At 71.3% G+C, this 54,714-nt stretch carries 51 protein-coding genes, 4 tRNA genes and 5 pseudogenes; 24 read left to right on the plus strand and 36 right to left on the minus strand.

Annotated elements, in window-relative coordinates:
- Positions 1–106: 106 nt before the first annotated feature.
- Together ACTYVM_RS05890 and ACTYVM_RS05895 are read right to left on the minus strand one after the other, a co-directional pair.
- Positions 107–1,588 carry an aminopeptidase P family protein gene (locus tag ACTYVM_RS05890; protein WP_445524895.1) on the minus strand — a complete coding sequence of 494 codons (1,482 nt, stop codon included), beginning with the start codon at positions 1,586–1,588 and terminating at the stop codon, positions 107–109.
- 76 nt (positions 1,589–1,664) lie between these two features.
- Entirely contained in the window at positions 1,665–3,200 is a 1,536-nt protein-coding gene (locus ACTYVM_RS05895; RefSeq protein ID WP_445524896.1) for a PP2C family protein-serine/threonine phosphatase, read from the minus strand.
- 503 nt (positions 3,201–3,703) lie between these two features.
- On the opposite strand from ACTYVM_RS05895, the gene ACTYVM_RS05900 reads away from it, so the two are divergent.
- The gene (locus ACTYVM_RS05900; protein WP_445524897.1) at positions 3,704–4,369 is read left to right on the plus strand and encodes a bifunctional DNA primase/polymerase; all 666 of its coding nucleotides are present in this window, start codon (positions 3,704–3,706) and stop codon (positions 4,367–4,369) included.
- 591 nt (positions 4,370–4,960) lie between these two features.
- Here ACTYVM_RS05900 and ACTYVM_RS05905 read toward each other — a convergent pair.
- From ACTYVM_RS05905 to ACTYVM_RS05915, 3 genes are all read right to left on the minus strand, one after another.
- Positions 4,961–5,926 carry a DUF5926 family protein gene (locus ACTYVM_RS05905; RefSeq protein ID WP_445524898.1) on the minus strand — a complete coding sequence of 322 codons (966 nt, stop codon included), beginning with the start codon at positions 5,924–5,926 and terminating at the stop codon, positions 4,961–4,963.
- Positions 5,927–6,151: 225 nt separating this feature from the next.
- A complete protein-coding gene (locus ACTYVM_RS05910; protein ID WP_445524899.1) occupies positions 6,152–6,790 on the minus strand; it encodes an ATP-binding protein in 639 nt (212 codons plus the stop codon).
- 80 nt (positions 6,791–6,870) lie between these two features.
- The gene (locus ACTYVM_RS05915) at positions 6,871–7,698 is read right to left on the minus strand and encodes a glycerophosphodiester phosphodiesterase (RefSeq protein ID WP_445524900.1); all 828 of its coding nucleotides are present in this window, start codon (positions 7,696–7,698) and stop codon (positions 6,871–6,873) included.
- A 267-nt stretch (positions 7,699–7,965) separates the two neighbouring features.
- Between ACTYVM_RS05915 and ACTYVM_RS05920 the strand changes: the two genes are divergently transcribed.
- Both ACTYVM_RS05920 and ACTYVM_RS05925 read left to right on the plus strand, forming a co-directional pair.
- Positions 7,966–9,402, plus strand: a complete 1,437-nt coding sequence (locus ACTYVM_RS05920) for a S1C family serine protease (RefSeq protein ID WP_445524901.1) — start codon at positions 7,966–7,968, stop codon at positions 9,400–9,402.
- Positions 9,403–9,464: 62 nt separating this feature from the next.
- A tRNA-Ser gene (locus tag ACTYVM_RS05925) sits at positions 9,465–9,549 on the plus strand.
- Between the two features lie 144 nt (positions 9,550–9,693).
- On the opposite strand, the gene ACTYVM_RS05930 is transcribed toward ACTYVM_RS05925, so the two are convergent.
- The gene (locus tag ACTYVM_RS05930; RefSeq protein WP_445524902.1) at positions 9,694–10,035 is read right to left on the minus strand and encodes a hypothetical protein; all 342 of its coding nucleotides are present in this window, start codon (positions 10,033–10,035) and stop codon (positions 9,694–9,696) included.
- A gap of 48 nt (positions 10,036–10,083) precedes the next feature.
- A pseudogene (locus ACTYVM_RS05935) lies at positions 10,084–10,593 on the minus strand (UTRA domain-containing protein); the annotation flags it as partial.
- Positions 10,594–11,582: 989 nt separating this feature from the next.
- Between ACTYVM_RS05935 and ACTYVM_RS05940 the strand changes: the two are divergent.
- Positions 11,583–11,879, plus strand: a complete 297-nt coding sequence (locus ACTYVM_RS05940) for a hypothetical protein (RefSeq protein WP_445524903.1) — start codon at positions 11,583–11,585, stop codon at positions 11,877–11,879.
- Between the two features lie 494 nt (positions 11,880–12,373).
- On the opposite strand, the gene ACTYVM_RS05945 is transcribed toward ACTYVM_RS05940, so the two are convergent.
- From ACTYVM_RS05945 to ACTYVM_RS05955, 3 genes are all read right to left on the minus strand, one after another.
- Positions 12,374–12,865 carry a hypothetical protein gene (locus tag ACTYVM_RS05945; protein ID WP_445524904.1) on the minus strand — a complete coding sequence of 164 codons (492 nt, stop codon included), beginning with the start codon at positions 12,863–12,865 and terminating at the stop codon, positions 12,374–12,376.
- Between the two features lie 226 nt (positions 12,866–13,091).
- The gene (locus tag ACTYVM_RS05950) at positions 13,092–13,751 is read right to left on the minus strand and encodes an NADPH-dependent FMN reductase (protein ID WP_445524905.1); all 660 of its coding nucleotides are present in this window, start codon (positions 13,749–13,751) and stop codon (positions 13,092–13,094) included.
- 152 nt (positions 13,752–13,903) lie between these two features.
- Entirely contained in the window at positions 13,904–14,788 is an 885-nt protein-coding gene (locus tag ACTYVM_RS05955; RefSeq protein WP_445524906.1) for a bifunctional DNA primase/polymerase, read from the minus strand.
- Positions 14,789–15,187: 399 nt separating this feature from the next.
- Between ACTYVM_RS05955 and ACTYVM_RS05960 the strand changes: the two genes are divergently transcribed.
- The 3 genes from ACTYVM_RS05960 to ACTYVM_RS05970 all read left to right on the plus strand — a co-directional run bounded on the left by ACTYVM_RS05960 (position 15,188) and on the right by ACTYVM_RS05970 (position 18,246).
- Complete coding sequence (locus tag ACTYVM_RS05960) at positions 15,188–15,499, plus strand: hypothetical protein (protein WP_445524907.1); 312 nt, start codon at positions 15,188–15,190, stop codon at positions 15,497–15,499.
- 418 nt (positions 15,500–15,917) lie between these two features.
- Positions 15,918–16,475, plus strand: a complete 558-nt coding sequence (locus ACTYVM_RS05965; protein WP_445524908.1) for a SigE family RNA polymerase sigma factor — start codon at positions 15,918–15,920, stop codon at positions 16,473–16,475.
- Between the two features lie 115 nt (positions 16,476–16,590).
- Complete coding sequence (locus ACTYVM_RS05970; protein WP_445524909.1) at positions 16,591–18,246, plus strand: long-chain fatty acid--CoA ligase; 1,656 nt, start codon at positions 16,591–16,593, stop codon at positions 18,244–18,246.
- 102 nt (positions 18,247–18,348) lie between these two features.
- Here ACTYVM_RS05970 and ACTYVM_RS05975 read toward each other — a convergent pair whose 3' ends face one another.
- Positions 18,349–23,196: a PAS domain-containing protein gene (locus ACTYVM_RS05975; RefSeq protein WP_445524910.1), complete on the minus strand. Its 4,848-nt coding sequence runs from the start codon at positions 23,194–23,196 to the stop codon at positions 18,349–18,351.
- A gap of 341 nt (positions 23,197–23,537) precedes the next feature.
- Positions 23,538–24,014 (minus strand): annotated as a pseudogene (locus ACTYVM_RS05980) (SSI family serine proteinase inhibitor); the annotation flags it as partial.
- A gap of 194 nt (positions 24,015–24,208) precedes the next feature.
- On the opposite strand from ACTYVM_RS05980, the gene ACTYVM_RS05985 reads away from it, so the two are divergent.
- Together ACTYVM_RS05985 and ACTYVM_RS05990 are read left to right on the plus strand one after the other, a co-directional pair.
- Positions 24,209–24,299, plus strand: a tRNA-Ser gene (locus ACTYVM_RS05985).
- A 196-nt stretch (positions 24,300–24,495) separates the two neighbouring features.
- A tRNA-Arg gene (locus ACTYVM_RS05990) sits at positions 24,496–24,568 on the plus strand.
- An 80-nt stretch (positions 24,569–24,648) separates the two neighbouring features.
- Here ACTYVM_RS05990 and ACTYVM_RS05995 read toward each other — a convergent pair.
- From ACTYVM_RS05995 to ACTYVM_RS06005, 3 genes and pseudogenes are all read right to left on the minus strand, one after another.
- Positions 24,649–25,797: a tyrosine-type recombinase/integrase gene (locus ACTYVM_RS05995; RefSeq protein WP_445524911.1), complete on the minus strand. Its 1,149-nt coding sequence runs from the start codon at positions 25,795–25,797 to the stop codon at positions 24,649–24,651.
- Positions 25,798–25,932: 135 nt separating this feature from the next.
- Entirely contained in the window at positions 25,933–26,130 is a 198-nt protein-coding gene (locus ACTYVM_RS06000) for a helix-turn-helix domain-containing protein (protein ID WP_390840537.1), read from the minus strand.
- Between the two features lie 467 nt (positions 26,131–26,597).
- Positions 26,598–27,251: pseudogene (locus ACTYVM_RS06005) on the minus strand (AICE element replication initiation protein); the annotation flags it as partial.
- Between the two features lie 167 nt (positions 27,252–27,418).
- Here ACTYVM_RS06005 and ACTYVM_RS06010 point away from each other — a divergent pair.
- Together ACTYVM_RS06010 and ACTYVM_RS06015 are read left to right on the plus strand one after the other, a co-directional pair.
- A complete protein-coding gene (locus tag ACTYVM_RS06010; RefSeq protein WP_445524912.1) occupies positions 27,419–27,778 on the plus strand; it encodes a hypothetical protein in 360 nt (119 codons plus the stop codon).
- The gene (locus tag ACTYVM_RS06015; protein ID WP_445524913.1) at positions 27,775–28,089 is read left to right on the plus strand and encodes a hypothetical protein; all 315 of its coding nucleotides are present in this window, start codon (positions 27,775–27,777) and stop codon (positions 28,087–28,089) included. The genes ACTYVM_RS06010 and ACTYVM_RS06015 overlap by 4 nt, the downstream gene beginning before the upstream one ends.
- A gap of 104 nt (positions 28,090–28,193) precedes the next feature.
- Here ACTYVM_RS06015 and ACTYVM_RS06020 read toward each other — a convergent pair whose 3' ends face one another.
- Complete coding sequence (locus tag ACTYVM_RS06020; protein WP_445524914.1) at positions 28,194–28,487, minus strand: PH domain-containing protein; 294 nt, start codon at positions 28,485–28,487, stop codon at positions 28,194–28,196.
- Between the two features lie 678 nt (positions 28,488–29,165).
- Here ACTYVM_RS06020 and ACTYVM_RS06025 point away from each other — a divergent pair.
- The gene (locus tag ACTYVM_RS06025) at positions 29,166–30,032 is read left to right on the plus strand and encodes an AraC family transcriptional regulator (RefSeq protein WP_445524915.1); all 867 of its coding nucleotides are present in this window, start codon (positions 29,166–29,168) and stop codon (positions 30,030–30,032) included.
- An 84-nt stretch (positions 30,033–30,116) separates the two neighbouring features.
- Here the strand turns inward: ACTYVM_RS06025 and ACTYVM_RS06030 are convergent, their stop codons facing one another.
- Positions 30,117–30,290, minus strand: a complete 174-nt coding sequence (locus tag ACTYVM_RS06030) for a hypothetical protein (protein WP_445524985.1) — start codon at positions 30,288–30,290, stop codon at positions 30,117–30,119.
- 3 nt (positions 30,291–30,293) lie between these two features.
- A pseudogene (locus tag ACTYVM_RS06035) lies at positions 30,294–30,842 on the minus strand (transposase); the annotation flags it as partial.
- A gap of 163 nt (positions 30,843–31,005) precedes the next feature.
- Here ACTYVM_RS06035 and ACTYVM_RS06040 point away from each other — a divergent pair.
- Positions 31,006–31,332, plus strand: coding sequence for a hypothetical protein (locus tag ACTYVM_RS06040; protein WP_445524916.1), 327 nt, complete (start codon positions 31,006–31,008; stop codon positions 31,330–31,332).
- 120 nt (positions 31,333–31,452) lie between these two features.
- Here ACTYVM_RS06040 and ACTYVM_RS06045 read toward each other — a convergent pair.
- Positions 31,453–31,613: pseudogene (locus ACTYVM_RS06045) on the minus strand (site-specific integrase); the annotation flags it as partial.
- A 226-nt stretch (positions 31,614–31,839) separates the two neighbouring features.
- On the opposite strand from ACTYVM_RS06045, the gene ACTYVM_RS06050 reads away from it, so the two are divergent.
- Both ACTYVM_RS06050 and ACTYVM_RS06055 read left to right on the plus strand, forming a co-directional pair.
- Positions 31,840–32,304, plus strand: a complete 465-nt coding sequence (locus tag ACTYVM_RS06050) for an STM3941 family protein (RefSeq protein WP_445524917.1) — start codon at positions 31,840–31,842, stop codon at positions 32,302–32,304.
- Positions 32,305–32,438: 134 nt separating this feature from the next.
- Entirely contained in the window at positions 32,439–32,738 is a 300-nt protein-coding gene (locus ACTYVM_RS06055; RefSeq protein ID WP_445524918.1) for a hypothetical protein, read from the plus strand.
- A gap of 53 nt (positions 32,739–32,791) precedes the next feature.
- Here ACTYVM_RS06055 and ACTYVM_RS06060 read toward each other — a convergent pair whose 3' ends face one another.
- Entirely contained in the window at positions 32,792–33,256 is a 465-nt protein-coding gene (locus ACTYVM_RS06060) for a hypothetical protein (RefSeq protein WP_445524919.1), read from the minus strand.
- A 240-nt stretch (positions 33,257–33,496) separates the two neighbouring features.
- On the opposite strand from ACTYVM_RS06060, the gene ACTYVM_RS06065 reads away from it, so the two are divergent.
- From ACTYVM_RS06065 to ACTYVM_RS06075, 3 genes are all read left to right on the plus strand, one after another.
- Positions 33,497–34,189: a TNT domain-containing protein gene (locus tag ACTYVM_RS06065; protein WP_445524920.1), complete on the plus strand. Its 693-nt coding sequence runs from the start codon at positions 33,497–33,499 to the stop codon at positions 34,187–34,189.
- A gap of 18 nt (positions 34,190–34,207) precedes the next feature.
- A complete protein-coding gene (locus tag ACTYVM_RS06070) occupies positions 34,208–34,561 on the plus strand; it encodes a hypothetical protein (RefSeq protein WP_445524921.1) in 354 nt (117 codons plus the stop codon).
- A gap of 191 nt (positions 34,562–34,752) precedes the next feature.
- Positions 34,753–35,430, plus strand: a complete 678-nt coding sequence (locus ACTYVM_RS06075; RefSeq protein WP_445524922.1) for a DUF4232 domain-containing protein — start codon at positions 34,753–34,755, stop codon at positions 35,428–35,430.
- Positions 35,431–35,566: 136 nt separating this feature from the next.
- Here ACTYVM_RS06075 and ACTYVM_RS06080 read toward each other — a convergent pair whose 3' ends face one another.
- Positions 35,567–36,874 carry an LAETG motif-containing sortase-dependent surface protein gene (locus ACTYVM_RS06080; RefSeq protein ID WP_445524923.1) on the minus strand — a complete coding sequence of 436 codons (1,308 nt, stop codon included), beginning with the start codon at positions 36,872–36,874 and terminating at the stop codon, positions 35,567–35,569.
- A gap of 394 nt (positions 36,875–37,268) precedes the next feature.
- Here ACTYVM_RS06080 and ACTYVM_RS06085 point away from each other — a divergent pair, with 394 nt between their 5' ends.
- The 4 genes from ACTYVM_RS06085 to ACTYVM_RS06100 all read left to right on the plus strand — a co-directional run bounded on the left by ACTYVM_RS06085 (position 37,269) and on the right by ACTYVM_RS06100 (position 41,592).
- Positions 37,269–38,153 (plus strand): DUF2797 domain-containing protein, encoded by an 885-nt coding sequence (locus ACTYVM_RS06085; RefSeq protein WP_445524924.1) that lies wholly within the window; start codon positions 37,269–37,271, stop codon positions 38,151–38,153.
- 158 nt (positions 38,154–38,311) lie between these two features.
- Positions 38,312–39,049, plus strand: a complete 738-nt coding sequence (locus tag ACTYVM_RS06090; protein ID WP_445524925.1) for a response regulator transcription factor — start codon at positions 38,312–38,314, stop codon at positions 39,047–39,049.
- 109 nt (positions 39,050–39,158) lie between these two features.
- Positions 39,159–40,649, plus strand: a complete 1,491-nt coding sequence (locus ACTYVM_RS06095) for an MFS transporter (RefSeq protein WP_445524926.1) — start codon at positions 39,159–39,161, stop codon at positions 40,647–40,649.
- A 178-nt stretch (positions 40,650–40,827) separates the two neighbouring features.
- The gene (locus tag ACTYVM_RS06100; RefSeq protein WP_445524927.1) at positions 40,828–41,592 is read left to right on the plus strand and encodes a TetR/AcrR family transcriptional regulator; all 765 of its coding nucleotides are present in this window, start codon (positions 40,828–40,830) and stop codon (positions 41,590–41,592) included.
- Here the strand turns inward: ACTYVM_RS06100 and ACTYVM_RS06105 are convergent, their stop codons facing one another.
- The 4 genes from ACTYVM_RS06105 to ACTYVM_RS06120 all read right to left on the minus strand — a co-directional run bounded on the left by ACTYVM_RS06105 (position 41,593) and on the right by ACTYVM_RS06120 (position 46,216).
- The gene (locus ACTYVM_RS06105) at positions 41,593–42,066 is read right to left on the minus strand and encodes a PPOX class F420-dependent oxidoreductase (protein WP_400030661.1); all 474 of its coding nucleotides are present in this window, start codon (positions 42,064–42,066) and stop codon (positions 41,593–41,595) included.
- Between the two features lie 109 nt (positions 42,067–42,175).
- Entirely contained in the window at positions 42,176–42,997 is an 822-nt protein-coding gene (locus ACTYVM_RS06110; RefSeq protein ID WP_400030663.1) for a YceI family protein, read from the minus strand.
- 145 nt (positions 42,998–43,142) lie between these two features.
- On the minus strand, positions 43,143–45,635 hold the full coding sequence (locus ACTYVM_RS06115; protein ID WP_510187043.1) for an MFS transporter: 2,493 nt from the start codon (positions 45,633–45,635) through the stop codon (positions 43,143–43,145).
- 86 nt (positions 45,636–45,721) lie between these two features.
- Positions 45,722–46,216: a MarR family winged helix-turn-helix transcriptional regulator gene (locus ACTYVM_RS06120; protein ID WP_445524929.1), complete on the minus strand. Its 495-nt coding sequence runs from the start codon at positions 46,214–46,216 to the stop codon at positions 45,722–45,724.
- Between the two features lie 283 nt (positions 46,217–46,499).
- Here ACTYVM_RS06120 and ACTYVM_RS06125 point away from each other — a divergent pair, with 283 nt between their 5' ends.
- Positions 46,500–46,694 (plus strand): hypothetical protein, encoded by a 195-nt coding sequence (locus ACTYVM_RS06125; protein WP_400030670.1) that lies wholly within the window; start codon positions 46,500–46,502, stop codon positions 46,692–46,694.
- 300 nt (positions 46,695–46,994) lie between these two features.
- Here ACTYVM_RS06125 and ACTYVM_RS06130 read toward each other — a convergent pair whose 3' ends face one another.
- The 8 genes from ACTYVM_RS06130 to ACTYVM_RS06165 all read right to left on the minus strand — a co-directional run bounded on the left by ACTYVM_RS06130 (position 46,995) and on the right by ACTYVM_RS06165 (position 51,607).
- The gene (locus ACTYVM_RS06130; RefSeq protein ID WP_445524930.1) at positions 46,995–47,915 is read right to left on the minus strand and encodes an RNA polymerase sigma factor SigF; all 921 of its coding nucleotides are present in this window, start codon (positions 47,913–47,915) and stop codon (positions 46,995–46,997) included.
- A gap of 246 nt (positions 47,916–48,161) precedes the next feature.
- Entirely contained in the window at positions 48,162–49,094 is a 933-nt protein-coding gene (locus tag ACTYVM_RS06135) for an RNA polymerase sigma factor SigF (RefSeq protein ID WP_445524978.1), read from the minus strand.
- A 201-nt stretch (positions 49,095–49,295) separates the two neighbouring features.
- Positions 49,296–49,589, minus strand: coding sequence for a Dabb family protein (locus ACTYVM_RS06140; RefSeq protein ID WP_445524979.1), 294 nt, complete (start codon positions 49,587–49,589; stop codon positions 49,296–49,298).
- Positions 49,589–49,759 carry a hypothetical protein gene (locus ACTYVM_RS06145; RefSeq protein WP_445524986.1) on the minus strand — a complete coding sequence of 57 codons (171 nt, stop codon included), beginning with the start codon at positions 49,757–49,759 and terminating at the stop codon, positions 49,589–49,591. The genes ACTYVM_RS06140 and ACTYVM_RS06145 overlap by 1 nt, the downstream gene beginning before the upstream one ends.
- A 129-nt stretch (positions 49,760–49,888) precedes the next feature.
- Positions 49,889–49,973 (minus strand) — tRNA-Ser (locus tag ACTYVM_RS06150).
- Positions 49,974–50,041: 68 nt separating this feature from the next.
- Positions 50,042–50,473, minus strand: coding sequence for a tRNA adenosine(34) deaminase TadA (gene tadA / locus ACTYVM_RS06155; RefSeq protein WP_400030676.1), 432 nt, complete (start codon positions 50,471–50,473; stop codon positions 50,042–50,044).
- A gap of 83 nt (positions 50,474–50,556) precedes the next feature.
- Positions 50,557–51,090 carry a tRNA adenosine deaminase-associated protein gene (locus ACTYVM_RS06160; protein WP_445524980.1) on the minus strand — a complete coding sequence of 178 codons (534 nt, stop codon included), beginning with the start codon at positions 51,088–51,090 and terminating at the stop codon, positions 50,557–50,559.
- A 280-nt stretch (positions 51,091–51,370) separates the two neighbouring features.
- Complete coding sequence (locus ACTYVM_RS06165; protein ID WP_445524931.1) at positions 51,371–51,607, minus strand: hypothetical protein; 237 nt, start codon at positions 51,605–51,607, stop codon at positions 51,371–51,373.
- A 149-nt stretch (positions 51,608–51,756) separates the two neighbouring features.
- Between ACTYVM_RS06165 and upp the strand changes: the two genes are divergently transcribed.
- On the plus strand, positions 51,757–52,392 hold the full coding sequence (gene upp, locus ACTYVM_RS06170) for a uracil phosphoribosyltransferase (protein ID WP_400030680.1): 636 nt from the start codon (positions 51,757–51,759) through the stop codon (positions 52,390–52,392).
- Positions 52,393–52,458: 66 nt separating this feature from the next.
- Here upp and ACTYVM_RS06175 read toward each other — a convergent pair whose 3' ends face one another.
- The 3 genes from ACTYVM_RS06175 to ACTYVM_RS06185 form a co-directional block, all read right to left on the minus strand.
- Positions 52,459–53,082 (minus strand): LytR C-terminal domain-containing protein, encoded by a 624-nt coding sequence (locus ACTYVM_RS06175; RefSeq protein WP_445524981.1) that lies wholly within the window; start codon positions 53,080–53,082, stop codon positions 52,459–52,461.
- Positions 53,083–53,305: 223 nt separating this feature from the next.
- Entirely contained in the window at positions 53,306–53,602 is a 297-nt protein-coding gene (locus ACTYVM_RS06180) for a type II toxin-antitoxin system VapB family antitoxin (protein WP_004943146.1), read from the minus strand.
- Positions 53,603–53,808: 206 nt separating this feature from the next.
- Positions 53,809–54,492, minus strand: coding sequence for an HdeD family acid-resistance protein (locus ACTYVM_RS06185; RefSeq protein WP_445524932.1), 684 nt, complete (start codon positions 54,490–54,492; stop codon positions 53,809–53,811).
- Positions 54,493–54,714: the final 222 nt, after the last annotated feature.

Genomic DNA, 54,714 nt, shown 5'->3' on the forward strand with positions numbered 1-54,714 from the left:
TCCCCAGAGGGGGGCGGGGTGGGGGGGAGGGACAGGAGACTCTCCTCCCCTCCCGCCCCACGGGAACGGCCGGGCACCCGGCGGGTACCCGGCCGTCACACCCGGGTCAGCTCTTCAGCGACGCCATCCAGGCCTCGACCTCGTCGGAGCGGCGCGGCAGGCCCGCCGAGAGATTGCGGTTGCCGTCCTCGGTGACCAGGATGTCGTCCTCGATGCGGACGCCGATGCCGCGGTACTCCTCGGGGACGGTCAGGTCGTCGGCCTGGAAGTACAGGCCCGGCTCGACGGTGAGGACCACGCCCGGCTCCAGCGTGCCCTCGACGTACGTCTCGGTCCGCGCGGCGGCGCAGTCGTGCACGTCCATGCCGAGCATGTGGCCGGTGCCGTGCAGCGTCCAGCGACGCTGCAGACCCAGCTCCAGGACCCGCTCGACCGGGCCCTCGACCAGGCCCCACTCGACGAGCTTCTCCGCGAGGACGCGCTGGGAGGCGTCGTGGAAGTCGCGGTACTTGGCGCCCGGCTTCACCGCCGCGATGCCGGCCTCCTGGGACTCGTACACCGCGTCGTAGATCTTCTTCTGGATCTCGTTGTACGTGCCGTTGATCGGCAGCGTGCGCGTGACGTCGGCGGTGTACAGGGTGTGCGTCTCCACGCCCGCGTCCAGCAGGAGCAGGTCGCCGGAGCGGACCTGGCCGTCGTTGCGCACCCAGTGCAGCGTGCAGGCGTGCGGGCCGGCCGCGCAGATGGAGCCGTAGCCGACGTCGTTGCCCTCGACGCGCGCGCGGAGGAAGAACGTTCCCTCGATGTAGCGCTCGCTGGTCGCCTCGGCCTTGTCGAGGACCTTCACCACGTCCTCGAAGCCGCGCACGGTGGAGTCGACGGCCTTCTGCAGCTCGCCGACCTCGAAGGCGTCCTTGACCAGGCGGGCCTCGGAGAGGAAGACCCGCAGCTCCTCGTCGCGCTCGGCGGTGACCTTGTCGGTCAGGGCGGCCTCGACACCGGCGTCGTAGCCGCGCACGACGCGGACCGGGCCGGTGGCCTCGCTCAGCTTGTCCGTCAGTTCGCGCACGTCGGAGGTCGCGATGCCGTACAGGGTCTCGGCCTCGGCCAGCGAGTGGCGGCGGCCGACCCACAGCTCGCCCTGGCCGGAGAGCCAGAACTCGCCGTTCTCACGGTCGGAGCGCGGCAGGAGGTAGAGCGTCCCCTCGTGACCGTCCGCGGTGGGCTCCAGGACCAGGACGCCGTCCTCGGTCTGGTTGCCGGTGAGGTAGGCGTACTCGACCGAGGAACGGAAGGAGTACTCGGTGTCGTTCGAGCGGGTCTTCAGGTTGCCCGCGGGGATGACCAGGCGCTCGCCGGGGAAGCGTGCGGACAGTGCGGCGCGGCGGCGCGCGGTGTGCTCCGCCTGCTCGACCGGCTTCAGGTCGTGCAGCTCGGTGTCGGCCCAGCCGGACTTCATGTTCTCGGCGAGCTCGTCGGACACGCCCGGGTACAGGCCGTTCTTCCGCTGCTTGATCGGTTCTTCTTCGGCGGTCTCCGGGGTCTCCGGCAGCTCCTGCGCCACGGTCTTCCTCCTCGATGCAGCCATTGGGCCGTCCCCCATCGTACGGTCGTGCGGAAGGGGGCCAGAGGCGGTAGCGCCTGTTACCGGGTGACCGGGCGGCCTACTCGAAGCGCGCCGCCAGCAGCGCCACGTCCTCCGTGCCCTCGGTCATGTCCAGACCGTTCGGCAGGACCGTGCGCAGGATGTGGTCGGCCACGGCTCCCGGGTCGTGGCGCAGCGCCCGCGGGACGCTCGCCGCGGCCGCGTGCAGCCGGGCGAAGGCGCGGTCGGCGGGGTCACCGGTGCGGTGCAGCAGCCCGTCGGTGTAGAGCAGCACCGTCTCGCCCGCGGACACCTGGAACTCCACGCTCGGCGCCTCCCAGCAGGCGAGCATGCCCAGCGGCGCGGACACGGACGTCTCCACGAACTCCGTGCGCCGTTCGCCGAGCAGCAGAGGCGGGCAGTGCCCGGCGCCCGCCAGGGTGATCCGGCGCAGCTCGGGTTCGCAGTAGGCGAACAGGGCGGTGGCGGAGCGTGCGGGCTCGGTGAGCCGCAGGAGCAGTTCGAGGTCGGACAGGACGGCGACGGGGTCCTCGCCCTCCATCACCGCGTACGCCCGCAGGGACGCCCGCAGCCGGCCCATCGCGGCGATCGCGCCCGGACCGGCGCCGGTGACCGAGCCGACCGCGAGGCCGAGTGCGGCGTCGGGCAGCGGCAGCGCGTCGTACCAGTCGCCGCCGCCGCGCGGCCCGGTGCGGTGCCGGGAGGCGAGCTGCACACCGGGGACGCGGGGCAGCCGGGAGGGCAGCAACTCCTCGTAGACCGTCGCCATGCACGCGCGCGTGCGCTCGGTTTCGAGCAGGCGCGCCAGGTGCTCGGTGGCGAACCGGAGGTAGAGGCCGGCGAGGTGGCGCTGCCGCTCGGCCGGTTCGGCGGGCTCGTCGTAGAACCAGACGGCCGCGCCGAGGCGGCCGGCGGCCTCGGTGGACAGGGGCAGCGCGTAGCTGGCGGCGTAGCCGAGGCGGCCGGCCACCTCGCGGTGGCGCGGATCGAGGCCGTCCTCGGCGAACAGGTCGGGGCGTACGACCTCGCCGTCGCCGCCCGGCAGTCCGGCCGCGGTGTCGAGGAGCGTGCCGTAGGGCATGGCGCTGCGCGGCACGGTCTCGATGTGGCCGAGATCGGCTCGTGCGAGGCCGAGACCGATGGTGGTGTCGGGGCCGAGTCCGTCGTCGGGTTCGAGGACGGCGATGCCGCGCCGGGCGCCGACGAGGGCGGCGCCGGAGCGCAGCAGTTCCTTCAGCGCGGCGTCGAGTCCGTTCGTGCGGGCCAGCCGCTCGGTGAACTCGTTCAGGGTGGTGAGGTCGAAGACCCAGCCGGCGAGCCGGTCCTGGAGGAGGGCGCCCGGTGGGCGGGGGGTGTGCGGGCCGGCCGGGCCGCTCGGGGAGTTGTCCGGGACGGCGGACGAGGGCGCGACAGTGTGTGCGGGTGCGGGGACCGTTGAATCGATTCCAGCCACTTTCGGGAGGTGGGGGGCGTTCATGGCGTCCGGCCTTCCGACCGGTGCGTATTGCTCAAAAGCATCGCAAACCCCCATGTCATTCTGCGCCGCCAGCAGTGTCTCCACATGTACACGCACTCGTGAGGGGATGTCCAGCATTGTCCTGCCGGGTTTCCTGGTGTCAGAGGGCTTCTCGGGGTCTTCTTCCCAACCTCTTGCGAAAAAGGGAAGTTGGCTTGAAACTGCCTCGGGTGACGGCCCGTTGCGGTCGACTGGGCCTGCTCGACAGAGCGTCACAGCGGTCGTGATGGGTACGTACTCGGAGAAGGCCAGGGGTGGTTGGGGGCTACCCGGAACCTGGCGACGGACCCGGGCGTCTTAACCACCGACGACCGTGCCCCATCCTTGCGCGATGGAGGCGGAGAGCAGAAGGCAAGACAGCACAACGCCATGCTCCGCCACCCCGCGCCACGCCCATGCTTCTGGTAGACGCAGTATGGACGGGGCTGCCGTGTAAGCAGCCGATGTTCGGCCCATAGGGGTTCCCCGTGCCTGAAGGCAGGGGTGTGATGCGCCAACAGGTACGCACAGTGCAGTGATCGACACATGGTGTGAGTGGTCCACGGTGTTGCCAGCGGTGCAACGGAAAGGAACGAGCGCTCATGCGCGAGATCCCCGGAAGGCGACGCGGGCTCCCGTCCCAGCGCAGTGACGAGAGGCCTGAGTCGATCGGCGCGGCCCTGACCTTCGCGACCCGGTGGCAGTGGCCCGTGCTGCCGGGCGTGGCACCGGATCCGCGGCGGCGCGGCGGCTGTGCCTGTCCCGACCCGGAGTGCACGGTGCCCGGCGCACACCCCTTCGAGCCCGGTCTCCTCGCGGCCACCACCGACGCCCGCATGGTGCGCTGGTGGTGGACCAACCGGCCCACCGCGCCGATCGTCCTGGCCACCGGGGGCAAGGCCCCCTGTGCGGTGAGCCTGCCGGCCCTCCCGGCCGCCCGTGCCCTCACCGCGCTCGACGGGGTCGGCATGCGGCTCGGTCCGGTCGTCGCCTCGCCCACGCGCTGGGCGATCCTCGTCAAGCCCTATTCCATGGAGCAGTTGGGCGAGTTGCTGTTCGCCAAGGACTTCGTCCCCGGCTCCCTCCGCTTCCACAGCGAGGGCGGATACCTCGCCCTGCCCCCTTCCGAGACCGGAGCCGGCCCGATCCGCTGGGAGCGCGCGCCGCTGCCCGGCTCCGCCTCGCCCTGGGTGCCCGACGTGGAGGCCGTGGTCGACGCCGTGGTGGAGGCCCTCACTCGTACGGGTGTGAGCGCGCCCGAGTTCTAGGGGTGTCGCGGCCGGGGCGGGCCAACCGCCCGCCCCGGGTCGTTATCGTCCTCTCGTGCCGCGTCGTTCCGTCGGACACGGAAAGCCGGTGCCGTGCGGCGACCCGAGCCGACCCGCGACGCGTCTGCCTGCTCGCCCTCCTGGGCGTCGTCGCCCGGATGCCTTCGGCCGTGCCCGCGCTGCCGCGCCGCGGACGCCGACCTGACCCTCACCGTTCGCCGAACGCGGCGGGCGTGCCGGGCTGCTGCTGAAGTCCGGGAGCAACTCGCCCATGACGACGGGCCGTTGACGTACGGCTGCGCTGAGTGAGCGGTGGCGGACATGCAAGCGCCCGGTTGCTGGCGACGGGGGATGCACCAGCAACCGGGCTACTGGAACGGTAACAAGAGATCGGCAGTTCGCAAATTCGATCCCGGATTTCCAGTCGCCGGGGGACGGCCTTTCCGGTCACCGACCCGCCTGTGCCGCCCGCGGGTTGTGACAGGCATCACTCGCTCCGCCTGGGCCGGGCGGCCGACCAGACAGCCGACCGGGTGGCCACCGGGCAGCCGACCGGGCGGCCGAACCGGCGGCCGGCCGCTCCGCCGTCGCTCAGCTCAGCGTGACCTGCCGGTTGGTCAGACCGCCGCGGGCCCGGCGCTCGTCCCCGGTCAGCGGCGTCTCGGTGGCCAGCGCGGCGGCCAGTTGCTCGGCGAACTCGGCGGCCGGCTTCTCCACGTCCTGGGCGCTCATCTCGCTCGGCAGGTCCCACACGGGGACGGTGAGACCGTGCGCCCGGAAGGAGCCCACGAGACGGGTGCCTTCACCGAGGTTCGAACGGCCCGCCGCGTGCAGCCGCGCGAGAGCGTCCAGAAGCTGCTCCTCCGGGTGCGGCATGACCCAGCGCAGGTGGTTCTTCTCCGGCGTCCGGCACCAGTACGCCGCCTCGACGCTCTCCAGGCGCACGGTCGGAATGGCCGCCGCGTTGGCGCGCTCCAGGGAGGCGGCGACCTCCGGCGTCGCGTTCTCCGCGTCCGGCACCCAGAACTCGAAGCCCTCGTGCACCACCGGCTCGAAGGGGGCCTTCAGGTCGAGCAGGTCCTGGAGCCGCGGGCCGTCGGCCGGGGCGCGGCGGCCCTGCACCGGGGTGCCGGGCTTGGCCTCCAGCGCGCGCAGCAGGGTGTCGGCGAGGTCCCGGCTGATGTCGCCGGACGACGTGTCGTTCTGGAGGCCGAGCAGCACCGAGCCGTCGTCGCGGCGCAGCGCGGGCCAGGCCATCGGCAGCACCGTGGCGAGCGTGACCGCCGGGACGCCGTCGGGCAGGCCGTCGCGCAGTGCCAGCCCGGCCGTGGCGGCGGGGACCAGCTCGCGCAGCGCCACCCAGTCGCACTCGCCGGGCAGTCCCTCGAAGGGCCGCTGCACCAGCTCGGTCACCGCGTGCGCGGCGGCCCGGCCGTGGCAGGCCTTGTACCGCCGGCCACTGCCGCACGGGCAGGGTTCGCGCGCACCGACGACCGGGATCTCTCCATCCGTGAGCTGCGGGCGCTTGGCCTTCGTCTGGGGTCGCTTCTTGGCCATCTGGGTGTCTCCCGGTTACGGCTCGTCTCGTACGGGCGCGAGCCTAGCCGTTCACGACGTCAACGACGGGATCCTGTGGACGCGGCGGGGGAATGGAGGGCCATGACAGGCGACGGCGGGCAGCGGTGGGGAAGGGGGAAGGCGAGAGGTGCGACCGGCCGTCGCCCGCACCCGCGCCCGCGGCCCGACCCGGGTGACGCCCGGGCGCGGCGCACGCGTGCGGGTTCAGTCCAGGTCGCCGAAGGCGTCCGTGAAGCCGAGGTCGGGCAGGGCCGACACCGGCGGTGCGGTGATCCGGGAGGCGAAGTCGTCGCGACGGTGACCGGCGTCCGGATCGTGCACGTCGTCGTGGACGACCACCCATACGGTGACCTCGCCGCCGGCGCCGTCCCGTACCCCCCAGTCGTCGCAGAGGGCGGTGATGATGTTGAGCCCGCGGCCGCCGTGCGCGGTGACCGAGGGGGTGGCCGGGGCCGGGCGGGTCGGGCCGCCGCCGTCGGTCACCTCGACGATCAGCCTGCCGCCCGCGTCCACCCGCCACGCGGCCCGGACGTCGCCGTCGCCGGCCAGGGCACCGCGCAGCGGCCGGCCGTGCTTGCAGGCATTGCTCAAGAGTTCGGAAAGGACCAGTACGGCGTCGTCGATGACCGATTCCGCCACGCCACCGCTGCGCAACTGGTCACGCATCCGGTGTCTTGCTTTCCCCACGCCCGCAGGGCCATGGGGTACGGCCATGCTCGACGACGTGGGCACCTCCTGTGCCACCACCAACGCCACCCCCGAGACCTCCTTCGCCCCACGCCACGGTGTGGATGCCCCACCGGCCTGTACCGGAAACCGGCCGAATCGCGTCCGGTGACGCATTTGGAACGACTGATCACGCACCGAACACGCCGGAGCACTCCCTGTCATCATGGCTGGATCGGCGGCCGGTCAGCGGCAGGTCAGCGGCCGAGCCGGTGCAGGACCGCGCGCGGGCGGTTGGTGATGATGGCGTCCACCCCCAGGTGCACGCAGAGGTCGACGTCCTGGGGCTCGTTCACCGTCCACACGTGCACCTGGTGTCCCGCCTGCCTGAGGCGCTCCACGTACGCCGGCTGGTTGCGCACGATCCGGATCGAGGGCCCCGCGATCCCGACCCCGGCCGGCAGCCGCCCGTCCCGCAGCCGCGGTGAGAGGAACTGCATCAGATAGACCGTGGGCAGGGTCGGTGAGGCCGCCCGCACCCGGTGCAGGGAGCGCGCCGAGAAGCTCATCACCCGCACCGGCGACCTCGCGGCCGAGGCCGGGGCGTCCAGTCCGAACCGCTTCAGGAGTGCCAGCAGCCGCTCCTCGACCTGCCCGGCCCAGCGTGTGGGGTGCTTGGTCTCGATGGCCAGCTCCACCGGCCGGCCGGCGTCGGCGACGAGTTCGAGCAGCCGCTCCAGGGTGAGGACGGAGGTGTCCTCGGGGTCCTCGGGCCGCACCTCCCAGTCCGGCTCCTCGACCCGGCCGCGCCAGGGCGCGCGCGTGCGCCAGGAGCCGAAGTCCAGCGTGGCGAGGTCGGCGAGCTCCAGGGCGGAGACCGCTCCCCTGCCGTTGGACGTACGGTTGACGCGGCGGTCGTGCACGCAGACGAGATGACCGTCCGCGGTCAGGCGCACATCGCACTCGAGGGCGTCCGCGCCGTCCTCGATGGCCTTCCGGTAGGCGGCCAGCGTGTGCTCCGGGGCGGCCTCGGAGGCTCCGCGGTGGGCGACGACCTGGATGTGGTGCTGCCGTACGTGGGTCACCGCGTCATGGTCCCACCACGGCGGAATGGGCGGGACGGCGGAGAACCGTCGATAATGTGTCCGTTTCATGTGAGATGACCTATATAAAGAATGTACTCGGACCCACAGCAACGGCTTATGGTGCTCTGACGGCCCGTGGGAAAAGCTGACTACGTGCACCTGCACATGCACCACATGCACAGCTGGAGCGCGCCGGGTCGTCGGCGGGCATGACGAGCGTGACCGAGTGCGACCGACAACGACAGCCGTGAACCAAGGAGAAGAGCTGTGAGCACCGAGAACGAGGGCAACACGGTACCCCCGGCGCCGTCCGCACCTCCCGTGCCGGTGGAGACTCCCGCTGCTTCCCCGCACCCGGCCGCCCCCGTGAGCGGCCCCGCCGCACCCCCGCCCCCGGACGCGCCTCCGCACGTCCCGGGAGCCCACGACGGGGCGGGCGGGCCCGCACCGCAGGGCCCCGGCTCGCCCGCCGACGGCTCGTGGCCGCCCCCGGCCCCCGCCGTGCCCGCCTACGGGGACGGCGGCGCGGGAGGCTCCGGCTGGGGCGCCGCGTACCAGCAGCACCAGCCCGCGCCCAAGCCCGGCGGTCGGCGTGGGGGCCTGGTCGCCGCGGTCCTGGTGGCCGCGCTGGTCGCCGGCGGCCTGGGCGGCGGCCTCGGCTACACCCTGGCCAGGAACGAGGACGGCGGCTCCACCACGGTCTCCGCCTCCGACTCCGGTGCCTCGCAGATCAAGCGCGACCCGAACTCGATCGCCGGCGTGGCCGCCAAGGCCCTGCCGAGCACGGTCACCATCGAGGCCGAGGGAACCGGCGGCCGGGGCGGCACCGGCACCGGCTTCGTCTTCGACACCCAGGGCCACATCGTCACCAACAACCACGTGGTGGCCGACGCCGTCGACGGCGGCAGCCTCAGCGCCACCTTCCCCGACGGCAGGAAGTACGACGCCGAGGTCGTCGGCCACGCCCAGGGCTACGACGTCGCGGTCATCCGGCTCAAGAACGCTCCCTCGGACCTCAAGCCGCTCGCCCTCGGCGACTCCGACAAGGTGGCCGTCGGCGACGAGACGATCGCCATCGGCGCGCCCTTCGGCCTGTCGAACACGGTGACGACCGGCATCATCAGCGCGAAGAACCGTCCCGTCGCCTCCAGCGACGGCGGCTCCGACAGCAAGGCCTCCTACATGAGCGCCCTCCAGACGGACGCCTCCATCAACCCGGGCAACTCCGGCGGCCCGCTCCTCGACGCGCGCGGCGCGGTCATCGGCATCAACTCCGCCATCCAGTCCGCGGGCAGCGGCGGCCTCGGCGGCGCCGGCCAGTCCGGCTCGATCGGCCTGGGCTTCGCCATCCCGATCAACCAGGCCAAGTACGTCGCCCAGCAGCTCATCAAGACCGGCAAGCCCGTCTACGCCAAGATCGGCGCGTCGGTCTCCCTGGAGGACACGACCAGCGGCGCCAAGATCACCGACCAGGGCGTCAGCGGCTCGGACCCGGTCGAAGCGGGCGGTCCCGCCGCCGAGGCCGGCCTCAAGCCCGGCGACGTCATCACCAAGCTCGACGACCGGGTCATCGACTCCGGCCCCACCCTCATCGGCGAGATCTGGACCCACAAGCCCGGCGACAAGGTCACCGTCACCTACAAGCGGGACGGCAAGGAGCACACGGCGGAGCTCACCCTCGGCTCCCGCATCGGCGACAGCTGATCCCACGCGCGCCTGCCAACCCGTTAGTCTTGTCCCCGCGCCGCCGCGCACGAGCGGCGCGGGGTGGGTTGCCCGAGCGGCCTAAGGGAACGGTCTTGAAAACCGTCGTGGCGCGAGTCACCGTGGGTTCAAATCCCACACCCACCGCGCATGTGAACGGCCCCTGACCAGGCCATATGGTCCGGGGCCGTTGTGCTGAACGCTGCCCGCTCGTCACCGTGTTTCCCCGCGGTTTCCCGCTCGATCGGGCACGGAAGGGGCACGGTGATCAGCGTCGGCGGCGCCTGCACCTCAGTCGCCCGCGAACCACACGTAACTGCCCGGGGTGGACACGCACTCATCCAGTACTGCTGCGAGATCATCCAGCGCTGCGCGCTGCTGCTCGTCCGTGCACTGTTCCTTCAAACCCGGCACCTCGCGGAGGGCGGCTGCGGCCTCCTGCTCGTTCATCACCGTGTCCCCGTACAGGTCGACAGCGGTGAGCCGACCAGGGACACCGAGATAGTGATGCGCCCCCAGCGCGTCGGCCAATGCGTCCCCGTGCCCATGGCACCCCCGCAAGAATGTCGCGCGCGCCTTCTTCCAGCTGCTGCGGGCCGGCCGCGCAGAGTGCAGTTCCACATCGATTCCCACGCTCGCCATCATGCCCGCCGCAAGGGGACTTTGTGTGGGGGCGACCGATCAGCGATTGACCGGGATCTCGTAGACGATCTCGCAGTGCGCGACAGGCACCACGATGTCCGCCGTCTCGACCGGCCGCCCTTGGTCGCTGTAGTACGTCCGCCGGATGTGCGTGACGAGCGCGGCCTTCTGGATGCCGAGTAGCGACGCCTCCTCGGTGGTCGCCTGCCTGGGCTCAGGCTGCTCCACGGCATGGCTGACGGTGATCCCGATGGCGGCCGTGCGGTTCACGACGCCTGCCCCGGCGTGGGGGCCTCCCTCGGGGAGGACGACGAGGGTGCCCGCGGTGAGGTCGTACGGCTCCCAACTGGTCGACAGCTGTACGGGCCTGCCGTCGGCCAGGAACTCGTACGTGGTCCGGACGCACAGGTCGCCCTCGTCGATACCGAGTCGGGCAGCGATTCCCACCGGGGCCGGCACCTTGGCGTCGGTCCTGCTCTCCCAGTCTCCCTGCCTGCCGACGGCCTTCATGTCCGCCCGGAACGGCGACCCTTCGGGCTGGTCGGGGGCCGTTCCTCTGATGAATCTTCTTGGACGTTCCGGCCCGGCACACGGTAGAACCCGAGGTGTGACCGTCTTCTACTGCGCCAAGTGCGGGACCGCGCTCACTGGAGACCTGGTGCCGCTGTCCATCGTTCCGGGAGTGGATGACCCGGATCACGGCGGGACAAGAAGACCGGTCGGGCTCGCTCCACCGTCCCCGTCGGGCACTACGCCATCGACCCCGAGCCGTGGGGCGCTCCCTTCGTTGGCGCAGATACATCCCGCTGCGTCGCTCGCAGTACGGGACGCGAGCTTCTGAGAGCTGACACCGGCATCACGGTGTCCGCCGGATGGCGTGACAGCTTCGTCCTGCACCCGGACGACGTCCTGCCGCACCTCGAACCTTTCACGCTCGGGAACAACTGGCTCGGGTGCTGCGGTCCCACTGGCGCGCACGGCCCCAACCTGGCCTGCTTCTGCGGCTCTCGCCTGGCCACCTGGGCGGCCGACTGCTTGGGACCGAATGAGCTCCACCTCGACCCGGTTCGTGTCTACGCCTGGAATCACGGCGGACCAGCTGACGGCTCCTGACGGAGGTACGGCCCCGCAGCCACCGGACGGCAACAGGGGACTCCGGGCTCGGCAGGCAAGACCTTGACCAAGGGGCACGCAGCGGGCACGGCGCCGACGACGATCGCTCCTCCGAGGTGCCGGTACTCGTCTGACCTGCTGCGGAGCGGCAAGGGGTACCGCTCGCCGAAAGGTCTTGAAAACCGTCGTGGCGCGAGCCACCGTGGGTTCAAATCCCACACCCACCGCGCATGTGAATGGCTCCTGACCAGGCGAATCGGTCAGGGGCCGTTGCGTCGTCGGCCGTCGTCATCTGTCATCGCTGAGTGCCCCCGTACGGCCCAGAGACGGCCCAGTGGCCGTCACCGGCATCTGCCCGCATTCGACTGCGGCTCTGTGCGACGATCAGGCGCGCGTGGTGGGACACGCGAATGGAGGGGTGGGACGTGGGCTGGTTCCTTGTTGGTGCGGCTGCGGTGGGCTGTGGTCTGTTGGCTGTGGGCGGCGTCCTGGCGTTGGCCACCGGTTGGCTGGCGCCGTGGCTGCGGGGCCGCGTAGTTCGGCCGGACCTGTGGGGGTACGGGACGGTGTCGCTGGCCGCGGGCCTGGCGACGATCACGTCCTTCAAGGCGGCAGTGGATTCGGAGATCGTGCTGGATGCGCTCTTCGTCCTCGCCATGGCGTTGCTCATCCTGGGCGGCCTGCTTCAGAGGCGCTCGCTGCGTCGCCCCGCAGACCGGTAACCGCCCGGCCTTTCGGCTGTTCCACCTCGTCCTCAAGGGCGATGAGTCCACGAGCGACGGCCCCGGGACGGCCCGCGCGGGGGTGTCGCGGTGTGCGTCTCGATGCGAACCATGGGGACGGTGGTCGCTGAGGTCGGGCGGCCTGCTGTACGGCAGCCAGGTGGGCGATGTACACCATCGGCATGGCGACTCAACCGACGCGGGCGATGTGGTGGGCCGAGACGGCGGTCTTCCTTACCGCGGCCGCCGCGACCCTCACGGCGATCGCATTTCTGGGGTCGTTGGCAGCCGGGGGCCGCCACGTGACCCTCGACGTCGTACCGATCGCGCTGTCCATCGGCGTCGGTATCTTCGTGAGCAGTCGGTTCAGGGCGTGGGGGTTGCGTTGCAGAGCCGCGTGCCCCACACAGCCTTGAAACCGTCGGGGCGCGAGCCACGTGCGCCGACGGTGCGCAGGCGTCCGTGCTCGTCCGCTGTGGGGTACGTCGGCGTTGTCACGCGGTATCGGGCTGCCGTACCGATGAATAGAGGTACTGGCCCTTCCCCAGGGGCTGCTCCGGAACGTGCCCGCGCCACAACAGGACCCCGTGACGCCTCTCCCAGTAGGTCCCGTACGCCGCCTTGATGAGCCGCTCCGGCAAGAACAGCACAGACCACAAGGCCATGATGGGCACCCATATCAGGGCGAAGACCAGGCCGAACAACATCAAGAAGACAGCGAAGCCCCGGTCAATGCTGCGGCGGAGAGACTCCCGGGGCGTGGGCAACACCGAGTCGGGGTCCGCCAGGGGAACCGCATCCTCGAACTCCCGTTTCTCGCCGCCCAGCCAGCTCAAACGGGTACAGGCGAGTACCCCGTTCACAGCGCTGAACGCCGCGAGGAGCGCAAGAGCCCGCCAATCACCCTCGCCCCTGGGAACGCCACGCACACCGAACACCACGGGCACGGTGACCAGTGTCGCGCCCACCGCCTCGGCGACGGCCATCAGCTCATGGTGGACATACCTGCGCACGTCTCTCCCCCTGGGCGCCGCTCCCCACGGTTGCCTGCCGCACCCCACCTATCCACACGGCGCTCACTCCGACAAGCGCCTCGCCCGCAGAACCCCCAAACCGGCAGCTGCTGTTGGCCCCCCGTTCATGGAGTCCCGGATCCGGGTTCCGCCCGCGGCCACCTGCCAGAAGCGCCGTGGGCGCGGCCCGTACCCGGGGTCAGGACTCCGCCCGTTGGGTGATGGCTGCCTCGGTGCGGTCGCCCAGGAACTCGTACCACCGGCGTTCCAGGCAGACGTAGCGCACGTCCGCTTCGACGAGGCTGAGGAAACCCGACACGGTCTCGGCGAGGCGTTGCTGGAGCCCCGGGTCGGCCAGCGTTCCGTCGTCGGCGAAGGCCTGGTAGCTGTTGGCCAGGCTGAACATGTCCGGGTAGACGCGGGTGCCCAGGTGTTCCAGGGGAATCCGCAGAGCCCACAGGCCGCGGTTGCCGCCGATCAGGGACGGTGAGGCGGAGACGAGCATCGCGTGCTTGTTCTTGAACGGCTGCGGCCGGACCCGGGAGACCCAGTCGATCGCGTTCTTCAGCACGCCCGGCATGGAGGCGTTGTACTCCGGCGAGGAGATGACGAAGGCGTCGCTCTGCTCGATGCGTTCGCGCAGGGCGAGGGCGCCCTGCGGCAGCCCTTCGGCGGCCTCCATGTCGCCGTCGTACAGGGGCATGTCGAACTCGTGCATGCCGGCGAGGTCGACGGTGGCACCGGTGTCGGAGACGAGCCGGGCGACAAGGGAGGCCAGGCGTGCGTTGGCCGAACCGGTCCGCAGCGCCGCGCCGAAGACCAGGAACCGCAGCGGGCCGGGAGACGCGTCCGTGGGCATGGAGCCGTCCTTCCGTCGTGGGTACGCGCTCCCAGCGGGAGCGCCCCACCGACCAGTGTGGTTCCGGGAGCGCGGGTGTGCGACCGCCGGCCGGGGCGGCGGGGCGGCGGGGCGGTGATCCGTCGCCCGCTCGGGGCCGCTCTCTCCGGGGCTCAGGGCCGGTGGCCGGTCAGGCGGGCCGCGGAGGCTATCGTCGCGCGGGCCTCGTGTTCGGTCAGACCGGTGTGGCGGGCCGCGTCGACCAGGGGGGTGACGAGCAAGGGGCCGATGCCGTTCTCGTAGGCGCGGCAGGCGGCCCAGAACAGGCGTGTGTTGCGCTGGCCCTCGTGGGCGCCCAGCACGAACTGCACCAGGCCCTCGCCGTGCCGGCCCGCCGAGCGCGGTGCGGGGCGGCGGTCGGTGCGCGGCCGCGGGAGCAGGAGGCGCAGCAGGGCGCGCGGGCAGGGGGCCGGGAAGAGGTGTGCGGTGCCGGGGGCGGTGGTGTAGGCGCCGTGTCCGGTGCGGGAGCCGGGGCCGACCAGGTAGCCGCCGGCGCCGCGGATGTCGATGCCGGGGGCCAGGCGGCCGGCCGAGTTGGGGACGGCGACGCCGGGCGGCCCGCTCAGCCACAGGTGGCGGCCGCCGCTCGGGGTCAGGACGACCACCGTGGCGGGGATGGTGAACAGGTGGCGCCGGGCGAGCTCACGCAGGGCCGCCGAGGCGTCCGTGCCTGTCTTGGTGTCCAGATCGACGCCGATCAGATGGTGTGGGGGCAGTCCGCAGGCGATGCCGTAGCCGGTGGCCCAGGGTGCGGCGGCGAACAGTTCCCGGATGCGGGCCGGGTCGGTGGAGGCGTCGTACACCCCGTGGCCGAAGCGGCCGCACGCGCCGTGGCAGGGCGGACCGGACGGGCCCACCGGATCGGGGTCGGCGCGGTGCGGGGAGCGCAGGGCCGGGAGTTTCGTCCGGGACAGGGGGATGACGGCCAGTCCGCGTTCGGCGGCTGACAGGGCGTGCGCGAGGGCCAGCGTCGTGGCCTGCCGGTCGATGGTGGCCATGCCTCTATGTTCGTACGTATGTTCGAGAAAGGAAAGGGGGAGGCGGGCGCGGGACGCCGTGGGGCGGGGTTTTCGGGCGGTTTTTCGAGGGGCGCCTCGGCCCGTGTGGGCCTTGTGGCCCTTGCGGCGCCTGGGGATCAGCGGTCCGCGTCGCCCCCGACGGAGCTCGCGATAGAACTCCCGGCGGCAGGAAGGGTGGCGAAAGGGGTTTATCGACATGTCCTCACGCTTGCGTGCGAATCGGGTGCTCCGGGGTGGTTCGCCGGGTTCCGGTGGGCAACTCTGATCTCGCGACGTCGTGAGGAAGCCCGGGCGGTCGGCCAACTGCCCAGGTGAAAGCCGTACTTCATGTACTCCCCGGCAAGGCAGCCGGTGCGTACCTCGTACTGGAGGAGCAACATGGCAAGCATCCGTACCGCTCGTGTTCTCGCCGCTGCCGCGGCCATCCCCCTCGCCGCGGCGCTCTTCGCCGGCGTCGCCGCCGCGGACACGGGAGCCATCGCGGGCAACGGATCGAACGCGGGCGTCGCGGGCCTCGTCGGCAGCGGGGTCGGCCGCGACAACAGCGGCAACTCGTCCACCACGCAGCAGCAGGCGGTCGGCTCGGGCGCCACGAACCAGAGCAACACCGCACAGGTCAACCGCTCCGCGTTCACGGCCATCCAGCAGGGCAACAAGAACGTCGTCGTCCACTTCACCCGGCTGTGGTGAGCCGGGGCGGGCCGGCGCGCAGTCTGGGGACCAGCCGGCCCTGACCCTCCTGGTGGGTGTGCTCGTGGGGACGTAACACACCTCTGCGCGGCGGTGCTTCGGCTCCGCCGCGCAGACGTGTTCCGGGGGATCGCGGCACAGGGACCGCCGTACGGGGATCGCGGCACAGGGGCCGCCGTACGGGGATCGCGGCGCAGGGACCCGCGCACAGGGACCCCGGCACAGAAGGGCGCGGTAGGGGCCCGGCCGGCCCGCGACGCCGTCCGGAACGTCCCCCAGGGGTGAACCCGCAGTACACCCGGCCCGTTCCTCCACCTTCAGGAGGTGCGGCCAACCCCACCCCTACAACCTGAGGCGGACTCGGCTGCGGGACCTGCGGGCGATCCGCGGGAGCGGGTGCCGCTCCTAGCGTGGAGGCATGACCACATCCGTCCGCACCAGCGTGTCGAAAGCCGCCGTACCGGCGACCAGGACTCCGGCGTACCCGTCCTTCGCGTCGTACGTGCGGGACCGGCAGCCGCTGCTGCTGCGCACCGCCCGGTCGCTGACCGCGAACCCGAGCGACGCGGAGGATCTGCTGCAGACCGCGCTCACCAAGACGTACGTGGCGTGGGAGCGGATCGAGGATCACCGGGCGCTCGACGGCTATGTGCGCCGCGCGCTGTTGAACACCCGGACCTCGCAGTGGCGCAAGCGGAAGGTCGACGAGTTCGCCTGCGACGAGCTGCCCGAGCCGGAGCCGGTGCCCGGCGCGGCCGACCCGGCGGAGCAGCAGGCGCTGCGCGACGCCATGTGGCGGGCGATCATGAAGCTGCCCACCCGGCAGCGGGCGATGGTCGTCCTGAGGTATTACGAGGACCTCTCCGAGATCCAGACGGCCGAGGTGCTCGGAGTGTCCGTGGGTACGGTGAAGTCGGCGGTGTCGCGGGCGCTCGGCAAGCTGCGGGAGGACCCGGAGCTCGGGCGCGTGCGTTGACCGCCGGCGAACGTTGTGTGATCGATCATCCGGGGCTAGTGACATACCGCACGGTATGTGAGCAGAATCAGCGCATCCCTTACCACCGTAGGCGACGCCGCCCCGGGAGGACGCCGTGCTGAGCACCATGCAGGACGTACCGCTGCTGATCTCGAGGATCCTGGCCCACGGGTCGACGATCCACGGGACGTCGCAGGTGATCAGCTGGACCGGTGACGGCGAGCCCCACCGCCGCTCCTTCGCCGCGATCGGCGAGCGCGCGGCCCAACTGGCGCACGCCCTGCGCGAGGACCTCGGGGTCGCGGCCGACGACCGCGTGGCGACGCTCATGTGGAACAACGCGGAGCATGTCGAGGCGTACTTCGCGATCCCCTGCATGGGCGCGGTGCTGCACACCCTCAACCTGCGCCTGCCCGCCGAGCAGCTCGCCTGGATCGTCAACCACGCCGCCGACCGCGTCATCATCGTCAACGGCTCCCTGATCCCGCTGCTCGGCCCGCTGCTGCCGCACCTGAAGACGGTCGAGCACGTCGTCGTCACGGGCCCCGGCGACCGCACCCCGCTCGACGGCTCTCACGCCCAGGTGCACGACTACGAGGACCTGATCGCGGCCAAGCCGGTCACCTACGACTGGCCCGAGCTGGACGAACGCCAGGCCGCCGCCATGTGCTACACCTCCGGCACCACGGGCGACCCCAAGGGCGTGGTCTACAGCCACCGTTCGGTCTACCTGCACTCCATGCAGGTCAACATGAGCGAGTCCATGGGCCTGACCGACCGGGACACCACGCTCGTGGTGGTCCCGCAGTTCCACGTCAACGCCTGGGGCCTGCCGCACGCCACCTTCCTGTCCGGCGTCAACCTTCTGATGCCGGACCGCTTCCTTCAGCCGGCCCCGCTCGCCGAGATGATCGAGCGGGAGAAGCCGACGCACGCGGCCGCCGTGCCCACCATCTGGCAGGGGCTGCTCGCCGAACTGACCTCCCGGCCCCGCGAGGTCTCCTCCCTCACCCAGGTCACCATCGGCGGCTCGGCCTGCCCGCCCTCCCTCATGGAGGCCTTCGACCGGCTGGGCATGCGGGTGTGCCACGCCTGGGGCATGACCGAGACCTCCCCGCTCGGCACGGTGGCCCGCCCGCCGGCCCACTCGATCGGCACGGACGACGAGTTCGGCTACCGCCTCACCCAGGGCCGCTTCCCGGCCGGGGTCGAGGCCCGCCTGACCGGGCCCGGCGGTGAACGCCTCCCCTGGGACGGCGAGTCCGCGGGCGAGCTGGAGGTCCGCGGACCGTGGATCGCGGGCGCCTACTACAACGGCCCCGGCGCCGAACCGCTGCGCCCGGCCGACAAGTTCAGCGAGGACGGCTGGCTGAAGACAGGCGACGTCGGCACCATCAGCCCCGACGGCTTCCTCACCCTCACCGACCGGGCCAAGGACGTCATCAAGTCGGGCGGTGAGTGGATCTCCTCCGTGGAGCTGGAGAACGCCCTGATGTCCCACCCGGACATCGCCGAGGCCGCCGTCGTCGCCGTCCCCGACGACCGGTGGGGCGAGCGCCCGCTGGCCAGCGTCGTCCTCAAGACAGGCGCCACCGTCGGCTTCGAGGCACTGCGCGCCTTCCTCCAGGAGGAGCGCGCGATAGCCAAGTGGCAGCTCCCGGAGCGCTGGACCGTCATCGAGGCCGTTCCGAAGACCAGTGTCGGCAAGTTCGACAAGAAGGTGCTGCGCAGGCAGTACGCCGCCGGAGAGCTGGACGTCACGCGGATCTGACCGCGGACCGGACGGCACGCGCGCGTGTACACGCACGACGCCGGGCGGGGAGCGTGAGTGCTCTCCGCCCGGCGTCGTACGCGAGGGGGGCCGGTCGGTCGGTCAGTTGGTGCCGATCCGGGCCAACAGGTCGACGATCCGGCTCTGCACCTCGTCGCTGGTGGACCGCTCCGCGAGGAACAGCACCGTCTCGCCCGAGGCCAGCCGCGGCAGGTCGGCCTGGTCGACGGCGGCCGTGTAGACCACCAGCGGGGTGCGGCTGAGCTGCCCGTTCGCGCGCAGCCAGCCCAGGATCCCGGCGCGGCGCCGGTGCACCTGCATCAGGTCCATCACGACCAGGTTCGGCCGGAACTGCCCGGCGAGCGTCACCGCGTCGTCGTCGCTCGCGGCCCGCGCCACCTGCATCCCACGCCGCTCCAGCGTCGCCGTCAGCGCCAGCGCGATCTCCGCGTGCTCCTCGATCAGCAGCACACGCGGCGGATGCTGCTCGCTGTCACGCGGCGCGAGCGCCTTCAGCAGTACGGCCGGGTCGGCGCCGTAGGCCGCCTCGCGCGTCGCCTGCCCGAGTCCTGCCGTGACCAGCACCGGTACCTCGGCGGCGACCGCGGCCTGCCGCAGCGACTGCAACGCCGTGCGCGTGATCGGCCCCGTCAGCGGGTCGACGAACAGGGCGGCGGGGAAGGCCGCGATCTGCGCGTCCACCTCCTCGCGCGAGTTCACGATGACCGGCCGGTAGCCGCGGTCGCTCAGCGCCTGCTGGGTGGTGACGTCGGGGGCCGGCCAGACCAGCAGTCGGCGCGGGTTGTCCAGCGGCTCCGGGGGCAGTTCGTCGTCCATCGGCTGCGGCCGCGGGGTGTCCGCGATCTCCACCGCACCACCGGGACCGTCCAGCGGCTCGGGACCCTCGGCGGCGTTCTCGTCCGGAGCCCCGATGGCGTACGACCGTCCGCCGCCTTCGGTGCCGACGGCCACGGCGGGGCCGCCCCGGGAGGGCTGCGCGGTGGGCTGCTCGGCCGACGGGTGCGGGCGGGCCGTCGGTGCCTGCGTCTGTGCCTGCGCCTGTGGCGCCGTCTGCGGGCGCGCGGCGGCCGGGTCGGGCGGAGTGCCCAGCTTGCGTCGGCGGCCGGAACCGCCGGTCGTCTGCGGGGGCGGCGTGGCCGACGGCGGCTGCGGCGCCTGCGCCTGAGCCGCCTGCCGGCTGAACGGCACGCCCTGTCCCAGTGTGCGCACGCTGAACGCCCGCCCCTGCGTCGAGTTGGGGTCGACGGGCGCGGCGGCCTCGGCGGGCAACGGCTGGGCCACACGCGGTGCCGCGGTCCCGGGGCCGGGCTGGGCCTGTACGGCGGCCGGCCCCGTCACCTGCTCGGGCGGGAGGGCGGTGCCTGCGGCGGCCGGGGTGCCGTGGGGCGGTGTGCCGGGCATGCCGGGCGCACCGGGGGCAGCCGACTGGGGAAGGGCCTGAGCCGGGGGCAGCGGGGTGCCGGTGGCGTTCGGCGGTACGGGGCTGCCACCCGCGCCGGGGACCGGCTGCGGGGCGGGGACCGCCTGAGCCGGGGCGCCCAGGGCCGGGATGCCCTGCGCGGGAACGGGCTGCGCGGGGGAGGCCTGCTGGGCCGGGGCCGGGACGGCGGGGTTCTGCGCGGGAGCGAGTACGGGAGGCTGCGCGGGGAGCGGCTGACCGGGGATGCCGAGCGCGGGAGCGGGCACCGTGCCCGTGGCCCCGTGTTCCGGCGACGGCACCTGCGCGGGCAGGGCGGCCTGTTCGGACGGCTGCTGCGCGGGCGGCGCCTGACCGGGAACGGGCTGTTGCACGGAAGCCTGCGGCCCCGCCCCCGGCTGTCCGGGAGCCACCGGCGGTGCGACGGGCTGCCCTGGCACGCCCTGCGGGGCGACGGGCTGAGCGGGCAGGCCCTGCGGCATGGCGGGCTGTCCCGGCAGGCCGTGAGGAGCGACGGGCTGACCGGGAGTCCCTTGTGGCGCGGCGGGCTGTCCGGGCAGGCCCTGGGGAACGATGGGCTGACCGGGAGTCACCTGTTGCGGAGTGGGCTGTCCTGGTACGCCCTGCGGGGCGACGGGCTGTCCGGGCAGGCCCTGGGGAGCGATGGGCTGACCGGGAGTCACCTGTTGCGGAGTGAGCTGTCCGGGCACCCCCCGCGGCGCGACGGGCTGCCCCGGAGTCCCTTGCGGCACAGCCTGCGCGAGCGCCTGGGCGCCACCGGGGTCGGCCGGCACCGGAACGCCCGGTCCGGCCGTACCCTGCACGGGCGCGCCCGACAAGGGCACGGGTACGGCCCCGGTAGGCGCACCCGGCGCACCCGGCGCACCCGGCGCACCCGGCGCACCCGGCGCGGGCGTCGCGCCCGCTGTCGCGGTGTTCTGCGGCTGGGCCACCGCCCGCCGACGGCGTCCCGTCGGCGCGCTGGTGGGATGCGGCTGCGGCGGCGTGTGCTCGTCGGCCTGGTCGTGAAGTACCGCGTCGTGCTGCCCTTCGTCCCCCCGAGGGACGGGGACGGCGGCACCTTGCGTCGGCACCCGGGGCGCCTGCGCGGCCTCCGGGCCTTCGGCGGGCCGGTCCGCCTCCGCGGGCGGCAGGGCGAACACCGGACGGGAAGCCGCCTCCTGCGCGACGGCACGCTCGGACGCCGCGGCCAGGGCGCGCCGACGGCGCCCGCCCGGCTGCGGGGCGGAGGCCGCCGGGTTCTCGCTGCCCGCCGCCTCTGCCTGCGCCGCTTCTGCCTGCACCGCCTCGGGTTGTGCGTCGGCGGCCGCGGGCAGCGCCGCCGGCAGTGCCTCGGGTCGGCCGACCTCGCGCCGGGCGCGCCGCCCGGTGGGCACGGGTACGCCCTGCGGCGGCACCGTACCGCCGAGTCCCGTACCCGAGGCCGCCGTTCCCGCGCCGTGCTCGCCCGCCATGACCACGGCGCCCTCGGACACGCCGTCCGCGTCGTCGGCGGGCCGTCCGCGCCGCCGTCCCGTACCACCGGAGCCGTCCGTGCCCTGGGCGACCTGGGCGACCTGGGCTCCCGCGGCCGGGACCTGCCCGGTCTCCTGGGACGGCTCGGCCGCCCGCCGCCTGCGCCGACCGGTCGGAGCCGCCGGGGCACCGGCGGCCGCCTCCGCCTGGTCGTCGGTTTCGAGGAACGCGTCCGTCGAGGACCGCCGGGCCCGCCTCCGCCCGCCGACCGCAGGCTGCTCGGACACGGCGGGCTCCGCCGGGGCGGGCTCTTCGGGAGCCGCGGCCGGCTCCAGGGCGTGGACCGGTGCCGGGGCCGGTGCAGGGACGACGCCGGCACCGCCGCCGAGCGGCACCTCCAGGACGTACGCGCTGCCGCTCATGCCCGGTACTTCGTGGGTCTGGAGGACACCGCCGTGCGCCCGGACGATCCCGCGCACGATCGGCTCGTGCACCGGGTCTCCCCCGGCGTACGGCCCGCGCACCTCGATCCGGACGACCTCACCGCGCTGCGCCGCCGCCACCACGACGGTGTTGTCCATGTAACCGCCCACCGAGACGGGCGAGTTCCCGGTGGCGTCCACGCCGGCGACGTCCGCGACGAGGTGCGCGAGCGCGGTGGCCAGACGCCGCGGGTCGACCTCGGCCTCGATGGGCGGCGCGTGCACGGCGAACTGCACCCGCCCGGGGCCGATCAGCTCGACGGCGCCGTCGACACCGGCGGCGACGACCGCGTCCAGCATCACGTTCGTCCGGATGATCTCCTCGCTGCCGGCGTCGAGACGCTGGTAGCCGAGGACGTTGTCGATCAGCGTCGTGATCCGGGCGTACCCGGCAGACAGGTGGTGCAGCACCTGGTTGGCCTCGGGCCAGAGCTGCCCGGCGTCGTCGGCGGCGAGGGCGGCCAGCTCGCGGCGCAGTTCGTCCAGGGGGCCGCGCAGGGAGCCGCCGAGGAGGATCAGCAGCTGCTCGTACCGGCCGGCCAGCGCCTCGTAGCGGTCCTTCTCCCGCTCGCCGAGGGCGGCGTAGCGCTCCTCGTTCGCCGCGAGTTGCTCCGCGTGCCGCTCGGTGAGTTCCTCGATCTCGGTGGCGTGCTGCTGGCGCAGCGCGGTGAGTTCGGAGGCGTGCTTCTCGGTGAGCTGTTCGAGCCGTTCCTCGTGGCGCTGCTCCTCGGCGGCCTTCTCGTCGGCGAGCGCGTCGTAGGGGCGCCGGTCGGTGAAGGTCATGACGGCGCCGACGAGCTGGTCGCCGTCGCGCACCGGCGCGGTGGTCAGATCGACGGGAACCTTGTCGCCGGACTTGGACCACAGCACCTGTCCGCGCACCCGGTGCTTGCGCCCGGAGCGAAGGGTGTCGGCCAGCGGCGACTCGCCGTACGGGAAGGGGGAGCCGTCGGCGCGCGAGTGCAGGACGAGGGTGTGCAGCTCGCGGCCGCCGAGGTCGCCGGCCCGGTAGCCCAGAATCTGCGCGGCGGCGGGGTTGACGAGCACGACCCGCCCGTCGGTGTCGGTACCCACGACACCCTCGGCGGCGGCCCGCAGGATCATCTCGGTCTGCCGCTGAGAACGCGCCAGTTCGGCCTCGGTGTCGATGGTGCCGGACAGGTCGCGGACGACCAGCATCAGCAGTTCGTCGCCGCTGTAGCCGTGGCCGTCGTAGGCCTGCTGGCTGTTCTCCAGGTTCGCGCTGGTGACCTCGACCGGGAACTCCGACCCGTCGGTCCGCCGGGCCGTCATCCGGGTCGGCTTGGTCCGCCCGTGCGGGTCGATGTGGTCGGGCCTGCGCATGGAGCCGGGGATCAGCTTGGAGTCGAACTGCGGCAGCAGATCGAGCAGGCCCCGCCCGACGAGGGCGGTACCCGGCGTCTCGAACGCCTCCAGCGCGATGGTGTTGGCGTTGACGACGGTGCCGTTGGCGTTGACCAGCACCAGGGCGTCGGGCAGCGCGTCGAGTATGGCAGCGAGGCGAGCAGCGCCTCGGGATGGCCTGCTGCTCACGAGACGCTTCCTCCCTGTCACCGCACCTTGCCGACCGCGGGGGCCATCTTGCCAACCGGCCCGCAGCGTGTCACGCGAGGGAGTCTATGCGCAGAGGTTGCCGCCGCGACGCCGGATGAGAGGGAGGTCGCACGGCGGAGTTGACGTCGGACCTCTGACCGAACGGCTTCGCTTCGCACGACCTCCGCGAGATCTTTACGACTCACGGCCACCACGCCGTGGACACGTGCCTACGCGCCGGTACGCACCGGCACCCCGACCCCGCCTGCACGCCGGTGCGGGCACCCACCCGCCCGTCCCCGCTGCGCGCCGCTGCGGGACACCGCGGTCGGCCTCTGAGCGCCGAGGTCGGGCAACAGCGGCACGAGCCGGTTCCAGCGGTCGATCCGGCAGCCGTCGCCGCGGTCGTAGGACGCGTCGACGCGGCGCCCGGCCCACGTTCCGGTGATGCGGGCGGTGGCGGGACCGCCGTACTGCATGGTGCACACGCTGCCCTCGGGCACGGGCGCGAAGGGCTCCTGCCCCCAGCGCGTGTTCCGGTCGAGCAGGTCGCAGGCGCGACGGGTGTCCGGGTGGCTGCCCGCGGCCGGGTGGCAGTACAGCCTGTACGTCCCGTCCCTGCCCGCGCCCGCGTGCCGCACGGTGACGGTGAGGTGGTCGCCGGCCCGGTCCTCGGCCCGGACGGGCGGCGGCACCGCGGCCGAGGCGGCGGGCACGGCCGAGACGGAGGCGAGCCCGGCGAGCACGGCGGAGGCGCCGAGCGCCAGCGCCCGCGAGATCACGGAACGTCGGGCTGGGAGGGATCCGATCTGCGTCATGCCCGGACTAACGCCCCGCGCCCCGGGACGTTGCGCCCCGTACGTCGGCTTGCCCGCCGCCCGCCCGACGCCACCACAAGGGCTTTGCCCTGGGCCCCACCGGCCTAGTACCGTAGGGGGCGATTGGTGACGGCCCACTCGGCTGTGTCATCATCTGCACGCACCATTCGCGCGCTCGCGGGAGTGGTTGTGCTGGAGGCGTCGCCTAGTCCGGTCTATGGCGCCGCACTGCTAATGCGGTTTGGGCCTTAAAGCCCATCGAGGGTTCAAATCCCTCCGCCTCCGCGCATGATCACCGAAGCCCCGGTCCCTCCAGACCGGGGCTTCGGCGTTGTCGGCCACGCCCCGCTCCAAACCGTGTTTCCGCAGGTCACAAGGGGTGGGGGGAATGGATTTCACATGACGGCGGCAGTCATGTAATGTTCTTCCTGTCGCCGCGAGCGGCCCGGAAGGGCCCGAAGCGAAGACCAAAACAGAACAAGCACTCGTAGCTTAACGGATAGAGCATCTGACTACGGATCAGAAGGTTGCAGGTTCGAATCCTGCCGAGTGCACACAGGTCAAAGGCCCCCCGGGATCATTCCGGGGGGCCTTTGACATCAACCGCTGACATCAACGCGGCCTGGAGCACCGATCACTCCTCGGTGTGCGACCCCTGCTCGTCGTCTGATCCCTCCTCCGACTCGTCCAGTCCGAGGGCGTCGTCCATCCGGTCGGCGGCGGCCTTGAGCGTCGTGCTCATGACGTGCGCGTAGGTGTCGAGCGTCATCGTGATCGTGCTGTGCCCAAGGGTTTCCATGATCGTGCGAGCGTCCACGCCCTGCGCGAGCAGGAGTGAGGCGCACGTGTGTCGGAGGTCGTGCACGCGCACGCGTCGTACGCCGGCGTCCCGGCACAGGATGGTGAGCATCCGGTTCAGGCTGCGAGGGTCCGTGACGCGGCCGGTCGTCGTGGTGAAGATCAGCCCGTCCGGCTGCCCCGGTGCCGGCTGCCACTTCTTCCCCGCGACCTTGCGTTCCCGCTCCTGCTGGGCTCGGTGCTGTGCGAGGGCCCGCATGCAGTGCTTCGGGAGGGACACCGTACGGATGGAGCGCATGGTCTTGGGGCTGCCGAAGATCAGCTCACGCCGGATGCGCTGTACGTTCCGGCGGACGCGGAGCTGTCCGTTCGTGAGGTCGACGTCCGCCCAGGTGAGGGCGAGCGCCTCACCCCGCCGCAGACCCGTGGACACGAGCAGCAGCCACAGGGCGTAGAGGCGGTGGGAGCGAGCGGTCTTGAGCATGATGCGAGCCTCTGCGGCGTCCAGTGGACGCACCTCCTTGCGGGTGACGGTGGGGGTCTCCACGATCCGCGCGACGTTCCGCGCGATCAGCTCTTCCCGAATCGCCTGTTGCAGCGAGGACCGGAGGACGGCATGGATGTACTGGACGGTCCGGGCGGACGGGCGACGCTTGCAGCAACGGCCCACGGCGCAGCACGAGCGCTTGCCCTCCGGACGCTCCGCGTCCGCACCCCGCAGGCAGCACAGGCAGGAGTCCTTGAACTCCGCGAGGAACCGGCGCACGTCCGCCGGCGACAACCGGTTCAGTCGCTTCTTACCGAGAGCGGGTCGAATGTACAGGCGGGTCAGACCCTCGTAACTGTTCAGCGTTGACGGCTTGAGCCGCTGGGGTGCGATGGTGGCGAGCCAGTAGGTGAGGTAGTCACCGAGCGCCATGGTGGACTCGGCGGCCGGGATGCCCTGACGGGTCTTCTCCTGCAACTCCGTCAGCTTCTCGGCCACTTCCGCGCGGGTCTTGCCGTAGACGAAACTTCCGGGTGCGGGTCCCGTCAGGGCGGTAGACGTAGGCAGCAGCCTGGTAACGGCCGTCCGCAGGCTTGGTGATCGTTCCTTCGCCGTTGGCGCGACGCTTGGCCATTAAGCGGCTTCCTCCATCCGGTCATGCATGTACTGGCGAACTGCGTCGACCGGGACGCGGCGGGCCCGGCCGGACGTGTAGCTGTGGAGCTGTTTGGTGCGAATGAGGTCATAGACCTTGCTGCGGCTCAGCCGCAGAGCGGTCATGACCTCCGGGACGGTGAGGGCTTGGGGGTCGCTCGCGACGACGGTCAGCACGTTGAGACCTCCGGGAGAGGGGCGGGGCCTGCGAATGAAGTTGGTTCAGGGGCTTCTCAGGAGCCCGCGTCTGTCCGACGTGTGGATTTCTGCGTCACCGCGTCACCTGCGTCATTCAGGCTTCTGACCTGCGGGTTTTGGTGACGCAGGGCCTTGGGGGTGCGTCACCGGTGACGCAGGCTGTCCGTCACGGGTGACGCGGGGTGACGCAGCCGCTGGCCGTCTGCGTCACGGCTGTATGCGCAGGTCACCCGCCGTTTTCCGGGCCCCGGTGACACAGGTGACGCAGCGTTCCTCTCTTAGGAAAAAGAGAAGGGGTGTCTGTGGTGGTGCGGTGCGGCTCAGGGAGTGAAGAAGGAGCCGCTTCGCGGCGCGACCGTCGGGCGGCGCGAGCGCCGAACAGCAAGAGGAGCACGCCAGGACGGTGGTGCTCCTCTTGCTTGTGCGAGCGGGTCGGCGGTCGCCGGTCAGAATGCCTGCCGCTGCTCGTGTGGGAGCGTGGCCGGTGAGCGGGTCATCTCGATGTAGCGGCCCTCTCTGGTGCGGCCCGAGTCGATCAGGACGCCCCGGGCGGCCAGGGTCGGCTGGAGGCGCTTGAGGCGGTCGGAGAGGACTTTGCCGGTGGTGGGCCAGCCCTTGGGCAGGGGGCGGAAGTCCTCGCCGGTGTAGAGGCGGGTGAGGCAGTGGAGCCACTCGGTGGAGGTCATGCGCTGTTGTGCGCCCGGTTCGATGTCTGCGGCGTCCTGAGGACGGTCGGCGCGAGGAGATCGCCCTCGATGACGTCGTCGTTGAGGTCGTCCAGGCTGGCCCGGTAGGCGGTGAGCGCTCCGAGGCCGGTGGCGGCGTCGAGCTGTGCGCACAGGTGGGCGAAGTCCGGCCATGCGCAGGTCGGTGGGGGTTTCCGCTTCGACCGCGCGGACCTTGACCGTGAGGTCCAGGAGGGAGCCGAGGACCATGGGCAGAACCTCTGCGTATTCAGCCCACAGTTCCGCCTCGGTGCGTCGGACGCGGGGTCGCTCCAGTCGCAGCGGCAGGAGCCGTTCCGCCAGGTCGGGGCGGATGACTCCGACGTCGATGCCGGTCAGGAGCAGGGGGCGGCGGTAGCGGGCGCGGAACACGTCCAAGGGCGGCCCCGTTTCATTGGCGTGAGTGGGGGCCGCCCTTGGCGTTGCTGGGACTGTCCGGCCGATCAGGAGCGTCGTGGGCACGGAAGCGCGTGGACGAGGCGCCCGGCGGGTGTCATGCTCACGGCGGCGTCCGGCGCGGGTCCGACGCGCAGGGAGAGACCATGAAGGTCTACATGGCCATACCAGGTGTTCTGATCGCGTTGCTCTTCGCCGCCTCCGGCGTAGCGGGGATTACGCGTGGCTGGGTGCCTCCCAGGCCCCCCACGAACCGGCGGCCGGTTCACCGCCCTCGCCTCTATGGCTGGGGCCAGTTGGTGTGGGCCTTCGGCATGCTCTGGTATGTGGTGTTCTGGCTGGTGCTCACTGACCCCGACATTCGGCCGTGGGGGGCCCTGTTCAGCGGCGCGCTTGGGCTGACCGGCATCATCCTGATGACGATGGGCCAGTACAGGGGTCGTAATCGGCAGGGCAGCGGCACGGTGTCGTCCGGCGTGGGTTCGGCGCGCAGGGAGGGACCATGAGGCTCTATTTCGACCTCTTTTATGGTCTGACGGTGTTGCTCATCGCCGCCTCGGGCGTAGCCGCGGTTACCCGTGGCTGGGTGCCCCCCTGGGACCGGCGTCGGGTTCGCCGCGTTCGCCTCTTCGGCTGGGGTCAGTTGGTGATGGCCTTCGCCCTGTGCTGGCCCGTGGTCTTCGGGCTGGTGGTCAGGGCCCCCGGCATCCGGCAGTGGTGGACCCTGTCCGGCTACGGGCTTCTACTGACCGGCACCCTCCTGACGTCGGTGAGCCTGCGCGCGGGTCGTAACCGGCAGGGCACCGCCACGCGCTAGCTGTGGAAGTGGTTGCGTTTGATCACGGCCCGGCGGATGTTGACGGTGGTGCCGCCCTTGTGGCCGCTCGCGGTGAAGATCTGGCCCGGCATGAACGCTGGGAGCTACGACCCCCGGGTGCTGCGCGCGTAACGGTGGTGCAGCGCACGCAACTGGGACAGCTGCTTCTCGAAGTCTCTGATGTCGGCGGCGCCGACCCATGGCACCGGCAGCCAGATCGTGGAGCCGTCGTGCAGTGTGGCCGCGACACGCAGGTTCTGATGACGGAGCCGGGGGTCGGCAGCAGCTACCCGCAGGTCCTCCAAGCGGACGATCTCGTCCCATTTCAGCCGCCGCCACCGCAGCACCGTGCGGAACCGCAGCCCGTCCGGGCCCGCCTCCACCCGTCGCCTGAGCATCCCAAGCGCGCACCCGGCGGCCCCCACACCCACGGTCCCAGAAAGAACTCCCCACTTTGTGGCGTCCGGGACACCGAGGCCTGCCGCAACCCCCGCCGCAACCGCGACCAGCGCGGACACCGCGGTCCACCAGCGTGCGGACTTCCCTTCCCATCGCAACGACAACTCACCATGATCGGCCATCCGCGTGATCCTGCCACCCGCCACGCCCATCCGGTAGGTCACGGTTTTATGAGCGCCGGTTTTCCAGGGCCTGGCGTGACATCAGTGGCTGACATCAACAGAGGCGTACGACCGAGCACGGCGACACACCCGCAATCGGTGGGCGAGCCAACAGATCCCGGCAGGCGAGCGGTTCGTGATGGTGCTGCACGCGCCTACGGATCAGAAGGTTGCAGGTTCGAATCCTGCCGAGTGCACAGCAGACCAGAGGCCCTGTGGAGAGATCCACAGGGCCTCTGGCTTTTGCCTTGACGGCAGTATGTGACGGCCACCGCCTCGGGGAGCTGGAGCGGGTGTGACTGAGCACCTCGCACTTCAGCCAGCCGGGTGCGGACGTCGTTGTGCTCTGTCTGCTGGGCGGCTGCGCGGACCCGACCTGATCGGGCACGGGATGTCGGGTCTGGCAGGGTGCCTGCTGCCTAGCGTGGTGATCGCGAAAGGGGAAGGAGGCCGGGAGTGCTGGAGCGTCTCAACCAGAGCCTGGACTACATCGAGCGCCGCCTCGACCAGCACGTCGAGGTAGCCGAGCTGGCGCGGATCGCGGTCACGTCGGAGTACCACCTGCGCCGCATGTTCTCCGCGCTCGCGGGCATGCGGCTGTCGGAATACATACGGCGCCGTCGGCTCACGGTCGCGGGTGCCGAAGTGCTCGCAGGGCGTGAGTCTCTGTTGGAGATCGCGGTGCGCTACGGCTACGGCTCGGGCGAGGCGTTCGCCCGGGCGTTCCGTGCCATGCACGGGGTCGGGCCGGGCCAGGCCCGGCGCACCGGCGCCGCGCTCGTCTCCCAGCCCCGGTTGGCCTTCCGCCTCACCGTCGAAGGGAGCAGCAGCATGCGCTATCGCGTAGTGGACAGGCCGGACTTCAACGTTGTTGGCCTCAAGGCCCGGGTGCCACTGGTGCACGCGGGACCGAACCAGGCGATCATCGACTTCGTCCGCGGGATCGATCCGCAGACTCTGGAGCGCCTGGAGAAGCTGTCGGACCAGGAGCCGCAGGGCATCGTCGCGGTCTGCGACGACCTGGACCCCAGCCGCGCCGAAGGTACCGAACTCGATTACTACCACGGGGTGATCACGTCAGCGGCTGCGCCCGACGGCGCTGCGGTTCTCCACGTCCCGGCCGGCACCTGGGCGGTCTTCACCACCTCGGGGCCGGTGCCGCAGGCCATCCAGGAGCTGTGGCGGGACGTGTTCACGGAGTGGTTCCCGTCCAACCCGTACCGCAGCCGCCCCGGCCCCGAGATCCTGCGTACCCGCCTGTCCCCGGACAAGACCGAAGCCGACGCTGAGCTGTGGCTTCCGGTGGAGCGGGAACAGAGCTGAACAGGCGCCAAGCCGACAGTCGCCTGACTGCATGAGCGCTTCAGTCGTCCCTCCGGCCGACTGAAGCGCTCACAGCGAGGCTGATCAGATGGCTACGAGGACACCGGCCGCGCCGTCGTCATGGTCTGGCCCGTTGCCGTCACCCCTCAGCGCGTCCCCGACGCGGTCGAAGGCGGAGCGCTGGGAGTCGAGCCGTACGAAGGTGTAGATGTCCATGGTCACGCGGATGGAGCTGTGGCCCAGGACTTCCATGATCATTCGGGCGTCGGCGCCCTGTTCGTGGAGCAGGGAAGCGCATGTGTGACGCAGATCATGAAAGCGCACCTTACGGACGTCGGCACGACGTGGCGCACGAACACCGGCTGCACGCGTAGTACGAACGGTTGGGGTTCCGGCACCTGCGTACCGAGGCACCGTCCCAAAGACGCTCGGGATGGCTCGCTCAACGCCGGGCGGGTGAGCCGGCCCTGCCAGATGACCTTTTGCCCGTTGGCCCCTATGAGGGATGCCACGGGTATACGGCAACGCCCCTTGACGGAGACGGTCTACGCAACCCGTACGCCAACGGCAGCGCTGCCAGAGCTCGCGCACATAGCCGTGGCGGCGCCAGCGGCGGAGGAAGTCGTACACCACCCGCCAGTAGGGCAAGTCCGTGGGCAGGGAACGCCACTTGGCGCCGTTTTCGACCAAGTACCGCACCGCGTCGATCATCTCCCGGTGGCCATGCACCTCGGGGCGCCCGCCCCGACCCTCCAGCCATGCCGGCCGCCCCGCATCTGGGGCCGGGGCCGCGGCCCAGCTGGAGGCCACTTCTCAGGTCTATCAGGGCGAAATACCGGCGGATGGCCTCTTATAAAGCGAGGAAATCGTCGAGGCGTGCGGCATATCTGTCTGATGAGTGCAAGTCGATCAGGCATCTTCCAAGGGCGCGGTCCGCAGCCCGGTCCCCGACCAGTTGCATGAAGGGATTCCCATGTTTCTCGCACGCCATGGCAGGCCGCTGCTCAGGCGCGTTGTCGCCGTCGCCGTAGCGGCCCTGATGGCCACCGCCGCGTCCCCGGGCGCTCGGCAGACCGCTGTGGCCGACCACGACAAGCCGAGAGGCCCCGTCCTCGCCTGGGGAGACAACGCTTTCGGTGAGCTGGGTGATGGCACCACCATCAACCGGAAGACGCCGGTGCGGGTGTGCGCGCCCGGTCAGGCAGCCCCGTGCTCCCGATTTCTCACCCACGTACGCACCATCGCCGCAGGCGGACAGCACAGCCTGGCCCTGGTCGACGATCAGCGAGCCCGCCACTAGTCAGAGCGTGGCGGATGGTGCCATTGCCCGGCTCCGGGTCGGGTCGACGCCCATCCTGGAGCCGGGCGGACGAGCCTTGGTACGGCTCGAACCGCGCACACCCTCGGGGGCGTGGTGCGATCACGGGCGCACTTCTTCCTCGCTCGCCTCGGCGTAGACCTCCATCGTCATGGCGATCGTGAGTGCCGCAGGATGCGCTGTGTCACCTTCGGGTGCACTTTCAAGGCCACCAGGAGCGAGCTGCAGGTGTGCCGAGTGTTCCGCAGCGGGGTGGCCAGTAGGCGAGGATCGCGGTGAGGGTGCGGTGCCGGTGGTGACCGGGCCTTTCTTGGCTTCGGCGTGCAGGTCGACCCGGACGTACGCGGTGTAGCCGTTCTCGGCACCGGACGGTCTGTGGCAAGGCTTCCGCTGACGACGGCTCTGGTCCTATCGTCTGAGCCCGTGATTAGAAACGGCGATCCACTGCCCCCGACGGTCTACCCTCTCGCCAAGGGACGCGTGTGGGCCATGCTGGCCGGCTCTCTGGGCTTCGTCGCTCTGAGCATTGTTTTCCTGGTCGCCCACAGCACCGTGAGGATGATGGTGGTAGGGGGGCTGGGCGTGTCCTTCTTCGGGTTCTGCTCGGTGTTCATCATCCAGCGCCTGCTCCACCACGGCCGATCGGAGTTGGTGCTGGACGACGCGGGAGTGGACCACGCGAGGCTGGGCCGGTTCGGCTGGGACGAGATAGCCGCCGTGCGGATACGAGAGCAGCGGGTAGGTAAAACCTCGCAGTTGTTCATTGAGCTGGTACTGCACGATCCGGACGCCTATCTGGCTCGAGCACCCAAGCTCGTCCGCAGCACTGCGTCCATGAACGCACGACTCGGCTTTGGTCCGGCCAACATGACCACGAACACCTTGCCGGTGCCGCCTGAGGAGGTTCTGGACGCGATGAGGCGTCACTGTCCCGGACTCGCAATACAGCACTGAGCGCGCCCGTTGGCCGACCCCGGCCGCCCGTCAACACCCACCAACGGTCAACAGACCAGCGCGTGGACGCGGTGTGCGGCGGGTGCCATGATCACGGCGGCGTCCGGCGTGGGTCCGGCGTGCGGGGAGGGATCATGGAGCGCTATCTCGTCCTACCTCTTGTTCTGCTGGCGTTGCTGTTTGCCGCCTCGGGCACAGCGACGATCACCCGTGGCTGGGTGCTTCCCATGAACCGGCATCGGGTTTACCGCGTTCGCCTCTACGGCTGGGGTCAGTTGGTGGCCGGCTTCGCCCTGTGCTGGCAGGTGGTCTTCGGGCTGGTGCTCAGCGACATCGGCATCCGGCAGTGGGGGACCCTGTTCGGCAGCGCGCTTCTGCTGACCGGCATCATCCTGATGGGGGTGAGCCAGCGGGCGGGTGGTCATCGGCGATGAGAGGCCCCGGGTGATCCGGGGCCTCTCGCGTTTCAGGGGCCCCGTCCTGCCCCTCACGGGTGCAGCGGAGGCAGCTTTCGGCGCTTTCGGCCGCCGCGGCCGTTTCGGAAGAGATCGCGGTCGCGATTGCGCAGCACCAGGATATAGCCGGTCACACTGAATGCCGCAAAGCAGGCAGTCAGGGCAAAGCCGAGTGGCTGGCGGTTTCCGGTCAGGAAGCCGGCCGCGCGAAACAACAGCCCCACTCCGATCGCCATGGTGCCCCAGCCCGCACGGGTGCCCGCGCGCCGACGGTGCTGCCGCCCGACGAACCAGACGCCGACCGCCATGCAGATGACACCCAACGCGCCCGGGAACACCACAGTGAACATCCGCACCTCCGCGGGAAGCGTACCGATCGCGGGGTGACGAGGGTCCGATGAGATGACGGCGGTGTCGACGGCAACGACGGCACGCAGATCTCCGTCCGCATCCCCGTCGGCCTCAAGAGCGGCTGGACGTCGTAACGCCTCGCGCACCGCTTTGCGCCTTCCCGGGAGTCCCTCGCGGACCGGGCGATGCGATGGTCCCCAGGGGTCGGCCATCCGAGGGCTTGTGCTCATCGGTTCGGGTGACTATCTGCGCGGCCTTCGCCCGGGGAGGCACAGGCCGCGCATGAAATGAGTCCCGTACCACGACGAAGCCCGCGGCCGGTCACCGAAACCGGCCGCCCGCTCTCACGCGGCGCCTGGTCGGTGCCGGAAGAGAAGGGACACCGCATGCGCGTACTGCGTGCTTTCGTGGGGAGCGCCCTCGCAACGCTCCTCCTGCTGATCGGCATCTCGCCGGCCACGGCCCAGGCCGACCAGCTCCGTGCGAGTGCGAGAGACGCAGCGCACTGCCCGACCGCGCATCGCAGCCGCGGGTCCAACACCGCCCCGCAAACGGAATACCAGCGCTACTACCTCAACGACTGGCGCCTGGGACCGAGGTATCTCCCCCAAAGAGGGGCCCTCGGACAGATGCTGAAGGGGTATCAGCGCGCGGACCACACCTCGACGTACTGGTTCCTCGGGTGCTACTGGCAGACGGATCCCCAGACGGGGAAGTCGGGTTGGTGGTATCCCGACAACAACGGCTTCGTGTTGAAGAACGGCAAGCCGGTCGAGCGTCCGTTGACCCTTCGCAGGGGCCAGCTCGTCGACCTCTTCGGCAGCGGTTTCGGCAACTTCCTCGCACCCGCGGGCACGCCGTTCGCCAAGCGCGCGATTCCGCCGAGCAATCTCGACGCCTACGTCAAGGACTTTCCGTACAGTTACCACCTCTACCGGGTCCTCAAGCCGTTCACCGTCGAGGCCGGCCCGATCAGGCCCTGGTTCGGCCAGCCCGGCCGCGGACTCCAGTACCTGACGAAATCGTCGGTCTCCGATCTCGTCAACGCGAAGTACCTGGACGCGTTGTCGGTGACCTGATCCCCACGGCCCGGGTCGATGGACAGCGCAGAACTCGTCGAAAGACTCCGTGAAGCGGACGTGCCCGAGGCGTTCTACGACATCGCAGGCGTCCACGACGTCCCCGTCCAGCCGGACGCCTACTACTTCCTGCGCCGTGAGGCGGATGCCTGGACCGTCGGCTTGCGTCAACGGTCCCAGGACAGTGTCCTGCGGGGTTTCGGCACCGAGGCCGAAGCCTGCGAGTACCTCTACGACACGCTCACGCGGATGCCCCCTCCCCCTTCAGGGGCCGCGGAACCCCTGGAGCAGCTCCTCGCGAACGCCGAGGAGATCCAGCGGCAGGCGTGGGAGGACTTCCACGGCCGCTGTGGGGAGGTCGACGATGGTTGACCACGGACGGTTCGTCGCGACACATGCGAACCACCTGAGCTGTCCGTGATCATGTCACTGGTCTGTGACGGCGTCGTCCTGGAACGAAGGCATCGGTATCCCTTCGGCCCGCGGTCCCCTCATAGTGATCAGGCGACCACCGGGAGCCGACGCGGCTTCGGTCGCGACCACTGATCACCAAGGGGGATTTCATGTCCGGCAACCGTCTCAGGGCCTTCCTCGTCTCCGCAGCCGTCGTGGGCGGCGCCATGCTGATGACTGCGTGCCAGGACGCGAACGCGGACGCGGACAGCGGCGCCGCGCAGGGTTCCTCGTCCGCCACGCCCGCCGGCGACGCGGCCGCGCCGTCCGGCTCGTCGGCCGCGGGCAGCGGCGAGAGCGCGGGCAAGGACTCCGACGCGACGGGCAGGGGAACCGAGGACGCGGCCGGCTCCGGCGCCGACACCGGCGACGGCAAGCGGGAGCAGGTCGGGCAGAGCTGCGGCGCCAACGACATCTCCTGGAGCACCAGGTCGGAGACCCAGGCCGGCGGATACATCCTGATCATGGCCAAGGCGAAGCCGGGGATCACCTGCTACCTGCCCGCCGCGCTTCCGACCGTGGCGTTCGGATCCGACGGCACCCAGGCGGGTCCCGCGGAGCAGAGCGTCGGCAAGCAGATCAAGCTGAGCGGGAGCACCACCGCCTACGCCGGGGTGAACCCGAAGACCACCAACGGAAACGGTGGCAAGGAACTGGACTTCATCATCGTCGGCGTCGGTGACGACGACCCCAACCCGGTCTCCCTGCCGGTCGGCACCATCACTGTCGAAGACCCGATCGTCACCAACTGGCACACCGCCCCCGCGGACGCCGTTCCCTTCAGCTGAGCGGACGCGGGTCGGGCAACAGAGTCGGCAACAGAGCAGTGGCCCTGTGGAGCACTCCACAGGGCCTCTGTCCTTCCTCCCGGCAGCAGCCGTCCCACCGGGCGCCCGACCGCCAAGGGGCCGGGCGCCCCCGCGGTCAGACGTTGCCCGCGGCCTTGCGGCGGCGGGCGACGAGAACCGCTCCGGCGCCGAGTGCGACGGTGACCGCGCTCGCGAGAGCGAGCGGTGCCGTCGCGGAGGACGCACCGGTCGCGGCGAGATTGCCGTCGGTGTCGGTTCCGGTGGACACGGTCTGCGGCGCCTGCTTGGACACGCCGCCCTGCGCCGAGGGGCCCGTACCCGTACCGGGCTTCACAGCGCCGGGCCGCTCGTCGTCGTTCTCGCCGGGCCGGCCGGGCTCGGCGTCGTCGGCCGGGCCGGTCTTGCTGCCGGCGGGCAGAAGCTCGAAGTCGTAGCGCTTCATCGGGCCCAGGACGCAGGGGTTGTACGCGTCGGAGGCGTCACTGGCGAACAGGGCCAGGGCGTCGGCGGCCTGGGCCTCGGAGTCGACCTTCATCCGCAGCTTCACATCGTTCTGCTCGCCCGGCTTCAGGACGTCGATGTGCGCGATGTGCTCGGGTTCGTTGCCGTTGAGGGCCTGCCAGTCCGAGCCGTTGGACCACTCCACCTCCAGGTGGCTCTTCTCACGGGCCGGTTCGCCGCTCACGTGGAAGAACGTCAGGGGGTCCACTGTCAGCGTGCGCTCGGTTCCGTTGGTCACGCGCAGGGTGAAGTCGACGGTGGTCCCGGCAACGACCTCGGCCGGAAGGCCCACCGCGAGCGAGGTCAGCCCGTCCTCGCGGACGCACTCCTTGGCGGTGGCGAGTGCTGCGTCGGCGGCCTTCTTGGCCTCCAGGGCCTTCTGCGGGCCGTCCTGGACCAGGCTGTACTCGCGGAGGGCCGCCACCCTGGCGTCGTCCAGCGCGGTGTGGGCCTCCTCGGCCGCCGCGTCGGCCTTCTGCTTGGCCTCGGCCGCCGTCGCCAGATCGGTCTCGGCGGCTTCGAGGGCCTGTCGCGCCTCGGCCTTCTCGGTGTCGCTCTGGGCCGCTTCCAGCGTGGCCTTGGCGTCCGCAACGGCCTTCTCGGCCGCGTCCTCGGCGCCGGCCGCCTCCTTGGCCGACTTGTCCGCGGCGATCGTGGCCGCCTTGAGCGGGTGCGTGTCGGAGTCCAGGGCGTCCAGGGTGGCCTTGACCTTCTTCTGCCCTTCCTCCTTGGCGAGGACGGCTTCCTCGTACGCCTTCTGCGCGTTGGCGGCGGCCTTTAGCAGCTCCGCGTACGTCGGCTGATTCTGCACCTGCGCCGCGGACGCCCCGGCGGCGAGTGCCGATGCGGAGGCGGTGAACAGCACGACGGGCGTGGTCACCGCGACGGCGGCGGCCACAGCGAGAGGACGGGGAAATCTCATGGGCGACCTTTCCTGATCGAAGGCAAAGGAGAACGGCCATTGATAAGCGCATGGGGGGCGGCTTGGACGCCGGCGAGTGTATAGCCCAAGTAAAGGATGGGCTGGTGGTTCTCCGGCCCTGCGTTTCCCTCCACGGAAATTCGCCGAGATGAAAAGGGGCGGACCGGGATGGTTGTTCAGGGTGCCTATATTTCTCTGTGAGGTATGTCACCTAACCCCCGGAGGGAGGCCTCGTGAGCAGGTCGGGAGGCTTGGCTCTCCTGGAACAGGTTTTTTCCAAGGAATTTCCACGGCCGTCACTCGGAGGACTTCCGCGTGCGGCGCGCGGCCCTTCACCCCGCGACGAGTCGCACCGACGTATCAATGTCAGTGGCGACCCGTACTCTCGCAAGGGATGACGCGCGTGTGGAAGTGCTCAGGGCTGCGGTGGTCGCCGGACGGTCCCGTGCTGGTGTGGGACGGCGGGCGGTCGAGCGCGCTGCCGTGGGGAAAGCGGGTGGCCTTCGAGATCGCGGAAGGGGGAGCGCGGACCTGCGTGGGAGCGCGGGGGCACGCGTGCCCGCTGAGGGCGGTGGTGCCGGGGCGGAGCGCGGGGGCGCGGTGCGAGGAGTGCGCGCGGCTGGAGCGGGCGCACTCCGTGGCCGCGGACACGATCGCGGACGACCCGCGGCCCTACCACGTGTATCTGGCCTGGTTCGGGCCCGGCATGCTCAAGGTCGGGATCACCGCCGTGGAGCGGGGCTCCGCGCGGCTGCTCGAGCAGGGTGCCGTCTGCTTCAGCTGGCTGGGCGCGGGCCCGCTCATGGCGGCGCGCCGCACCGAGGAGTTGCTGCGCGCCGCGCTCGGGGTCCCGGACCGGATTCCGTACGCCGAGAAGCGGGTCGTACGGTCCGCGCTTCCGGCGACCGAGGAAGAGCGGGCTACCGAGATCGAAGAGCTGCACGCGCGGGCGAGCGCGCTCGGCGGCTGGCCGGAGTCGCTGGAGCGGAAGCCGTTCCGGCCCGTCGATCACGCCGGGATCTTCGGGCTGGCCGGTCTGCCGACCGCCGTGGGCGAGGTGAGCGAACTCGTCGCGGGCGGGGTGGTGAGCGGTGAGCTGGTCGCGGCCGCCGGGCCCGATCTGCACCTGGCGGCCGGTGGCGGGGTCGTCGTGCTGGACACGCGGCTGATGGCGGGCTGGGGGCTGCGGCCTGCCCGAAGCGGGGGATTCACCGTGCCGGTAAGGGAGTTGCGGGATCCGTCGGGTGTACGGGAAGGACAGCAGGACGGGTTGTTCTGAAGCCTGCCGGACGTCGGGTGAAGTCCCGGGCCGCAGGCCGCGGGTGGGGACTCGGACCGCAGGGGGACTCCGTTTCCTGAGAGTCGCCTGTGGGTTTCTCAGTGAAATCACAGACAGGTGAAAGCCTGCTCTCAGAGGCCCCCTGAAGGGTGTCCCCCATGACCACGACCTCGCCCCAGGGGCGCACCGAACTGCTGAGGCCGGACGGGAACCCCGTCCGGGTACTCGTGGTGGACGACGAGCCGCCGATCACCGATCTGCTGTCCATGGCGCTGCGCTACGAGGGCTGGCAGATCCGCAGCGCGCAGGACGGGCGGGGCGCCGTACGGGCCGCGCGCGAGTTCCGGCCCGACGCCGTCGTCCTGGACATGCTGCTGCCCGACACGGACGGACTCGCCGTCCTGGGCCGGCTGCGCTGCGAACTGCCCGGGGTGCCCGTCCTCTTCCTGACCGCCAAGGATGCCGCGGAGGACCGTGTCGCCGGGCTGACCGCGGGCGGGGACGACTGCGTCACCAAGCCGTTCGGCGTGGAGGAGGTCGTGGCGCGGCTGCGGGGGCTGATCCGGCGCTCCGGGGCCGCCGACCGGCGTTCCGAATCCGTGCTCGTGGTCGGCGACCTCCGCCTGGACGAGGACAGCCACGAGGTGTCGCGGGGAGGGCAGGACATCCACCTCACCGCCACCGAGTTCGAGTTGCTGCGCTTCCTGATGCGCAACCCGCGGCGCGTGCTCAGCAAGGCGCAGATCCTCGACCGCGTCTGGTCGTACGACTTCGGCGGGCAGGCCAACGTCGTCGAGCTGTACATCTCCTACCTGCGGCGGAAGATCGACGCCGGCCGGGAACCGATGATCCACACCCGGCGGGGCGCCGGTTACCTGATCAAGCCCGCTGTGTGAGGCGGAGGCGGCACCCTCCGCGCCCGGTCGCCACCCTCCGCGCCGCCGCGCCCAGCCGCCACCGCCTGTGCCGCCGTGCGCCGCACGGCACTCCTATACGGTGTATAGCATGTCGACGACCTCGCCGGAGCAGATCTCCTCCCAGGCCGCCCAGGGGCACCCCCGGCGCTGGCTGATCCTCGGCGTGATCTGCCTCGCCCAGCTCACCGTGCTGCTGGACAACACCGTTCTGAACGTCGCGATCCCGTCCCTCACCCGTGAACTGCGCGCGGCCACCTCCGACATCCAGTGGATGATCAACGCGTACTCGCTCGTGCAGTCCGGGCTGCTGCTGACCGCGGGCAGCGCCGCCGACCGGTACGGCCGCAAGAAGATGCTGGTGGCCGGGCTGGCCCTGTTCGGCATCGGTTCGCTGGTCGCCGCACTCGCCGACTCCACCGGGCAGTTGATCGCCGCCCGCGCGGGCATGGGCGTCGGCGGCGCGCTGCTGCTGACCACCACGCTCGCCGTGGCGATGCAGATCTTCGCCCCGGCCGAGCACCCCAAGGCCATCGGGATCTGGAGCGCCGTCAACGCCCTGGGCTTCGCGATCGGCCCGCTGATCGGCGGCTTCATGCTGAACCACTTCTGGTGGGGCGCGATCTTCCTGATCAACCTGCCGGTCGCCGTGCTGGGCCTGGTCGCGGTCCTCGCCCTCGTCCCGGAGTCCAAGAACCCCCGAGGGGACCGGCCCGACCTGCTCGGCGCGCTGCTGTCCACGATCGGGATGACCTCGCTGGTGTACGCGATCATCTCGGGCCCCGCGCACGGCTGGACGTCGCCGCGGGTGCTGGTCACGGCGACGGCGGCGGTGGTGGTGCTGGCCCTCTTCGCGTTCTACGAGAGCCGGATCCCGTACCCCATGCTCGACATGCACTTCTTCCGCGACCGCCGCTTCACGGGCGCGGTCGCCGGCGCGGTGCTGATCACCTTCGGCATGGGCGGCGCGTTGTTCCTGCTCACCCAGCACCTTCAGTTCGTCCTCGGCTACGGCCCCCTGGAGGCCGGACTGCGCACCGCGCCGCTCGCCCTGTCGGTGGTGGCGCTGAACTTCACCGGACTCGCGGCCCGCTGGACGACGCGGCTGGGCACCCCGGCGGCGATCGGACTGGGCATGGTGCTGATGTCCGGCGGGCTGGTGGCGATCGCCACGCTCGCCTCCGGCGGGTACGGCGGCACGCTCCTTGGCCTGCTGCTCATCGGCGCCGGCTGCGCGATCGCCAACCCGGCCATGGCCCACGCCATCATGAGCGCGATCCCGCCGGCCAAGGCGGGCGTCGGGGCGGGCATCAACGGCACGCTGGCGGAGTTCGGCAACGGACTGGGGGTGGCCGTCCTGGGGGCGGTGCTCAACTCCCGGTTCGCGGCGGTGTCCCTGCCGGTGGCCCTGGCCGCGGCGGGGTCGGCCGCGGAGAAGAAGCAGGTGACCGACGCGTTCTCCGCCGGGCTCGAGACCAGTCAGCTGGTGGGAGCGGTGGCCGTGCTGCTCGGTGGCCTGCTGGCCGCCGCGTTGCTCCGCAGGGCGGAGCGGGCAGACTCGGGGATGGTGGTGACCCACTAGGGCCGCGACGGGGCAAACGTTGCCTGTCGCGACACTAGCTCGGGCGGTACGGCCGCCGCGCGGCCGCGCGTTCGTCGTGGCCGGTCGCGCGCTGCGACGGGGCGCCTGCCGGGCACCGCCCCGCGCGCCTTCGGGCGCCCGGCATGACCGGCGGTTCAGGAGTCGAGGAAGGTGCGCCATGGTGAAGGCAGCCCAAGGGGCCAAGGGCGCGGCACGGACCAGCGTCTGGCTGGAGGGCAAGGCGCGCCGCGGCGGGCGCGGCGGGCAGCCGTCCGGTCTCGACCGGGAGCGGATCACCGAGGTCACCGTGCGGCTGCTGGACGCGGAGGGGCTCGCGAAGTTCTCCATGCGCCGGCTCGCCGCCGAGCTGAACGTGACGGCGATGTCCGTGTACTGGTACGTCGACACCAAGGACGACCTGCTCGAACTCGCCCTCGACGCCGCCTTCGGCGAGCTGCGGCTGCCCGAACCGGACGTGGCGACGGACTGGCGCGAGCAGTTGCGCCGGCTCGCCACCGAGTACCGGGCGCTGCTGGTGCGCCACCCCTGGCTGTCGCCGCTCGCCGGGACGTTCCTCAACATCGGCCCGAACTCGCTCGCCTTCTCGGGCACGGTGCAGCGGGTCATCCGCCGTACCGGGCTGTCCGAGCAGCGGCTGACCGGGGCGATCTCCGCCGTCTTCCAGTTCGTGTACGGCTACGGCACGATCGAGGGCCACTTCGTGGCGCGCTGCGCCGAGGCGGGCATGGCCCCGGACGACTACTTCCGGCACGCGATGAGCGCGGCCACCCGGGCCCCGGACGCCACCGAGGTGCTCCGGGAGTCCGCGACGCTCATGGCGGCCCGCGGCGGTGACACGGTCGCGGAGATGCTGGACCGCGACTTCGCCTTCGCCCTGGACCTGCTGGTCGCCGGCATCGAGGCGATGGTCGCCCGCGGCTGACTACGCGTCGTGCGGCGCGAGCCGTGCGGGGAACCCGCCGGTCGCCACCGGTCCCCAGCGCCGCGGAGTGATCCGGATGATCGACTTGCCCTGCCTGACCATGGCCTCCCGGTACTCGTCCCAGTCCGGGTGCTCGCCCGCGATGGTGCGGTAGTACTCCACCAGGGGCTCCACGGAGTCCGGCGCGTCGATCACCTCGGCCGTGCCGTCGATCTGCACCCACGGCCCGTTCCAGTCGTCGCTCAGCACGACGATGCCGACCCGTTCGTCCCTCTTGGCGTTGCGGGTTTTGGCCCGCTCCGGGTAGGTGGAGACCACGATCCGCCCGGAGTCGTCGACTCCGCAGGTCAGCGGCGAGGCCTGCGGGCTGCCGTCGCTCCTGCGGGTCAGCAGCAGGGCGCGGTGGCGGGGCCGTACGAAGTCGAGCAGCTCATCCAGCGAGACGCGGGTGTTGGTCGCGATGTTCGGGGCCATGCCCGCCAGCCTAGTGGCGCAGCGGGGGGCGCGACAGGGAAAACATTTCCCCCCACAGCACCCAAGTCTTTTTCGGTCGGGCGCCCGCATGTGGCGCGGGTCCGGTGGACTACGCCGTCGGGAGCACGGTGCCCTGGACCGCCTGGATGTCCAACTCGACCCTCAGCGTGGTGCCGATGGCCGCGATGCCGGCCTGGAGGACCTGGTTGTAGTTCATGGCGAAGTCCTCGCGGCGCAGTTCGGTCGTCGCGCGGAAGGCGGCGCGGGTGCCGCCCCAGGGGTCGGCGCCGGTGCCGAGGTAGGCCAGGTCGAGGTCGACCGGGCGGACCACGCCGCGCATGCCCAGCTCGCCGTGGACGGTCCAGCGGTCGGGGCCGGCGGCGGTCACCCCGGTGGAGCGGTAGGTGATCCGCGGGTGCCGCTCGACGTCCAGGAAGTCCGCGGACTTCAGGTGGCCGTCGCGCATGCCGTTGCCGGTGTCGATGGAGTCGGCGCGGATGACCGCCTCCACACGGGACTTGGTGACGTCGTCGGGGGCGATCTCGACGGTGCCGGCGAAGTCCGTGAACCGGCCGTGCACGCTGGAGATCCCCAGGTGCTGGGCGACCGCGGCGACCGAGGAGTGCGCCGGGTCGATGGTCCAGGGCCCCGGCGGGGGCAGCTCGGCGCCGCCCTGCCGGGTCAGCGTCACCGTGCCGATCTCGGCCCGGCCGCTCGCGGTGACGATCGCGCTGGAGGCGGTGGGCGCGTACCCGACCGCCGTGACGATCACCGTGTACGCACCCGGTGCCAGCGCCGCGGTGTCCCGTACGGCGCCCTCCGCGTCGGCCTCGGCCCGCAGCACCTGCGCGCCCGTCATGTCGGTCATCGTGACGACCGCGTGCGACACGGCCCATCCGTCCCGGGTGCGGATCCTCGCGGTCAGTCCCATCCCGTTCTCTCCCTGCACAGCCTTGCAAAATGGTCGGAAAGCGACCGGCCCGCGGCGCGGCGCGGCTCCCTCGGAGCACGCCCCGCCACGAGCCGGACCGTGACCCGGGATGCCGCCCGGGCCTCATGGGCATCCTGGCCCGGGGTTACTCGCCGGGGTGGGCGAGTTCGATGTCGTGGCCGTCGACACCGGGACCCGTGACCGTCAGGGCGGTCGCCAAGGGCGGGTAGCCGGTCGCGATGACGGTGTAGTCACCGCCGCTCAGGTCGGTGAAGGCGTAGGCCCCGTCCGCGCCGGTGGTGGACGTGCCGACCACGTTGCCCGCCGCGTCGACCAGGGTCACCCTGGCGTCCGCGAGGGGACCGTGCGGGGCGCGGACGACGCCCTGGAGCCGCGCTCCGGCCTCCAGGTCGATCTCGACCTGGGTCACCCCGGTGCCGCCCACCTCGACCGGCAGCGCCCGCGGCCGGAACCCGGCGGCGTTCACCGCGACGGTCACCGCGCCCGGCACCAGCTCCGCGAAGGAGAACTCGCCGCTCTCCCCGGTGGTCCCGGTGGCCAGCAGGTCGCCGCGCACATCGGTGACGATCACCATCGCGTCCTTCACCGGCAGCCCGGACCCGACGGCCCGGACCACACCGCCCAGCCCGCTGGTGCCGCTGAGGAGGATGTCGTACGCGACCGGCTCGCCGCCCACGACCACGGTGGACGCCTGCGGCTGGAAGCCGTCGGCGGAGGCGATCAGGACGTACGAGCCCGAGCCCGGCGCGTCCACGGTGTAGGAGCCGTCGGCCTGCGCGACCGACCGGCCCAGCTGGCGGCCCGCCAGCGAGATCAGCGTGACCGCGGCCTGCGGCACCGGCGCGCTCTCGGCGCCCCGGACGAAGCCGTGCACCGGGATCCCGCCGCCGGTACCGGCGCCCGGCCCACCGGGCGCCACCATGGCGACCGCGGCCGGCCGCAGCGTGCCCTCGGTACCGTTCCCGGCGCCCTCGGCGGGAGAGGCGGCCGTCGCCCAGCTGGGCACCCGCTCCCCGGCGGAGCCGGCCGCGGCCTGGGGGGACCGGGACTCGGCGACGACGGGGGCGGCGGCCGGGTCCACCGGCGCGGACTCGGCCTCGCCGGCCTGCGCCAGCGCGCCCTTGGTCCGCAGCGGGACCTCCTTGATGAACAGCGTGATCAGGAAGGCCACGCCGGCCAGCGCGGCGGCGATCAGGAAGATGTCGGCGATGCCGTGCCCGTAGGCGCTCTCCATGACCGTGCGCAGCGGCTTGGGCAGCGCGTTCATGTCCGGGATGGAGTCGCTCGCGCCGGAGGAGGACAGGGCGGCCGCGTACTTCGGGCTGAGGTCGGACAGGCCGTCCTTGACGTAGTCGGTGATCCGGTGGGCCATCACCGCGCCGAGCGCGGAGACGCCGACCGCACCGCCGAGGGAGCGGAAGAAGGTGACCGTGGAACTGGCCGAGCCGAGGTCGGCCGGTGACACCTGGTTCTGCGTGCACAGCACCAGGTTCTGCATCATCATGCCGATGCCGAGACCCAGCAGGGCCATGAAGACGGCCGTCTTCCAGTACTCCGTGTCGTAGCGGATGGTGCCGAGCAGGCCGAGACCCGCGGTCACCAGTACGCCACCGCTGACCAGCCAGCCCTTCCACCGTCCAGTCCGGGTGATGAACTGCCCGGAGACGGTGGAGGAGACGAACAGACCGCCGATCATCGGGATGGTCATGACGCCCGACATCGTCGGGGACTTGTCCCGGGCCAGCTGGAAGTACTGGCTGAAGAACACGGTGCCGCTGAACATCGCGATACCGACGAACAGGGAGGCCAGCGACGCCAGCGTGATGGTGCGGTTGCGGAACAGCCGCAGCGGGATGATCGGCTGGCTCGCCCTGGACTCGACGAGCACGAAGAGCAGGCCGAGGACGATCGCACCGGCGACCATCGCGTACGTCTGCCAGGACACCCAGTCGTACTTGTCACCGGCGAAGGTGACCCAGATCAGCAGCAGCGACACGGCGGCGGAGATCAGGAACGCGCCGCCCCAGTCGACCTTGACCTCCCGCTTCACCACGGGCAGGTGCAGGGTCTTCTGGAGGACGATCAGCGCGATGACCGCGAAGGGCACGCCGACGTAGAAGCACCAGCGCCAGCCCAGCCAGGAGGTGTCGGTGATGACACCGCCGAGCAGCGGGCCGCCGACGGTGGCCACGGCGAAGGTGGCGCCGAGGTAGCCGGAGTAACGGCCGCGCTCGCGGGGCGAGATCATCGCGGCCATGACGATCTGGGCGAGGGCGGACAGGCCGCCGGTGCCTATGCCCTGCACCACACGGCAGGCGATCAGCATGGCCGGGTTCTGCGACAGACCCGCGCAGGCCGAGGCCAGGACGAAGATGACGAGCGCTATCTGGACGAGCGCCTTCTTGCTGTAGAGGTCGGCGAGCTTGCCCCACAGGGGAGTGGCCGCGGTCATCGACAGCAGGGCGGCCGTGACCACCCAGGTGTAGGCGGACTGGCCGCCGCCGAGGTCACCGATGATGTGCGGCAGCGCGTTGGAGACGATCGTGGACGACAGGATCGCCACGAACATGCCGAGCAGCAGCCCGGAGAGCGCCTCCATGATCTGCCGGTGCGTCATCGGAGTGCTGCCGGGGGAGCCTCCTCCATGCTTGGCGTGGGCCCGCACACCGGCTGGTGTGGTCGTTGCCATGGGCTTCCTTTTTCTTACGTGCTTGCGGGTGTACGGGTGGTCTTGGGTGCAACGGGCGCGGGGATCCGGGCCGGAGCGGAACGGCAGTCGCCGAAGCTGGCGCGCAGGCGGGTCATCAGCCGGATCAGCTGGCCGACCTCGTCGTCGGTCCAGTCGCTCAGCCGCTCGCTGAGCAGGCGGGTGCTCCGCCGGGTCAGCTCGTCGAGCTCGTCCAGCCCGGCCGGCGTCAGGCGCAGGATGCGCGAACGCTTGTCCCCGGGGTCCTGGAGCCGCTCGATCCAGCCGCGCGCGGCGATGTGCGCGACGTGCCGGCTGGTCACCGACAGGTCCACGGCGAGCAGCTCGGCGAGCCTGCTCATGCGCATGTCCCCGTGGCGGCCGAGCAGGGTCAGCACGGCGGCCGAGCCGGCCGGGCAGTCGGACGGCAGGATCCGCCCCATGTCCCGCTTCACGGCTCCGACGGCACTGAGCTGGCGCGCAAGCTCTTCGTACTGCGCCTGCTCGGCCATCACACCTCCCGAATTCGTTGCTCTGGGCAACCGTAAAGGTCGTTGGTTGCCACAGGCAAACAAATCGGCCGACGGAGGCGCAAAAACTTGGCAAAGGCAAGTATTGGCGAATGTAAACCTGCAGGTGAGGTGCTGTCTGCCGGAGCGCCACGGCCGATGCGAGCCGACCGGCGTTCAGCCGCCCGTCGGGGTTCCCGCCGGGCGAGGTGCAAAGTGAGGTGCCAAGTGGGCTGCGGGGCCCCGAGCTTGGGCGGTGGCAGCGTTTTCGCTAGGGTCTCGGGCCATGGCTAACACCCAGGGCCCGCAGGGCAACCACGACCCCGCCGGCAGCACTCAGATGTTCCGCGCGTTCGTCGACGACGCGCCTCCCCAGAGCGCGCAGCAGCAGACCTCCTCCGGCCCGCGCATCGGCCTGATCGTCGGTGTCGTCGTCCTGGTGGCGGTCGTCGCGGCCGTCGCCTGGCTCGCGCTCAAGTAGGCGAACCACTCCTCAGCAAGGCGATCGGCGGGGCGCTCCGCTCTTTCCGGTCCCTTCCCTCTTTTTCCGGTCCCTCCGGCTGTCCCGTCTCCGTCCACCGGCGCCCGCGCCCCCCTCCTCCCCGTCGGCCTCCTTCTTCGCCGGCCCCGCCGCCCCCGCGCGCGGCCGGGAAACGGCCCCCAGACAGACGACGGCCGCCGACGCGCCCGAACGGCGCCTCGGCGGCCGGAGCCGACGTCACCACGGCAGCGCGCCGTGGTGTCCGGCGCCCCGTCGTACGGAAGGCGCCGGACCCTGCGATCAGTCGTTGATGAGCCCCTCGCGCAGCTGTGACAGCGTCCGGGTGAGCAGCCGGGAGACGTGCATCTGCGAGATGCCGACCTCCTCGCCGATCTGCGACTGGGTCATGTTGGCGAAGAAGCGCAGCATGATGATCCGCCGCTCCCGGGGTGGCAGCTTGGCCAGCAGCGGCTTGAGCGACTCGCGGTACTCCACGCCCTCCAGCGCCGTGTCCTCGTAGCCGAGGCGGTCGGCCAGGGAGCCCTCGCCGCCGTCGTCCTCGGGAGTCGGGGAGTCCAGCGAGGAGGCGGTGTAGGCGTTGCCGACCGCGAGGCCGTCGACCACGTCCTCCTCCGACACACCCAGCACGGTGGCCAGTTCCGTGACGGTCGGGGAGCGGTCGAGCTTCTGGGACAGCTCGTCGCTGGCCTTGGTGAGGGCCAGGCGCAGCTCCTGGAGGCGCCTGGGTACCCGCACCGACCACGAGGTGTCGCGGAAGAAGCGCTTGATCTCGCCCACGACCGTCGGCATCGCGAAGGTCGGGAACTCCACGCCCCGCTCGCAGTCGAAGCGGTCGATCGCCTTGATCAGGCCGATGGTGCCGACCTGGACGATGTCCTCCATCGGCTCGTTGCGCGAGCGGAACCGGGCCGCGGCGTAACGGACCAGCGGGAGGTTGAGCTCGATCAGGGTGTCCCGGACGTAGACACGCTCGGGGCTGTCCTCGTCGAGTGCGGCGAGCCGCAGGAACAGGGAGCGGGACAGGGTGCGGGTGTCGATGTTCTCCGAGGCCGGCGAGGCCGACGCGGCCGGAACAGCCGGGGCGGGAGCGGCCTCGAGGGCCGCCACGTCGTTGAGGGCGTCGAGCGGCTCGAGCGCCGGGGAGGGCGTCTCGCTCTTCGTGAGCGTCAGCACCTTGGAGCTGCCCTGGTCTGCGGACATGCCACCCCCTCTGGGTCGCGGGACGGTCGCGGCCACGCTCTCTGACGAGGAGAACGCAGCCCTCACCTGAATACCGGAGCCGGAGCCACGGCAAACGCGCTTCCCGCAGAATGTCACATGTCGGCAACGCGCTGTAGGGACTTGTCGACAAGTCAGAACCGAATCGGCCCTGGAAAGAAGGGGTCTGACGGCTTTTCAGCCCGAAGGTGTCGGGAACAGCGCTGATGGGCGATTCGCTCGTTCCGGTTATGCGTCGATCCTGTTTGCGGATCGCAATCGCTGGAAGCTACGCGCGAGTAGCCGGGACACGTGCATCTGGGAGACGCCGAGTTCCGCACTGATCTGCGACTGGGTCAGATTGCTGTAGTAGCGCAGCAGCAGGATCCGCTGTTCCCGTTCCGGAAGCTGGACGAGGAGGTGGCGGACCAGGTCGCGGTGCTCGACGCCGTCCAGGGCCGGGTCCTCGTAGCCGAGCCGGTCGAGGAGTCCGGGCAGCCCGTCGCCCTCCTGGGCCGCCTCCAGGGAGGTCGCGTGGTACGAGCGGCCGGCCTCGATGCAGGACAGCACCTCCTCCTCGGTGATGCGCAGCCGCTCGGCGATCTCGGCGGTCGTGGGGGAGCGGCCGAAGGCGGTCGTCAGGTCCTCGGTCGCGCTGTTGACCTGCACCCACAACTCGTGCAGCCGGCGCGGGACGTGGACCGTGCGGACGTTGTCGCGGAAGTAGCGCTTGATCTCGCCGACGACCGTCGGCATGGCGAAGGTCGGGAACTGCACGCCCCGGTCCGGGTCGAAGCGGTCGATGGCGTTGATGAGCCCGATGGTGCCGACCTGGACGACGTCCTCCATCGGCTCGTTGCGGGAGCGGAAGCGGGCGGCCGCGTAGCGCACGAGCGGCAGGTTCGCCTCGATGAGTGCCCCGCGCACGCGGGCGTGCTCGGACGTGCCGGGTTCAAGCTCCTTCAACTGGGTGAACAGCACCGCCGTGAGGGCCCGGGTGTCGGCACCGCGCCGCTTCTCCGGGGCCGGGGCCGGGGCCGGGGCTGTAGTCGGGGTCGTGGCCGGGTCTGTGGTCGTGTCCGGGGTCGGGGCCGGGGCGGCCGAGGTCGGGGCCGTGCCCGTGGTTGTGGCCGGGGCCGGAGCCGAGACGGGATCCTGGGGCGGCGCAGTCCTGGCCGACACGGTCAACGCCACCTCTTCGTCGATCAACTCATCCGTCAAAAGCGGTCATAGCATCACAAGACAGGTGCATCGTGTTCAAGCACCGCATATGCACGTGTTGAGGGATGAATTAGGGCATAAGACACGGAAAAGCCCCGCACCGTTCCGATGCGGGGCTGAGCATGCAGCCGTACGGCCGTACGGCTGAGAGGTGACCGGCCGTCAGAACTCGTAGTCGGCGATCACCCAGGTGGCGAACTCGCGCCACCGGGCCACGCCCGCCTGATGGGCCGGATGCTCCAGGTAACGGCGCAGCGCGTCGGCGTCCTCGACGGCCGAGTTGATCGCGAAGTCGTAGGCGATGGGCCGGTCGCTGACGTTCCAGCCGCACTCCCAGAAGCGCAGGTCCTCGATCTGATCGCCGAGGGCGCGGAAGGCCTCGGCGCCCGCCACGACGCGCGGGTCGTCCCGCTCGATGCCTTCGTTGAGCTTGAAGAGGACCAGGTGGCGGATCATCATTTTCCTCCGTTGGCGGCCCACGTCATGAAGTCGCCTATCGCCTTGGCGGCGTCCGAGATGCCCTCGAACCCTATCTCGACGTAGCCCGCGGCCCCCTTCGGGTCCGTGATGATCACGTACAGCACGAAGACCACGACCACATAGACGACGATCCTCTTGGCGTTCATCGCCATCGTGGCCTCCCCCTGTCGGTGATTTCCCGGTCGCTGAGTTGCCTGTAGCCGGCACTGTTCGGGCCGAGCGCTGTAGATGATCGCACAAAGGGCCCCGTCCTGACGGACGGGGCCCTTCTGAAGCGGTAGCGGAGGGATTTGAACCCTCGGTGACTTGCGCCACACTCGCTTTCGAGGCGAGCTCCTTCGGCCGCTCGGACACGCTACCGAGAGAGACCCTACAGCACACCGGGCCGTGGTCCGAAATCCGTTTCCGTACCGCTCCGGCGGCCTGGTTCAGCGGCCGCGGAAGAAGTCGGTCAGCAGCGCGGCGCACTCCGTCGCGAGCACGCCCTCGATCACCTCGGGCCGGTGGTTGAGCCGCCGGTCCCGTACGACGTCCCACAGGGAGCCGGCGGCGCCCGCCTTCTCGTCGCGGGCCCCGTAGACCACCCGGTCCACCCGGGACAGCACGATCGCTCCGGCGCACATCGTGCACGGCTCCAGCGTGACCACCAGCGTGCAGCCCGACAGCCGCCACTGCCCGGTCCTCGCGGCGGCCCGCCGGATGGCGAGCACCTCCGCGTGGGCGGTCGGGTCGCCGGTGGCCTCCCGCTCGTTGTGGCCGACGCCGAGCACGGTCGTACCGTCGCCGGACAGCACGACCGCGCCGACGGGCACGTCCCCGCCCGGCAGCGCCTGCCCGGCCTCGTCCAGGGCGAGTCGCATGGCGGCCCGCCAGCGGTCGCGCACCGGGTCCGGGACGCCGGCCGGGTCCGGCGTCCCACCCGGGTCGGGCGTGTTCGGCCCGGTCAGCGGACGGTCTCCAGCACCTCCGAGGCGCCCAGGGCCTCGGCGATGGAGTTCAGCGCGTCCTCCGGGTCCAGGGTGCGCAGCTCCTTCGCGTCGACCCCGAGGTCGTCGAGGATCTCGCCGTCACCCAGCGGGCTGTGCGTGATGGCATCGGCGGACGACGACTCCTCGTCGTCGTCGGTGGACTCCGGTTCACCGTCCTCCGTGCCGTCGAGGTCGAGGGAGTCCAGGTCGGGGCCGTCGTCGCCGGGCTCCCGGCCGAGCAGTTCGTCGGTGAGCAGGATCTCGCCGTACGAACTACGGGCGGCGGCGGCCGCGTCGGAGACGTAGATACGAGGGTCGTCCTCGCCGTCCAGGCGGACCACGCCGAACCACGCGCCCTCCTGCTCGATCAGGACGAGCACCGTGTCGTCGTCGGTCGAGGCTTCCCGGGCCAGGTCGGCCAGGTCGGCCAGCGTCTCCACATCGTCGAGCTCTGTGTCGCTCGCTTCCCACCCGTCTTCGGTGCGCGCGAGCAGTGCGGCGAAGTACACCGTGACTCTCCCACTGGTCATAGGCGTGCCGGTTGGGGGTCCCCCCGGCGGAGGTTCTGGGCGGGGGAGCTGGGCTCCGAGCCCCACCCACTCGGAATCGTGGCAGAAACAAGGCCGTCAGGGGACGTCTTCGGCTCCCTGTGTCCGGCGGTTTTGGTCGCACACCGGTAAAGGACTCACCAGCGCGCACGTTGCCGCCACCAGCGGATCGTACGCGGCTTTACCCCGGCGGCCACGCACACCCACCGGCCGAGGCGTCCGTGCGGGTGCAGGTGGCGTCCTACCAGCGGAACGTGCGCATGCGCATGGCGTGCCGCAGTCGGGCGGTCCTGGCGCGGCGGGGCTGGACGCGGTCGCGCAGCGCGCGGGCCTCGGCGAGGTCGCGCAGGAACCGGGCCCGGCGGCGGCGCCGCTCGGCGTCGGCATCCGCCGCGCCGGCCGTCTCCGGAGGATCCGCCGTCTCGCGCCGCGCGCGCGGCGACGGGCCCTTGTCAGGTTCCCGTTCGCGATCAGGCATCGACTCACCACCCCGGTCCGTCCTTCCCACTTTCCCCCCGACGGCGGGTTTGACGCCACAGCGGCGCACGGTGGCGGGGGCGCGGCCCGGGCCGCGCCCAGGGGGCAGCGGGCGGGCAGGCCGGATCGGGGCCCGATTACTCTTGGCCCATGCGTCTCCACGTCGTCGACCACCCGCTGGTCGCTCACAAGCTCACCACGCTGCGCGACCGCCGCACCGACTCCCCGACCTTCCGGCGGCTCGCCGACGAACTGGTCACCCTGCTCGCCTACGAGGCGACCCGCGACGTGCGCACCGAACAGGTCGACATCAACACGCCGGTCGCCCGGACCACCGGCGTCAAGCTCTCCCACCCGCGGCCCCTGGTGGTGCCGATCCTGCGGGCCGGGCTCGGCATGCTGGACGGCATGGTGCGGCTGCTGCCGACCGCCGAAGTGGGCTTCCTCGGCATGATCCGCAACGAGGAGACGCTTCAGGCCTCGACGTACGCCACGCGCATGCCGGAGGACCTTTCCGGCCGTCAGGTCTACGTCCTGGACCCGATGCTGGCCACCGGCGGCACGCTGGTCGCGGCCATCCAGGAGCTGATCAAGCGCGGCGCCGACGACGTGACCGCGGTCGTCCTGCTGGCCGCCCCCGAGGGTGTGGCCGTCATGGAACGCGACCTGGCGGGCACCCCGGTGACCGTGGTGACGGCCTCGGTCGACGAACGCCTCAACGAGCACGGCTACATCGTCCCGGGCCTCGGAGACGCGGGCGACCGGATGTACGGCGCCGCCGAGTAACCCGGTCCGTCGTCCGGCCCTCCGGCCGCCCCGCGGGACCACCCGCCACTGACCGGCCGCGGAACCTCAGCAGCCCTTCTTCGGGGCGGTCGCCGAGGGCTGCGGGGCGGTCAGGGCGGTCAGCGCCTCGGTGGCGGCCGCCTGCTGGGTCAGCGCCGTGAAGCCGGTGCCGATGATCAGGTCCACGTCGGTGCCCTTGCGGGTGTCCGTGCGGCGCTCCGCCCCGGCGAGCTGGGTGCCGAGGACGGGCAGCGAGGTGTTCAGCGAGGAGGCCGGGCCGAGGAGCAGTCCGGCGCCCTTGATCTTCTTGTCGAACTCCTTGGTCGCGTTGCCCACCTGACCGATGCGGAAGCCGCGCTTCTTCAGTTCGTCCGCGGTCTGCTTGGCCAGGCCGCCGCGGGGCGTGGCGTTCAGGACGTTCACCGTGATCTGGCCCGGCTCGGGCAGCGGCCGGGCCGCGCTCGTCGCCGACGGGCTCGCCGCGGGCGACGCCTTGGCCGGGCAGTCTCCCCCGCCGGCCGCCGAGGCGGTCCCGCCGCCGGTGAAGACGTCGATGAGCTGCCACGTGCCCCAGCCGATCACGCCCAGCACCGCGACGGAGGCGACGGCGAGGAACACGAGCCTGCCGCGCCGCCGGGGCTTGCGCATCCGCGGGTATCTGTTCCCCGTGATCCGGTACTTCCCGCCCATGCCGGGGGGAGTCAGCATGCTCATGAGCGCAGCGTAGTGCGCGTGAGCGGTGATTCCTACTAGATGATCATTGGAGCGGCCCAGCAGAACCCGAAAGGTCCAAGCCGTTACCGATCGGGGGTCCGGACCGTGCGCCGGACGGCGCACATCCGGGCGCACGCGCCGGCTCAGGGCTTCGGTTCACGGTCCCGGTTCGCGGGCGTGGGCCCTGGCGCCCGGATGCTCAGTCCAGTTCCAGCACGCGTGCGTGCAGCACCTGGCGCTGCTGGAGCGCCGCGCGCACCGCGCGGTGGAGGCCGTCCTCCAGATACAGGTCGCCCTGCCACTTCACGACGTGCGCGAAGAGGTCGCCGTAGAACGTCGAGTCCTCCGCGAGGAGGGTCTCCAGGTCGAGCTGCTGCTTGGTGGTCACGAGCTGATCGAGGCGGACCGGGCGCGGCGCGACGTCCGCCCACTGCCGGGTGCTCTCCCGGCCGTGGTCGGGGTACGGCCGGCCGTTTCCGATGCGCTTGAAGATCACACGGAGAGCCTACCGGCCCAGACCTTGCGGGCGCAGCCCGGCCGCCGGAGTGCGGCGCTGGACATGCCGCAGCAAAACCGGGCGAACCGGGAACGGGGGGTGGAGGTGGCGGGGGCTTGAGATGACGGGCGGTGGAACCGCACCCGGGCCGCGTGGCGCGGGAGTTCCCGCCGCCGGATGGTTGTGCACAGGCTGTGGACAGCGGGTCACACGGTACGGGGGACGCGTCGGGCGTGCTCGCGGACGCGGAAGGCGGTGACGATCTCGAAGACGCCGACCACTACCAGCCACCAGCCGCCGAGCACGATGAGCACCGTGGCCGACCGGAGCGGAGAGTCGATCAGCACGATGCCGGCGATGAAGGTGAGCACGCCGAGGAAGATCTGCCAGCCGCGCGCCGGCACGGCGCGGTCGTGGACGGCGGCGATCGTCAGGGTGATGCCGCGGATCAGCCAGCCGATGCCGATCCACAGCGCGAGCAGCAGGATCGACTGCGTGGCGCCGCGGAAGCAGAGCAGGCCCAGCAGGATCGACAGGGCGCCGCTGACGAAGGCCAGCACGCGCAACGAGGTCGTCTTGTGGGTGCCGAACGCGGAGACCAACTGGAGCACGCCGCTGACCAGCAGGTAGATCCCGAAGAGGACTCCGGCGGCCAGCAGGGAGGCGCCCGGCCAGAGCAGTACCAGGATGCCGAGGACCAGGGCGGCCACACCGGTGGCGAGGACCGCCTGCCAGGCGGCGTGGGACAGGAAGTGCAGGGGCCCTTCCAGCGCCGGTTCGTGCTGCGGGGGCTGCGCTGCCCGCGGGTCCCGTGGGTCACGCGTGGCGTGGACGCGACGATCGTCGTATCCCGGGCCTTCGAGGCCGCTGGTCGGTGGTGGCTCGCTCATGGTCCATGCTGAAACCGGGCGTCCACGTACCGCCACCCGGGACCGGCCACTCGGCTGACGTGCTCGGATGGTCGCCCGCCGGTCGCCGGCCCCCTCGGTCCGTGCCCTCCCCGCCCCCCGTCCCCGCGCCCAACTGGCCTTTTCTGCCGCGGAGGACGGCCTTCCCGCGGGATCCTCGGTGAGCAAAGCGCCGTCTTCGTCCGTACCCATCCAGAAGCCGGC

Source organism: Streptomyces cyslabdanicus, assembly GCF_052663305.1.

Excerpts from the sequence above, each read along its gene's own strand:
- ACTYVM_RS05890 (WP_445524895.1), bottom strand. The coding sequence starts at position 1,588 with ATGGCTGCATCGAGGAGGAAGACCGTGGCGCAGGAGCTGCCGGAGACC.
- ACTYVM_RS05895 (WP_445524896.1), bottom strand. The coding sequence starts at position 3,200 with ATGCTGGACATCCCCTCACGAGTGCGTGTACATGTGGAGACACTGCTG.
- ACTYVM_RS05900 (WP_445524897.1), top strand. The coding sequence starts at position 3,704 with ATGCGCGAGATCCCCGGAAGGCGACGCGGGCTCCCGTCCCAGCGCAGT.
- ACTYVM_RS05905 (WP_445524898.1), bottom strand. The coding sequence starts at position 5,926 with ATGGCCAAGAAGCGACCCCAGACGAAGGCCAAGCGCCCGCAGCTCACG.
- ACTYVM_RS05910 (WP_445524899.1), bottom strand. The coding sequence starts at position 6,790 with ATGCGTCACCGGACGCGATTCGGCCGGTTTCCGGTACAGGCCGGTGGG.
- ACTYVM_RS05945 (WP_445524904.1), bottom strand. The coding sequence starts at position 12,865 with ATGGCCGTCGCCGAGGCGGTGGGCGCGACACTGGTCACCGTGCCCGTG.
- ACTYVM_RS05950 (WP_445524905.1), bottom strand. The coding sequence starts at position 13,751 with ATGCCCACGGACGCGTCTCCCGGCCCGCTGCGGTTCCTGGTCTTCGGC.
- ACTYVM_RS05955 (WP_445524906.1), bottom strand. The coding sequence starts at position 14,788 with ATGGCCACCATCGACCGGCAGGCCACGACGCTGGCCCTCGCGCACGCC.
- ACTYVM_RS05960 (WP_445524907.1), top strand. The coding sequence starts at position 15,188 with ATGGCAAGCATCCGTACCGCTCGTGTTCTCGCCGCTGCCGCGGCCATC.
- ACTYVM_RS05965 (WP_445524908.1), top strand. The coding sequence starts at position 15,918 with ATGACCACATCCGTCCGCACCAGCGTGTCGAAAGCCGCCGTACCGGCG.
- ACTYVM_RS06010 (WP_445524912.1), top strand. The coding sequence starts at position 27,419 with ATGAAGGTCTACATGGCCATACCAGGTGTTCTGATCGCGTTGCTCTTC.
- ACTYVM_RS06015 (WP_445524913.1), top strand. The coding sequence starts at position 27,775 with ATGAGGCTCTATTTCGACCTCTTTTATGGTCTGACGGTGTTGCTCATC.
- ACTYVM_RS06020 (WP_445524914.1), bottom strand. The coding sequence starts at position 28,487 with ATGCTCAGGCGACGGGTGGAGGCGGGCCCGGACGGGCTGCGGTTCCGC.
- ACTYVM_RS06030 (WP_445524985.1), bottom strand. The coding sequence starts at position 30,290 with ATGATCATGGAAGTCCTGGGCCACAGCTCCATCCGCGTGACCATGGAC.
- ACTYVM_RS06040 (WP_445524916.1), top strand. The coding sequence starts at position 31,006 with ATGTTTCTCGCACGCCATGGCAGGCCGCTGCTCAGGCGCGTTGTCGCC.
- ACTYVM_RS06050 (WP_445524917.1), top strand. The coding sequence starts at position 31,840 with ATGCTGGCCGGCTCTCTGGGCTTCGTCGCTCTGAGCATTGTTTTCCTG.
- ACTYVM_RS06055 (WP_445524918.1), top strand. The coding sequence starts at position 32,439 with ATGGAGCGCTATCTCGTCCTACCTCTTGTTCTGCTGGCGTTGCTGTTT.
- ACTYVM_RS06065 (WP_445524920.1), top strand. The coding sequence starts at position 33,497 with ATGCGCGTACTGCGTGCTTTCGTGGGGAGCGCCCTCGCAACGCTCCTC.
- ACTYVM_RS06070 (WP_445524921.1), top strand. The coding sequence starts at position 34,208 with ATGGACAGCGCAGAACTCGTCGAAAGACTCCGTGAAGCGGACGTGCCC.
- ACTYVM_RS06075 (WP_445524922.1), top strand. The coding sequence starts at position 34,753 with ATGTCCGGCAACCGTCTCAGGGCCTTCCTCGTCTCCGCAGCCGTCGTG.
- ACTYVM_RS06080 (WP_445524923.1), bottom strand. The coding sequence starts at position 36,874 with ATGAGATTTCCCCGTCCTCTCGCTGTGGCCGCCGCCGTCGCGGTGACC.
- ACTYVM_RS06085 (WP_445524924.1), top strand. The coding sequence starts at position 37,269 with ATGACGCGCGTGTGGAAGTGCTCAGGGCTGCGGTGGTCGCCGGACGGT.
- ACTYVM_RS06090 (WP_445524925.1), top strand. The coding sequence starts at position 38,312 with ATGACCACGACCTCGCCCCAGGGGCGCACCGAACTGCTGAGGCCGGAC.
- ACTYVM_RS06095 (WP_445524926.1), top strand. The coding sequence starts at position 39,159 with ATGTCGACGACCTCGCCGGAGCAGATCTCCTCCCAGGCCGCCCAGGGG.
- ACTYVM_RS06100 (WP_445524927.1), top strand. The coding sequence starts at position 40,828 with ATGGTGAAGGCAGCCCAAGGGGCCAAGGGCGCGGCACGGACCAGCGTC.
- ACTYVM_RS06105 (WP_400030661.1), bottom strand. The coding sequence starts at position 42,066 with ATGGCCCCGAACATCGCGACCAACACCCGCGTCTCGCTGGATGAGCTG.
- ACTYVM_RS06110 (WP_400030663.1), bottom strand. The coding sequence starts at position 42,997 with ATGGGACTGACCGCGAGGATCCGCACCCGGGACGGATGGGCCGTGTCG.
- ACTYVM_RS06115 (WP_510187043.1), bottom strand. The coding sequence starts at position 45,635 with ATGACGCACCGGCAGATCATGGAGGCGCTCTCCGGGCTGCTGCTCGGC.
- ACTYVM_RS06120 (WP_445524929.1), bottom strand. The coding sequence starts at position 46,216 with ATGGCCGAGCAGGCGCAGTACGAAGAGCTTGCGCGCCAGCTCAGTGCC.
- ACTYVM_RS06125 (WP_400030670.1), top strand. The coding sequence starts at position 46,500 with ATGGCTAACACCCAGGGCCCGCAGGGCAACCACGACCCCGCCGGCAGC.
- ACTYVM_RS06130 (WP_445524930.1), bottom strand. The coding sequence starts at position 47,915 with ATGTCCGCAGACCAGGGCAGCTCCAAGGTGCTGACGCTCACGAAGAGC.
- ACTYVM_RS06140 (WP_445524979.1), bottom strand. The coding sequence starts at position 49,589 with ATGATCCGCCACCTGGTCCTCTTCAAGCTCAACGAAGGCATCGAGCGG.
- ACTYVM_RS06145 (WP_445524986.1), bottom strand. The coding sequence starts at position 49,759 with ATGAACGCCAAGAGGATCGTCGTCTATGTGGTCGTGGTCTTCGTGCTG.
- tadA (WP_400030676.1), bottom strand. The coding sequence starts at position 50,473 with ATGCGACTCGCCCTGGACGAGGCCGGGCAGGCGCTGCCGGGCGGGGAC.
- ACTYVM_RS06165 (WP_445524931.1), bottom strand. The coding sequence starts at position 51,607 with ATGCCTGATCGCGAACGGGAACCTGACAAGGGCCCGTCGCCGCGCGCG.
- upp (WP_400030680.1), top strand. The coding sequence starts at position 51,757 with ATGCGTCTCCACGTCGTCGACCACCCGCTGGTCGCTCACAAGCTCACC.
- ACTYVM_RS06175 (WP_445524981.1), bottom strand. The coding sequence starts at position 53,082 with ATGGGCGGGAAGTACCGGATCACGGGGAACAGATACCCGCGGATGCGC.
- ACTYVM_RS06185 (WP_445524932.1), bottom strand. The coding sequence starts at position 54,492 with ATGAGCGAGCCACCACCGACCAGCGGCCTCGAAGGCCCGGGATACGAC.